The organism is Priestia sp. P5, from assembly GCF_029522155.1.
Lineage (GTDB): Bacteria > Bacillota > Bacilli > Bacillales > Bacillaceae_H > Priestia > Priestia megaterium_E.
Window position 1 is genome coordinate 115,343 of the sequence record NZ_JAKWFJ010000004.1, and the last position, 45,961, is coordinate 161,303.

Sequence of the window (45,961 nt, forward strand, 5' to 3'; positions counted from 1 at the left end):
TCAAGTTGTTCTTCTTGAACAGACAGCATCTCTCCATTTTCAGCAATGAGCTCTCCGTTTTGATAAACATGTGCTGCAGATATATCGGTTAAGTCGTCCAACAGAATAAAATCAGCTTTGTAACCAGGAGCAACCGCACCTCTATCTTTTAACCCGTAGCATTCAGCGGCATTTAATGAAGCCATTTGAATCGCAATTAACGGATCCAGCCCGAGTTCAATAGCAAAACGAACATTATAATCAATAGAGCCTTCCGTTAATAAATCATCTAGATGTTTGTCATCGGTACAGAATAAAAATCTGCGCGCGTTGCGTTCATTTACAGCAGGTAATAATTGTTTCAAATCTTTAGCAACAGAACCTTGGCGGATTAGAACATACATCCCGCGCTGAATACGTTCAATTGCTTCTTCTGCTGTTACGCATTCATGATCTGTTGAAATATTAACGGTACGATAAATGTTAACGCCCGTGGCATCTAACCCTGAGCCGTGTCCATCAATTACGCCGTTTGCATCGTTAGCTGCTTGTAATTTATCAAGCATATCGTCATCTCCATCTCGCACAGCAGGGAAATCCATCACTTCTGCTAATCCAAGCACGCGAGAGTGAGAGAAAAATGGCGCTAAGTCAGCTGCTTTTAAGACGGCTCCAGAGCTTTCAAAAGGAGTTGCTGGAACGCTTGAAGGTAAGTTCACAAATACGTCTAAAGGAATGGAATCCGAGTTTTGAAGCATAAACTCAATACCAGATTTCCCTGAAACATTCGCAATTTCATGAGGATCCGTTACGACAGTTGTTACGCCTCTAGGTACAAGAAGTTTTGAGAACTCTTTAGGTGTAACCATTGATGATTCAATGTGAACGTGTCCATCAATGAACGTAGGCGAAATGTATTTTCCTTTTGCATCCACGACGTTATTCCCATCGTATTGACCTATTCCAACAATCACTCCATCAGCAATCGCAATATCGGCTTCAATGATGGAAAGCGTAAAGACATCGATAATTTTTCCGTTTTTCACTACAAGATCTGCAAGTGTTTTTTTATTGGCAACAGCAAGCTGTTTTTTTAAGGTTGTTTTTGTATTTGACATGAATGTGACTCCTCTCATTGTATAACTGAATAACAATGAAGGACTATGTAAGGGAGAACATAAAGAAGAATAAAAATGCAGTATGAATGATGTTCAACCCTCGTAGTCCAACTATTTACGGTAGTTCGGTAGAAACTCTTGGACCCTATTTCCAAGACTATACGAGCTTTAGGTATTTCGATACATTCTATAGACAAATAATAAAAACGTCAATTCCTAATAAAAAAGAAAGATTTTTGGGAATATTTCATCTATGTGTATGTAAACGATTTAACTCTTATTTGCTCGCTAAAAGGTGCAGCATTCATGTATAGAAAAAAATGTAGAAAAAACCGTCAATGGCTATTAGTCATTGACGGAGTTGTCATTAAGCTTGTTTACGCAGTGTACCTAATTCTTCCGCGATCGCTTGCATTTCACTTGGGCTAAAAGAATCTTTTCTCATTACCATATCGTATAAGTACTTTAAGTCTTCATACATTTCTTCGTCAAAAGCTTCAGCTTTAATTGCTCCGATATTTAGCATGCGCAGTTTTTCACTAATGCTATCGACCATATGTTTAATATTCTCTGGAGATTTTACTGATAAATCCACTTTGTTCATCCTTCCAGTTGCGTTTTTTTTATTGTAACATGTTTTTATCGTGTGAACACTTTTATGTCAGGTTCTTATCCACAGAAGAGTGGAAACGATATAAATAAAAGAAAACTATTTTTTAGTTTAAAAATGATTGTATATAATGTTTGTAATAAGGGAAAGGAGTCGAGACTATGATTAACGTATTATTCGTTTGTTTGGGAAATATTTGTCGTTCACCCATGGCAGAAGCGGTATTTAAAGATATGGTGAAGAAAAAAGGGCTAGAAGGACAAATTCACGTAGATTCTGCAGGCACAGGAGGCTGGCACAAAGGTAATCCTCCTCATGAAGGGACGCAATCTATTTTAACGAAAAACAACATTGATTTTAAAGGGCAAACAGCAAGACAAGTGATTCAAGAGGATGTAGCTAAATTCCATTATATTATTGGAATGGATGTCGAAAATGTAGGAAATCTGAGAAGGATGGCTGGACATACTAAAACAGGTTATATTGCAAGGCTTTTGGATTTTGTGCCCGATTTACATATTGAAGATGTGCCTGATCCTTATTTCACGGGAAATTTTGACGAAGTATATGACTTAGTTCAAGAAGGATGCAAGGCTCTTTTAGACGAAATTATAGAGAAGCATTTCTCGGAATAAGCGATACTTAAAAAATAAAAAACGGAGGAGAAACGACAAATGGGTAAACGAAATAAGCTAGTAGAAGGTATTGTCATTGGAGCAATTATAGGAGGAGCTGTTTCTTTATTTGATAAAGAAACAAGAAGCTCCGTCATTCAAGGAAGTAAAAAACTGAAAGACAAAACAACAAATCTTATTCAGCACCCTGAACTTGTAACGGATACTGTCAAAGAGAAATATGAAACCATCCGTACGACCATCGAGCAAGTTTCTGAAGATGTATCATTTGTAGCAGGAAAAGTAGAAAAGTTAAAAGAAACAACGCCTCAGGTGATGGAAATTGTAAACGATACAAAAGAAGCATTTGTGGAGAAGTATGGTGATGAACAAAAATAAATAAGGAGGCACATATGGCTGGAATGTACATGAATAACATCGTAAGGTTTGGCAAAGAACTGATGGGCCGCATTCATCGAGATGAGCTCCCCAGTTTATCAGCTGAATTGGCTTATTATCTGCTGCTCTCGCTATTTCCTTTTTTAATTTTCTTAATTACGCTGATTGGATTTTTGCCATTGGAATCAACAGACCTGCTTGACTTGGTCGAAAATGTAGCGCCACAGCAAACGCTGCACATGATTGAAAGCAACGTTTCCCATATCATTGGTTCTCATAATGAAAAGCTATTGTCCTTTGGTATCATTGCGACGATGTGGTCTGCTTCAAATGGAATTAATGCGATTGTAAGAGCATTTAACCGAGCGTATCACGTACAAGAAAATCGGCCTTTTTTAGTGGCGAGAGGTATGGCAGTTCTCCTTACTTTTGCGATGATATTTGTTATTATTGTAGCGCTTTTACTTCCGGTTTTCGGTCATATGATTGGTCTTTATTTATCGTCTACGTTTGGGTTTTCAGAAACTTTTCTCGCTTTATGGTCTGCTTCCCGCTGGATTATCAGCGGTCTCATTTTGTTTACTGTTTTTACGGGGTTATATTACTTTGCTCCTAATAAAAAGCTGCTGATTCGAAATGTGGTAAAAGGAGCGGCTTTTGCTACGGTCGGATGGACAGTGGTATCGATGCTGTTTGCGTATTACGTAAATCATTTCAATAACTATACAGCTACATATGGAAGCTTGGGCGGAATTATTATCTTGCTTATTTGGCTGTACCTATCGGGGATGATTATCGTTATTGGAGGAGAAATTAACGCTATTTTCTACGACCGTCGAGTTAAATCTTCATAGTCACAAATTGGGATGAAATCATTCGCAAGATATGAGCATACTAACAAAGTGAAAGGGAGGTTTTACATCATGACAAAGCATACAAAAAAAGACGGAAGCAATACAAAGCAAAATAAAAAGAGCCAGCCAAAGCATAAAACAAGCAACAGCCAAAACGGACAAAACGGTTACCATTAAGGCATTGATTACCATAATAAAAAGCCTAACAAATACGTTAGGCTTTTTTGCGTTAAGATTTTAGCAAGCGAAGGCCGTTTAATATAACTAAAATGGTGCTGCCTTCGTGACCTATAACACCAAATGGCATATCAAGCACTTGGAAAAAATTCGAACAAATTAATAAAAAGATGACGGCAATAGAAAAAATAACGTTTTGCTTCACAATTGAGTTCATTCGTCTGGAAAGAGCTACTGCATCCGAAATTTTTGATAAATCATTTTTCATTAAAACGATATCGGCTGTTTCAAGTGCCACATCCGTTCCTTCTCCCATGGCTACTCCCACGTTAGCAGTAGCCAGAGCAGGTGCATCGTTAATGCCATCTCCCACCATTGAAACGGTAGGGAATTTTTCTTTTAACGCTTTAATTTTATCTACTTTCGCTTCAGGCAAACATTCTGCAATGTATTCATCGACTGCACATTCTTTTGAAATGGCTTCGGCTGTTTTTTCGCTGTCTCCTGTAATCATGACGGTATGAATACCCTGTTCTTTAAGAGATTTAACAGCGTCTACAGCTTCTGTTCGTACAACGTCTTTTAGCGCAAGCAATCCTACGATACCATGCTGGTCTTTTGCGTACACAATCGTTTTTCCTTCACTGGCAAGCGTAGATGAAATCCCATTTTCAAATTCAGCTGCATCTTTTTTACCTACAAAATCTGCTTTTCCTATCTTCCACGTATCTCCTTGAAGAGACCCAATGACACCATATCCGGGAACGTCTTCAAGCGAATCTGGCTGAACGAGCGTCAATTCCTGCTTATTTTTCACAAAGTCAACAATGGATTGAGCAAGCGGATGATTGGACTGACGTTCAATTGATGCGATTTTAACAAGAAATTCCCGTTCGTTCATATCAGAACGGACAATAACATTTGTTACTTCTGGCTTTCCTTTTGTTAACGTTCCTGTTTTGTCAAAAGCGATTGCGCTTAAATGGCTTAACCTTTCCAAATGCACGCCCCCTTTAAACAAAATTCCTTTTTTTGCTCCGTTTGAAATAGCAGACAGAGAAGCAGGAGTGATAGATGCAACCAAGGCGCAAGGAGACGCTACAACTAAGAGAATCATTGCACGGTAAAATGTCTCGGTCCAGCTCCATCCAAGCACATAGTGTGGGAGAAATAGCATAACTGCTACAACCGATAGAACAATTTTTACGTATGTGCCTTCAAATCGTTCAATAAACAATTGAGAAGGCGACTTTTCACTTTGAGCCGTTTGAACAAGTTGAATGATCTTTTGAAACAGCGTCTCAGCGCTTGGCTTTGTCATTTTAATGGTAATGGCGCCCTTCACATTCACCGTGCCCGCGAATACTTCATCATCGAGCTGTTTTAGTACAGGAACAGATTCCCCTGTAATAGCAGCCTGATCAATCGTTGTTTGACCTGAGACAACAATACCATCGGATGGCACTCGTTCACCCGGCTTAACTAGCAGCAAGTCACCGATTTGTAAATCCGAAATCGATACAATTTCTTCTTGATCTCCAATCAGACGCGTTGCTTCTTGCGGCTGTAAATTCATCAAGGCACTAATTTCTCGGTTGCTTTTATTCATGGTGTACGTTTCTAATGCACCGCTTAATGCAAAAATGAAAATAAGCATAGCACCTTCTGTCCAGTAGCCAATTACAGCCGCTCCAATGGCTGCAATAATCATTAACATTTCGACATTCAATTCTTTATTTTCAATCGTTTCTTCAATGCCTTCTTTTGCTTTAGCAAATCCGCCTATCACGTAAGCTAATACAAAGAGCGTAATAGATACAGCAGTATCCTGCTGTTTTGACAGCAGCCAGCCGGCTAAAATCAGCACGCCGCTTAACAGTGCAGCAATGAGTTCACCATGTGTTTTTAATACGTTGACAGCAGAAGACGTTTGAGGCGTTTGTTCTTGTTTTTTAGGTAACGCATTTTCCATACAAATCCTCCTTGAACGATAATTGAGAAGAATAATCACAATCATTACCCCTAAAAAAACACGAAAGCTGCCATCTCAGCGATAGCAGCACATTTTTTCAGTTCTTCTCTTTTAAATTGGGATATTTAGTATAGTATAGCACGGAACAAGCAAGGAGGTAACAGCTAACGCTTAAAAAATAAAAACAGAATGCAGCTGGACGTCTGCATTCTGTAAAAAACGTACTACATATCTAAATGTTCTTCATAATATTTATAAGCGGAAGTGTAAATGTGCTCGATATCAGCATCCGTCATGTACATTAAGGTTTCACGGTCAATCCCCTTCATTGTTTCAATAAATGTAATCATGTTTTTGCGTTCTTGTCTGCTCATTTATTATTCTCCTCTCCGTCTGTTTTAATACAGTTTATTATATTTAATTGTATTATATAACAGAAAAAGTATTTTGTGTGGATTTTTTTTAAAAATAGGCAAAAAAATTTTGAAAGACGTAAATAATTGACTATATAGAAAAATGTGTTTTATAATTTATATATGAACATATGCTCATATACTTGCATATAATGAACGGAGAGATGTTATGAAAAAAGATGAACATTCGTTTTTATCACCTCAAACAGTAGAAGAAGCATCAAGAATACTAAAAGCTATTTCAGATCCTACGAGAATGAAAATTCTTTATTTGCTATTTCAAGAAGAGTGTTCAGTCGGTCATATGGTTGAAGTGCTTGGTGTTTCACAATCAGCTATTTCACATCAGTTAACTCACTTGCGTCATTTACGTTTAGTAAAATATCGCCGTGAAGGGAATACGTATTTCTATACGTATGATGATGAACACGTGGTTGGGATACTTCATCAAGTAATTCAGCACGTAGAATGCGCACATAACGAATAAAAGGAGGGGCTTTGCATGAGTCATGATCATCACCACCATCATCATGGTCACCATCACCATTTTGATACACAGCGTGAAGGCAACAAAAAAGGTCTGTTAATTGCACTAATTATCACAGCGGGTATTATGGTTCTTGAGTTTGTTGGAGGGCTTTTTACAAATAGTCTAGCGTTGTTATCCGATAGTGGACACATGCTGTCTGATACAAGCTCACTTGCTCTTAGCCTTGTAGCGATATGGTTTGCTAACCGAGCCGCATCGGCTAAAAAAACGTACGGTTATTATCGGTTTGAAATATTAGCGGCTCTTTTTAACGGAGTGGCACTGTTTGTAATAGCAGGATTTATCATCTATGAAGCCTATCAGCGCGTATTAGAGCCGCAGTCTGTAGCAAGCGGCAGCATGATGCTGATTGCTACTGTTGGTTTAATTGCTAATTTAATCAGCGCCTGGTCACTTATGAGACAAGGGGATGTAAAAGGAAACGTAAATTTACGCAGCGCTTACTTACACGTATTGGGAGATGCTTTAGGGTCTATTGGAGCTATTGTAGCGGGGCTTCTTATGATGCTCTTTGGATGGTATGTTGCTGACCCTATTATTTCTGTAGTTGTGTCTGTATTAATTTTAAAAAGCGCATGGGGCGTGCTTGCTCATAGTGTTCATATTTTGATGGAAGGCTCTCCTGAAGGAGTAGATCACAGTGAAATAAAAAACCTTCTTGAAAACATTGAAGGAGTCAAAGATGTGCATGATTTACACATTTGGACGATTACTTCAGGACTGGACTCATTGAGCTGTCATATGCGCGTAGAAGATGAAAAAGATTGTCAGCAAATTTTGCAAAAAGCCATCGATTTAGTACATGATCACTGCGGCATTGAGCATGCGACGATTCAAATTGAAAAATCAGCTCTTCAGCATCGAACCCTAAAAGTTTAAAAAACAAGCGAGAACCTATAGGTTCTCGCTTGTTTTTTGTTGCATAGGCATTTTTTGTCCGAATACAAAAAGAATAATAAAAATAAAGCCAAGCATCCCGCTAATAATATTAAAAAAGCTGATATGGTGAAAGAACTGAATAAACGTGCCCCCTATGTAAGGGCCGGCAAGGCTTCCGATACTAAAAGCAATGCCGCATAGTAAATTACCTGTAGGCAGTAGACGAGCAGGAATCAAATCCGTCATATAGCTGATTCCTAAACTAAACGTAGAGCCTACAACCATGCCCGCTATAAATAAACACGCTATTAATGGAATAGCGGTGTCTTCCAATAGACTTGCTGTAAAAAACGTCACGGCTCCAAGTGATAAAATCCATCCTAATACCGGCTTTCGTCCCAATTTATCGCTCAGTATGCCAAGAGGAAGCTGAAATACAATAGCTCCAACTGCAAAGGAAGTCAAGAGGAGTGAAATAAACTCTACTTGCAACCCGATTCGTAAGCCATATACAGGAAAGCTTCCGTTCAGTGATGATTCTAAAAATCCGTATCCAAAAGGCGGCAAAAAAGCAATCCAAGCATACTTAGCCGCCTTAGAAAATCGCTTAGCCGTTTCTTTTAATGAATTAACCTCCACTTCCTGTAGGGGAAACTCATTTTTTATCAAAAATAAAAAGACCCACGTTAGAAGACATAGAGCGGATGAAATCATAAAAGGCAGCGCTTGATTAATTTCAATTAACGGCGTCATTAAAGGTCCAACAGCAAAACCAATACCGAAAAAAAGCCCGTATAATGAAATATTTCGACCTCGTTTATCAGCAGGAGAAGATGATATAATCCAGGTTTGAGTACCAAAGTGCAGCGCGTGATCTCCTATTCCAATAAATAAACGGAGCACAAACCAAAAAACAACAGATTTCCACAAAGGAAACAAAGCTAAAGATACAATAACTAAAAGTCCTCCTGCTGCAATAATTGGTTTATATCCGTATTTACGAAGCGGCGCTTCCATGAACGGGGAAATAAACAAGATGCCTAGGTACAATCCAGTTGCGTTTAATCCGTTTATAGTAGAGGAAAGGCCGTCTTTCTCAAAAATAATAGCAATTAAAGGCAGCAGCATGCCTTGGCTGAATCCAGAAATGGCGACAAGACTAACCAAAATCCAGAAACGTTGTTTATGAGTAGCACTCATAGCATTCAACCTCTTTTTATCTATATTTTGTCAATCCAACTGTTTAATCGTACAAGGAAAACGCTTTATTGACAAGGATGTAGACGTGCTGTGCTGTTAATTTGACATCTTTTTATAAGGAAAGTAGAATAAAACATGTAAATAGTTACATGTTTTTATTTACAATAAAGAGGTGATCGCTATGATAGAACCAGTACTTAAGAAAATAGCGACATTCATAATTAATGTCGGCACACCAATTGTCATTGGTCATACAGGATTGGGAAAAAAACAGTTTATTCCCATTAAATCAGGTACTGCAGATGGAGAGATAAAAGGTTCCATTCTTCCAAGCGGAGCGGATTCTCAAATTATTCGTTGGGATGGACGCGTGGATTTATCTGCACGATATGTAATTCAAACAGAAGATGATGAGCTTATTTACATTGAAAACAACGGAATCCGTCAGGTTAGCGAAGAATTTAGAGAACAAGCTGCTGAAGGTAAAATTATATCTCCAGAGCATGTATATTTCCGCACAATTCCTGTCTTTGAAACAGGAAGTGCAAAGTATAAGTGGTTACAGAACAGCCTTTTTATAGGCGCTGCTGTGAGAAATCCAGACAGCGTTGTGCTAGATATATACGAAGTTTTATAAACCAAAGGAGAGGTATAGACATGGAAAAATTTATTGGAAATCATATGATTTACACATACGAAAACGGATGGGAATATGAAATTTATATCAAAAACGAAAATACAATCGATTATCGTATTCATAGCGGAATGGTGGCAGGACGATGGGTTCGCGACCAAAAAGTAGATATTGTGAAATTAACAGAAGGTGTATATAAAGTATCGTGGACTGAGCCGACTGGAACAGATGTATCTTTGAACTTTATGCCTGATGAAAAACGGATGCACGGCATTATTTTCTTCCCAAAATGGGTACATGAACATCCTGAAATTACCGTGTGCTATCAAAATGATCATCTTGATTTAATGCATGAGTCTCGTGAGAAATATGAAACATATCCAAAATACGTGGTTCCGGAATTTGCTGACATTACATTTATCAAAAATGTTGGAGTGAACAATGAGGAAGTTATCGCTCAAGCGCCTTACGAAGGAATGACAAATGATATTCGCGCCGGAAAATTAATTTAACATAGAGTCATAAAAAAGGCTGAGACAAAAGTAGTTTAGTTGAAGGAAGATCCGAACGATGAATCGAGATTCTTGATGGAGAATCAAATTCGTTCGGATTTTTTTATGGTGACGGTGTAACAAGTATCCATATTAAGAGTAGTTGGTTATATAAAAAGCGGTTTATAATGAAGTAAAGGAGTGAAGAAAATGGAATTTAACATGAAAAAAGAGGCGGGGTTTACAACAAATCTTCCTTATGGAGAGCTACATATCGCCGGAGATGAAGAGTATGGCTTTCGTCCCTATCAGCTAATGGTATCGTCCATTGCTGTTTGCAGCGGAGGCGTGTTGAGAAAGATTCTAGAGAAAAAAAGAATTGCTTTTTCCGATTTACGCATCCAAGCTGATGTGACGCGAAATGATGAAAAAGCGGGGCGAATCGAAAAAATTCATTTGCACTATATCATCACAGGAGAAGACCTGCCATTAGACAAAATTGAAAAATCGATTGAGCTAGCCCGAAAAAATTGCTCAATGCTACAGTCGGTTATTGACAGTATAGAAGTGACAGAAACCTTCGAAATAAAATAAAAGTGGACAATGTCCACTTTTATATTTCTTTTGGTTTGCTTCCGGCTTTATCAAAATAGCGCATGCGTTCAGGGGTCAGCTGAAGAAGCAAATAATTTGGGTCGTCTGGACTTTTAATCCACTCTTTTAACTTTTCATTCCAAAATTTCTTTTTTAACTCTTCGTTTGTTTCTACATTTACTTTGGCTTCTACCTCTACATACGGATCACTCCAACCTTGCCCATCATAGCCTAACAAAATATGAACGTAAGGGTTTTTTTCTAGTTCTTCGACTTTATGGGTATCTTTATTGGTGGCGGTGTAGAGCACAAGGTCTTCATGAAAAAACATCATAAAGCGTGAATAAGGTTTTCCATCTTGAATTGTAGCTAACGTTCCAATTGTATAGTCATCCAGTACGGATAAAATTTGATTTTTCACATCATTATTGCTCATTTTTTCACTCCTTATTATATCTTTTTACCCTTGGTAGTTTGGCTGATTTTTAACTATCTTAATCAAAAATCAATTAAGGGTTTATCTTTTATAAAAATAGGTTAAAAATACTAACATTGACGGTGAGTCTATACAAATTCCATTAATTTGATATGATTGATTTTGTTGTCAAAAAATGAATAAGGTAGGTGTACATATCGATGATCAATCGGATTTTTCTTATAGCGGTTATTCTTGGGGTGCCGCTATCTGTTATTGGGCACATGATGCACTGGTCAGATGTTCTTATGTTTATTATTTACTGTTTAACAATCATTGCCCTCGCAGCTTTTATGGGAAGAGCAACAGAGAGCTTAGCTGTTGTAGCTGGTCCTCGAATAGGCGGTCTATTAAATGCTACGTTTGGTAACGCTGTAGAATTAATTATTTCTATTTTTGCTCTAAAAGAAGGCCTTACAGCTGTGGTGCTTGCATCGTTAACCGGTTCTGTATTAGGAAATCTCCTTCTTGTAGGCGGTCTTTCATTCTTCATCGGGGGATTAAAATTTAAGCGCCAAGAATTTAATGTCTATGATGCAAGACATAATTCTGGATTGTTAATTTTTGCTGTTATCGTTGCGTTTGTTATTCCTGAAGTTTTTGCTAGCGAAATGGACGAAGCGAAGACCATGTCCCTGAGTGTCGGAATATCCATTATTCTCATCATCTTGTACTTAGCGGCGTTATTTTTTAAGCTGGTAACGCACCGAGGCGTGTATCAGCATAAAAGTGAAGAAGTGGAAGAACATGAGGAGCCAGAATGGTCAATGTGGAAAGCGATTGCGGTTCTCTTTTTGTCTACGTTAGCTGTAGCTTACGTATCCGAAAGCTTGGTTAGCACAATCGAAATTGTATCGGAAAGCTTTGGCTGGAGTGAGCTGTTCATCGGGGTCATCATTGTAGCGATTGTTGGAAACGCAGCAGAACACGCTTCGGCTATTATTATGGCCGTTAAAAACCGCATGGGTGTAGCGGTTGAAATTGCTGTTGGATCAACTTTACAAGTAGCGATGTTTGTAGCACCGATATTAGTACTTGTTTCGCTAATGTTCGAAAGCCAAATGTCTCTTGTTTTTACTTGGCCTGAGTTGATTGCGATGGTAACAGCTGTATTTTTAACGATTGCGATTTCTAATGACGGAGATACAAACTGGTTTGAAGGCGCAACTCTTTTAGGTGCTTATATTATTATGGGAATTGGTTTTTATCTTATTTAAAAAAGAAACGTTCACTTTATGTGGACGTTTCTTTTTTGTGAGTGAATAGAAGAATTTCCCTTTTGGTATTCAGGATAAAACAGGGGATGTTTGAAAAAACTATGGTTGCATTCATTAACGATGTTGAAAGGAGTTTCTAGATGTTACGTAAATTGCTTTTATTTGTGTTTACCATCATTATTTCATTTTCATGTTCAACGAAGATCGCCATTGCGAAAACAGCTCAGCCTACCATCAACGTGCCTTCTTCAGCTTTAAATATTTCAAAAGAAAATACGTATCCAAATGCTAGTCAAGACACGCCATATTTGCAGCCGAGTGAGTTTACAAAAGAGCTCATTGAAACATCAAATGTAAAAATTGACAACCCTGATTTAATTCGTATATTAAATGAATCAAACATTTCTAAAACTCCATGGGCAATTGGATTCAGAGCAACCATCTTTTTAGGACAGTGGCCGTTAAATTACGAATCAACAGAAACAAACGTTAACTGGCAGCACCAGCGAATCAATACAAATCATTATGATAACAGAGCAGGAAAAACTCAGTACAAAATGATGTACAGCCAGGAAAATCAAAGCCATGTAAAAGGCGGATTAACAGCAAAAGTGCCTCAGCCTGATCATGTTAAACAAATGATGCTAATTGAAGCAGCTAAAAAAACAAAGCTCACTTTATCATTTCAAACGTTTGTAGGTGCCGGAACGAAAAAAGACCAGGTCTATAACGTAGCTCCTAAAAAAGTAGGTTATCTGTATGCGTATACGCCTGCTGTAAGTGAAAAAGGAAAAGTAACATATGGAGAAGTGTATGTAACGGTAAAAGGAAGCAAGCGTTCAATTGTGGTGAGAAATGTAACGTCTCAAGGAATTGGAGCATGGATTCCAGTACAAGATTATGTTTCCTTAAGCTTTGGGGCTTACGATCAGCCGAGATAACAAAAAAGAGATTCCAGTGGTGGAATCTCTTTTTGTTATTTTGTAATGCTCGCTTGGAGTTTGCTAAAATCGGTATCTTGATAATAGCTGTTTTTCACCAAAATATTAGGTCCTAAACAAGACACTGCTGAACAATGACAGCTAAGTTCTTTAGAAATTGTGCTTTGCTGCCACGTATTAAAAGCGTCTGTAAGCTTTGTATCTTGAATGTTCCCAAGAGGAGGCGTATCACCAAAATCAGTTACGATAATATCTCCGTCAAAAATATTGACATTTAGGCGAGAGCGCCCGTCTGGATCGTTTCGAACGGTTACATTTTTACTGCTATATAAGCGCTGTAAAAGGGTTAAGTCTTCCTCATTATTGCTGCATGCATAAAACGGCAGCGTGCCGAATAGCATCCACACATTTTCATCTCGGATATCAAGAAGGTGATGAATAGCTTGACGCATTTCAGGAAGAGATAATGTTTCTAGAGTGCTGGCAAAGTCACTTGGATACATAGGGTGTACTTCGTGACGCTGACAAAGCATTTCATCAACAATTTGACGATGAATCTTTTCCATATGAGGAAGCGTACGTTTATTTAACATCGTTTCAGCTGATACGGTTACACCTGCTTTTACAAGCGCGCGGCTGTTTTCAATCATACGGTCGAAATATTTGGCGCGCTGCTCATAAGTAGGCTTTCGCTCCATCATTGCAAAGCCAGCTTCCACAAAGTCGTCCACCGTTCCCCAGTTGTGAGAAATATGTAAAACATCTAAATAAGGAATGATTTGTTCGTAACGAGCAAGATCTAATGTTAAATTTGAATTAATCTGTGTACGGACACCTCGTTCATGTGCATACTTTAATAAAGGCACCACATAATTTTTCACAGAAGATAGAGACATCATCGGCTCTCCACCCGTAATGCTTAACGCTCGAAGAGTTGGAATTTCATCGAGACGTTTTAAAATTAAATCAAGCGGCAGTGCGTTTGGGTCTTTTGGCTGCAGCGTATATCCAACTGCGCAGTGCTCACATCGCATATTACAAAGCGTCGTTGTTGTAAATTCAACGTTTGTGAGCGTCGGTTTGCCGTATTGTTTCATATCTAAATACGCTTCCCACGGATCGAACTCCGGGGTAATTCGTTGTAAAGTGGCCATAAAAAAACTCCTTTTATTTTTCCGTAAAGTGAAATGATTATGAAAACATCTCACGGTCCGTCCTGCTAGACTAAATTATACGTCTCATTCAAAACGGACACCAGTGACTATTATGGATTTTATTGCTTTTAGTTGTCAAATATGAAAGTATTCGTTAGGATATAAAGAAATACGAATGAAAAGCTATATCAGGAGGGTTTAAAATGGGAAACGCCGTTCGAGATAAAGATTCACAAGTACGTTATTTAAAAGATCGTTTAAATATGTTTGTACACGTATTAGACTCCATGGAGCCTGAAAACACAGACCTAGAAGACATTGACCGTTTGATTACAATGATTGATGACCTCGAAGCAAAATGTGAGCAGTTTAAAAAAGATAAAGAATGAACAAAGGAAAAAGCGCTAGAAAAACTAGCGCTTTTTTGCTTGAAGTGGAAATCCTCCTATAAAGGTCTTTCGAAACAATTTTTGAAGGAGTATAATAAATTTTGAAAGTTGTACGACAGATAGATAAATACATACATTAGCGGGATATGGGAGGAATTAAGTGATGATTGAAGCTTTAAAACAAAGCATGTACGATTTAATTGTTGAAACATCTACAAAATTGCCAAAAGACGTTCGACGTGCTATCGCAAAGGCAAAAGCGCGTGAAAATGCAGGAACGCGTGCAGCAATGTCTTTAGCGACCATTACCAATAATATTAAAATGGCGGATGATAATTTATCGCCAATTTGTCAAGATACAGGTATGCCAACATTTAAAATTAAAACCCCTGTAGGAGTGAATCAGCTTCAAATTAAAGAAGCGATTTATTGGGCAATTGAAGAAGCAACAAAGCACGGAAAGCTTCGCCCTAACTCTGTAGATTCGTTAACGGGAGAAAACAGCGGTAATAATTTAGGCGGAGGCACGCCGGTTATTAAGTTTGAACAGTGGGAAAATGACTATATTGATGCGCGTCTCATTTTAAAAGGCGGCGGCTGTGAAAACAAAAACATTCAGTATAGCCTGCCTTGTGAAGTAGAAGGATTAGGTCGAGCTGGCCGTGATTTAGACGGCATTCGTAAATGTGTGATGCACTCAGTATACCAAGCGCAAGGCCAAGGCTGTAGCGCTGGCGTCATTGGTGTTGGAATCGGTGGCGACCGTACAACAGGCTATGAATTAGCAAAAGAGCAGCTGTTCCGAAACTTAGATGACGAAAATCCAAACGCTCAGCTTAAAGAATTAGAAGAGTATGTAATGGAAAATGCCAATAAGTTAGGAATCGGTACAATGGGCTTTGGCGGAGAAACGACATTACTTGGCTGTAAAGTCGGCGTAATCAATCGTATTCCTGCTAGCTTCTATGTGTCAGTTGCGTATAACTGCTGGGCTTACCGTCGCTTAGGTATTAAAATCAATGCTGATACAGGAAGCGTTCAAGAGTGGCTGTATCAAGAAGGCGAAGAAGTAGATTTTAATAACAATGCAGGTGCAGAAGAGAAGCAAAATGCGGATGAAACAAAAGAAGTTATATTACAAGCACCTATTACAGAAGAGCAAATTCGTGAATTAAAAGTTGGCGACGTGGTGCGCATCAACGGTATGATGTACACAGGGCGCGATGCCATTCACAAACATTTAACAGATCACGATGCGCCAATTGATTTAAATGGACAAATCATTTATCACTGTGGTCCGGTTATGTTAAAAGATGAAGATGAAAAATGGCACGTAACCGCTGCAGGACCAACAACAAGTATCCGTGAAGAACCTTACCAAGGAGATATTATGAAGAAATTTGGTATCCGCGCGGTTATCGGTAAAGGCGGTATGGGTCCTAAAACGCTTGCTGCTCTTCAAGAGCACGGCGGCGTATACTTAAATGCGATCGGCGGAGCTGCACAGTACTATGCTGACTGCATCAAGAGCGTAGAAGGCGTTGATTTGATGCAGTTCGGTATTCCTGAAGCAATGTGGCATTTAAAAGTAGAAGGCTTTACAGCTGTAGTGACGATGGATTCACACGGAAACAGCTTGCATGCAGATGTCGACAAGTCTTCATTTGAAAAGCTTGAGCAATTTAAAGAACCTGTATTTAAATAAGCATACGTCCGGAGCGTATGGTAAAAAGTAACGTTCATGAACGAGAAAATTGAGTGGATACTAAGCGTAAAATGACTTCCGAAAGGAGCTTCTTATGCGCCGGTTCACCTTTTTTCTCGTTTTTTTATTCGTGATGTCAACAGGCATAGCATGTGTTGAAGCACAAATGTATCCAAACACTCCGATCAGCTGGGGATTTCAAAAAAGTAAAAATCACAAGCCCGCATCTGCAGGTACAGCTTATGAACAAATTCTTGCTAAGTATGATGCGTTTTACCTCGGAGATACAAATAAAAAAAATATTTATTTAACATTTGATAACGGTTATGAAAATGGTTATACACCCCAGGTATTAGACGTGCTCAAAAAAAGAAAGGTTCCTGCCACGTTCTTTGTAACAGGACACTATTTAAAAGAAGAGCCTAAGCTAATTAAACGAATGGTAAAAGAAGGGCATATTGTCGGCAATCATTCATGGCATCACCCTGACTTAACTCAAGTGGATGATGCGCGTTTTAAAGAGGAACTGCAAAAAGTAAAAGATGAATACAAGAATATTACGGGTCGTGATGAAATGAAGTATCTTCGCTCACCTAGAGGTGTATTTAGCGAGCGAACGCTAGCTCTTTCAAAGCAAGAAGGCTATACGAATGTATTTTGGTCACTTGCATTTGTTGACTGGAAAGTGAATGAACAAAAAGGCTGGCGCTACTCATACGACAATATGATGGCTCAAATACATCCGGGTGCGATCATGCTTTTGCATACCGTTTCAAAGGATAACGCAGATGCGTTAGATCAAGCGATTGTGGATTTAAAAAAGCAGGGCTATACGTTTAAAAGCATTGATAATTTAATGAACGAACGCAAACAAATGAAGAAAAGTCCTTCTAAAACGAAATAAAGATAAAAACCGACGGGAATATTTCTTCTGTCGGTTTTTTGCTGTTGAAGTGTTATAATATGCGTTGATGTCTTTTTTAAAGCGATACGGTCTAATAGGTTTTAAGCAGCTAGAGACCGTTAATAACTATATAAAGAATTTAAACTAATCGGAGTTGGTCTCATGAATAAACCAAAAACTGAAATGAAAGTTCAAAAAGGACAAACGTTTCCGTTGACGATAAAAAGACTCGGTATTAATGGAGAAGGCGTAGGATATTTTAAGCGCCAAGTCGTCTTCGTACCGGGAGCATTGCCGAATGAAGAAGTGGTTGTAGAAGCAACAAATGTTCAGCATAAGTTTGCCGAAGGGAAAATTAAGCGAATTCGCAAAAAATCCCCTCAGCGCGTAGAAGCACCTTGTCCGATTTACGACCAGTGCGGAGGCTGCCAGCTTCAGCACTTATCTTATGAAGGGCAGCTAGAATCTAAGCGCGATATTGTTCTGCAAGCGTTCGAACGTCACAGTTCATTAAAAAAAGTAGAAGAAAAAACTCGCCAAACGATTGGTATGGAAGATCCTTGGCGTTATCGTAATAAATCTCAGTTTCAAGTCGGCGTAGATAAACAAAAAGTCATCGCTGGTTTGTACGGACTGAATTCTCACCGCTTGATTGATATTGAAAACTGTCCCATTCAGCATAAAGCTACGAATCACGTGACAAAAGAAATAAAACGAATTTTACAAAATCTTCAAATTCCTATCTACAATGAACGCAAACGCCGTGGTATTGTACGTACCATCGTATCTCGAGTAGGATTTGAAACGGGTGAAGTGCAAATTGTCTTGATCACGGCTAAAAAAGAAATTCCGAAAAAAGAGCTGCTGATTAAAGAAATTCAGCGCCGCCTACCGGAAGTGAAATCGCTCGTACAAAACGTAAACGGCCAAAAAACATCGCTTATTTTTGGAGACGAAACGTTTACGCTCGCTGGAAAATCGGTGATTCAAGAAACGTTAGGTGATATCTCATTCGAACTTTCAGCGCGTGCATTTTTCCAGCTGAATCCTCTCCAAACGGTGAAGCTATATGACGAAGTAAAAAAAGCAGCTGCACTAACGGGCAGTGAAAAAATTGTAGATGCTTACTGCGGAGTAGGGACAATTGGCTTATGGCTTGCTAAAGATGCCAAAGAAATTCGCGGAATGGATACGATTGAAGAATCGATTGTAGACGCAAGAAAAAATGCCCAAGATCATGGGTTTGAGCATGCTACGTACGTAGCGGGTCCGGCTGAGAAATGGATGCCGCAGTGGGTGAAAGAAGGCTGGAAGCCAGACGTTATCGTTGTTGACCCGCCGCGAACAGGCTGTGATGACAAGCTTCTAAAAACAATTTTACAAGTAAAGCCAAAGAAAATGGTTTACGTATCTTGTAATCCATCCACATTAGCGAAAGATGTGCAGCAGCTGTCGAAGGCTTATCATGTGGATTACATTCAGCCTGTGGATATGTTCCCTCATACGGCGCATGTAGAGAATGTGGTGAGCTTGACGTTAAAGAAATGAATAGAAAAAGAGTAAAGGGCAGATCGGCTTCTGCTCTTTTTTGTTTGTAATTTTGTAATAAGGAGGTCTTTATCACAAGTAAAGGAACAAGGTTTTTATGTAGTATCATATTTCAAATAAGGAAAATAAATGAAACTAATTTTTCCTATTGACAAAGCATCCAACTGGTATTAGAATAAACAACTATTCGACAGTCATTCTATTGATTGAAAAATTTAATACGTAGAAAGCTATGATTGCTATGGATCACACTATAGCAGGAGCAGCTTCTGGAGAGATCGCGATAGTTTCGCGACGCCGAAGGGTTCACAATCTCAGGCAAAAGGACAGAAGAGTACCGGATATTTATTTGGCATGTTACTAATTGGTGGCATGTACCATAATATTTGTTATTCTTATGACCATGAGATTGGAGCGCATCCAATCTCTTTTTTTATTGGACTTTATTTTGTAGTCCGCACGATTGTATCAAAGGTTTTATTGTTAGGAGGAGTTAGAGTTGGAACAACGAGAATTAAAGAGGGATTTATCCAATCGTCATGTTCAGCTAATCGCGATTGGAGGAACCATTGGGACGGGATTATTTTTAGGTTCTGGTAAAGCAATACAGCTTGCAGGTCCCTCTATCATCTTTGCTTATTTAATTGTTGGTATTGCGCTTTTCTTTGTGATGAGAGCGCTAGGAGAACTACTGCTGTCTAAAGCAGGTTATCAATCGTTAACGGATATTGCTGAGGAATATCTTGGACCGTGGGCTTCATTCGTAACGGGATGGACGTACTGGTTTTGCTGGATCATGACAGCTATGGCTGACGTGATTGCCGTTGGCGTATATGTGAAATATTGGTTCGATATCCCTCAGTGGGTTCCTGCACTTATTTGTGTGATTATTTTATTAGGGCTTAACTTATTAACCGTAAAATTATTTGGAGAATTAGAGTTTTGGTTTGCTTTAATAAAGGTTATTACGATTCTTGCGTTAATTGTTATTGGCGTTATTTTATTGGTAATCGGATTTAAAACGGATGCAGGATCGGTTACGGTTCAAAACCTTTGGAATCATGGAGGACTCTTTCCAAACGGGGTTTCAGGTTTCTTACTTTCATTCCAAATGGTTATTTTTGCATACGTGGGGGTTGAATTGGTAGGGGTATCGGCAGCGGAAACATCAAATCCCCAAAAAAATATCCCATCGGCCATTAATAAAATTCCGCTGCGAATCTTATTTTTCTATGTTGGAGCGCTTATCGTCCTTTTATTTATTAACCCGTGGATGGAATTAAATGCAGCAGAAAGTCCATTTGTTAAAACCTTTAGTTTAGTCGGAATTCCGCTTGCTGCTGGAATTATTAATTTTGTTGTATTAACTTCAGCCGCTTCTGCTTGTAATAGCGGAATGTTTTCAACAAGCCGTATCTTATATAATTTAAGTAAAAATGACCAAGGGCCATCTACGTTTGCAAAACTGAACAAAAACCACGTACCAAGCAACGGATTGTTTGTATCTACGCTGGTTATCTCAGCGGGAGCTTTGTTAAGCAAACTGATACCAGACCAAGCTTTTGGCATCGTAACGACCATTAGCGCTATTTGTTTTATTTGGGTGTGGAGTATCATTCTTATTTGCCATCTAAGATATAAAAAAACGCGTCCGCAGCTGCATGCAGTATCAACATTCAAAGCACCGTTAACACCATTTATAAACTATGTTGTGCTAGCGTTGTTTGCTGTGATTCTTATTATTATGCTGTTTTCTGATGCGACGCGCCCAGCCTTATTGTTGACACCCGTTTGGTTTATTCTCTTATTTGGTTTTTACGGGGCTAGAAGGAAAAAGAAATAGTAAATTGGTGACCTCATCATTTCGTGATGGGGTCTTTTTATTAGAGGATAAATAATTGATTTCTACTGCATGAAGAAAATGCAGGAAGCAAAGTTTATATAAGAACCCTAAAAAAATGTTTTAACAGAAAATACAGTGAAAAAGCTCATAGTTTTCTGATAGTAATGTAGAACCAAATGATTTTCTTCTATGTCTAAAGATGGAATTCTATCATTTACATGGAAAAGTCTTCATTTTGGAGTACAATGAAGGTAGACTTCATTAGATTAAGGTGAACAAACATGAAATGGTTTAAATCTCATACGTTTTGGAAAATCTTCACGATTAATGTGCTTCTTATTTGTACCGTATTAACGCTAATGTTTATTGTTTCAAGAGTGATGCTGCCTAATATTTCTCAAGATCAATATCGACAGGTAACTGATAAAACCGTCAAGAGAATGAAAGAGCAAATTAACGTCGTCATTAAAGATATTTGGAACCTGGGCGACGAGGTACAGCAAGATCCTATTTTTTTATCGGATGATGAACAAGAAATAGACAAAGAATTGCAGAAAATAGTTAATATTTCACCGTATATCGATAGCGGAACCATTTTTAATGTAAAAGGGTATGTTGAGCATTATTACCCGAATGATTTAAAGAATATGCAACATGTGAACTTAAGTAAAAGAAAATATTTTCAAGAAGCTCTGCGAACCAAAAAAATATATTTAAGCGATGTCGTTTCAGCAGATACAAAGCACTACATTGTGGTGATGGCTATTCCTATTTTGGATGGGCAGCAAAATGTAAAAAAGGTCGTAAATCTAGCGCTGCGAATTGAAGAAAATGAAAGTTTTCAATCCATCTTTCAAACGTTCGATATAGGAGAGAACGGCTATACATTTATTGTAGACCGAAATGGTAGAATCATTTCTCACCCAAAAAAACAGCGAATTGGTGAAAGTGCTAGTAAAAATGAAATCGTCCGAGAAACGATGAATCATAAATCAGGATATCAGCGCGTTGTGAACACCGAAGGAAACTATTTCTTTGCATCATTTGAATATATTCCTGTTCTTAATTGGGGGATAGTTGCTCAGTTACCCGTTGAAGAAATTTACAAGCCTTATGAAATGTTTGAAAAAACGCTTTGGATCGTTTCAGGTGTTACGATTTTACTGCTTTCTTTTTTTACTGCGTTATATGCAAGGCAAATTGTGAATCCAATTCATAAACTATATGAATTGGCGGGACAAGTAGCACGCGGGAATTTTAATCAAAAAATTCCGGAACGAGAAATTGAGCGGGGCGAAATCGGTATTTTATCTAAACAGTTTAATGAAATGATTAGCTATATACGCCATTCTAAAGCAAATTTACAGCAAAAAGAAAATCAGCTGCAGGAACAAAAAACATTTTTAAGACAAGTCATTGATATTAATCCAAGCTATATTTATGCGATTAATCAAAAAAGAGAGTTCATTCTTGTTAATGAGTCTTTTGCGATGCTCTTAGGTGAAAAATCTGATGACTTGATTGGACAATCAATTGATAAATATCAGTTCAACATTCAATCAGATCTTTTATATAAAGGGGCGTTTTCAAACTGTACGCAAAAAGGGATGGTATTAGAAGAACAGTTTAAAGATTCGAAAGGAAACAGGCGCTGGGTCGAAACAGCAAAACTTCCTATTATGAATGAAAAACAGGAAGTGATTCAAATGCTGTGCGTATCGACAGATATTACGGAGCGTAAAAAAGCAGAAGAGAAGCTTAGAACTTCTGAGAAGCTGGCCGTTGTAGGAGAACTTGCAGCTGGAGTGGCTCATGAAATCAAAAATCCTTTAACTTCTTTAAAAGGTTTTGTTCACTTATTAAAAGAACAACATCCTAAAGATGCTTTGTATATAGATATCATGGAAACTGAATTAGAACGAATGAATGGAATCGTAGAAGAATTTTTGATGTTAGGAAAACCTCAGGTAATGAAGGTTGAATCTTTGAATATGCAAGCGCTTGTTCAAGAAGTGTGCTCACTTCTTGAACCTGAAGCAGTAGAAAAGGAAGTAGCTTTCATATTTGAAAGGGACGACCAGTTACCAAAGGTGTATGGAGATAAAAATCAGTTAAAACAAGTATTTATTAATATTATTAAAAACTCTATCGAAGCAATGCCTGAAGGAGGGAGTATTCATATTACTATCAAAGCAAAAGAAAACCACCTTTGGCTGCAGATTGCTGATGAAGGACAGGGTATTCCTCCTGAACGGTTAGCGAAGATAGGTGAGCCTTTTTATAGTACAAAAGAAAAAGGTACAGGTTTAGGGCTGATGGTCAGCTATCGGATTATTAAAGCTCACCACGCGCAGATGACGTTTTCTAGTCAGTTAGATAAAGGAACAAGTGTGGATATATTGTTTCCAATAATAAAAAAGTAGGGGAAGTTTCCCCTACTTTTTATTATTATACTTATAATATATCGAAAGCCTTGATGGTACTAAAATCAATGAAAGTACTAAAGAAGATATCCACAGGTTAACAAGAAGTTAACTGCTGAATTGTATAGGATATTCACAACTTTATCCACATTATTCACATTTTTTCAGAAAATTTACATAAAAATTACCCACTGTCATTTCAAGTTATGAAAGCGGTAATATGAATATCCAATAAAGTTATGCACATTATCCACATAATTGTGGGTAAACTTTGTGGATATAATAGAGTATTAAAAAAACGTAAATCATACGCTTGAAATCTTCGTGTTATTATTTTTACATAATATAAAACGTCCTTCCGATACACAGTGTACAGAAAGGACGTTGGGATGATCAAGCGTTGGATAGAGATGTTTTGCCTCACTTATTTTTTCGTGTAGCCGCCTGCACGGTCTGCTTTTTTAAACTCGCGGCCGTAATAGATTTCTTGAGCGCTACTTAACGTATTTTTTGCGTTTTCTTTTCGTTTTTTTTCAGACATAAAAAAACCTCCAATTAACGTTTTTCGATCATGTTACTTATTTTTTCCAGAATCTCTCGTTTTTAATCATAAAAAAAAGCTCTCCGTTACACGGAGAGACTCTTACGCTTCTTTAAGCTGGTGATCTTCTTGAACGTCTTGTTCGTGACGCAAGTAGTATAATGTATACAAGTCTTTTGGAATTTCGTATAAATCGTATACGTCTTCATGTTGATTAATTTCATCGTATAAAGCTTTGTGTGTTTCATTCGCAAGTACTGCATAAGGCAGTTTTTCTGCAGCCTTAATAGACCTAATATTAATTTTACGAATTCGCATAAAAATTCGCTCTATATTTAACTCAAAGAACAGTTCATTAAAGAACGCTTCTTTTGCAATTTGATTATATCCTTTTCCATGAAACGGTTTGCCAAGCCAAGTGCCTAAAAAACCAGCTTGGTCCTGTACATCAAATAAATTAATGGTGCCGATAGGGTTACCCCATTCGTCTAAAATCGTGCGAGAAATAATTTCTCCATGATCTTCTGCTTCCATCGTTTGTTTAGTCACAAATAAAAATTCTTCATAGGAATGGGCTTTATGACGAACAAAAGGGAAGACATCAGGATGTACCATGAGTTCGTATAGAGATTGACAGTCATTTAGGTCACGTTTTTTTAACATAACTTTTCCCTCCTGATCGAGGGTATATACAGACTCCAATCAAGTCCCCACCCTCGAAATTTTTTAATAATTAAAAAAATTTCGGGGTGGGAATCGAACCCACTAGAACCAGTTACCTGGTGGCGCACCATTTGCCTTCCCATTACAAGTCAACAAACATAAAAAGTCAACGTGTGATGTTTATGCTTTTGTGAAATTCACATGCTTCTAAACGTATCATACTAAAAAAAATTAAAAAAGAAAATAGGTAAAATGTTAATTTTTTTTAAATAATATTTTACCATTTATCATGGTAAAAATAGGCTTTGCTAAGTAGTGAAAGGGATGATGGCTCCATAGTACTAAATCAGCGTCTTTTCCTGCTTCGATACTGCCGATTCGCTGATCAATACGGAGATTTCGAGCAGCAGCAATCGTGATGCCTTCTAATGCTTTTTGTTCTTCAAGTCCTTCACGTACGGCAATGGATGCACAAATATTTAGGTACTGAATGGGCGTATAAGGGTGGTCTGTTGTAATGGAAACTTCTACTCCTTCATTGCAGAGAGCTTGATAGGTTTTCCATGTTTTATTTTTCAATTCAATCTTTGAGCGGCGTGTTAAAGTTGGTCCCACGCTTACTTTTAAATTTCTTCCACCTAGCTCTTTAGCAATTAAGTGACCTTCTGTACAGTGTTCAATACGAACGTCTAAATGAAATTCATCTGCTAAGCGCAGAGCTGATAGAATATCATCGGCTCGGTGAGCATGAATTCGAACGGGAATCTCTCTATTCAGCGCTTGAATGAGTGGTTTAATTCGCAAATCATCTTTATTGTCACTGCTTTTTGCATGATAAAAGGCTTCTCTCAGCATCCCCATAATACCCATTCGTGTAATGGATTCTTTATTGCCATGGCTGTGGATTCGTTTTGGATTTTCTCCTAGCGCAATCTTAAGTCCAGCTGTCTCTTGAATCAACATTTGAGAAATACTTGTTCCGGCTGTTTTAATAACAGACGTTGTACCTCCGATCACATTTGCACTTCCAGGCATAATGTGTACAGACGTAATACCCGCTTCAATGGCATCTTTAAACCCAGGATCTAAAGGATGTACGCTGTCAAAAGCTCGGATATGGGGAGTCATAGGCTCGATTGTTTCGTTAGCATCATTTCCGGCCCAGCCGGTTCCTTCATCATATAGTCCTAGATGTGTATGAACATCAATAAATCCAGGGAATAAATAGCGCTGTTTGCAGTCAATAACTTCTACTTGAAGAGGAGGCTGCAAGTTTGGCCCAATTAAAACAATTTTTCCATCTTGAATGAGCACATCATTATTATAAATAGGTTTTGACGTAATGGGATAGAGCGTTGCATTTCTCAAGAGAATGGTTTTCATAAAGGATGCTCCTATCTATCGGCAGCTTAGTCACCTGTTTTAGGTAAATATCAGAAAATAACTAGAGTAAATCTCGCAATGCATCTTCTAATACAGTATATGTAAAAATGTAATTCTGTTGAATCAATTTTTCAGGTAAAACACGCTGTCCTTTCAAAATAATCATACTCATTTCTCCCATCAGCAGTTGAAGGCCAAAGCTAGGTACGGGCATCCAGTGAGGGCGATTTAAGACTTTGCCAATCGTCTTTCCAAACTCTTTCATTTGAACGGGATTCGGGGCAGTTACATTAACAGGTCCCTCTATTTGTTTGGTATGGATACAATAATCAATGATCTTCACGACGTCTTGAAGATGTACCCAAGACATCCACTGTTCTCCGGAACCGACTGTTCCTCCTGCAAATAATTTATAAGGAAGGGCCGTAGAAGGAAGTGCTCCGCCATCTTTCCCTAATATAACGCCGAATCTTGTTAAGACAGTACGAATATTGAGTTCCATCGCTTTTAGGGCCTCGTTTTCCCACTTTTTTACCGTTTCAGCTAAAAAGTCTGTGCCGATGGATGGAGAAGCTTCTGTGAACGTTTCTTTGGTTGATGTCCCGTAATAACCAACGGCGCTTGCATTTACGTAAAGTGACGGTTTTTCGGGCAAGGCAGCCATAATACGAAGGATTTCTTGAGTAGAAGAAAGGCGACTTTCCACAATGGCTTTTTTGCGCTCGTCCGTCCAGCGGCCGCTGTTAAGTGAAACGCCAGCTAAATTGATAAAAACGTCTGCTCCTTCTACATGCTCTTCAGGTTGGCTGTTTTCTTGCATCCACTCTACATATTTAAGTTTCGGATCTCTTGCAGCTTTATCTGCATTGCGTGTTAAAATATATACATAATGTTTTTGTGTTAAAAAATGTTTTGTTAAAGCTTTCCCTACGAATCCAGTTCCTCCAGCAATAACAATTTTCATACGAACTTCCTCCTTTATTGAGATAAATAAAAATGTGTATGATACGTTTGGCGGTTCTTCAGCCATCAATTTAATAAGAAATATGAGGTGAAGGTTAATGCCTGTTGTCACAAAGATCACAACGCAAAAGAATAGCGGTGAACGTTATAATGTGTATTTAGATTACGGTAAAGGTGAAGAGTTTGGCTTTGGTGTTGACGAAAATGTCCTCATCAAATATGACTTAAAAAAAGGTCGTGAGCTTGATGAATTTGAATTAACGGAAATTCAGTACGCAGATGATGAGAAAAAAGCTTATAATTTAGCGATCACTTACTTATCTTATCGAATGCGCTCTGAAAAAGAGGTACATGATTATTTAAAGAAAAAAGAAATTAACTCTACTATTATTCAACAAGTTATTCAGAAACTAGTCAGCCACCGTTATTTAAATGATGAAGAGTTTGCAAAAGCATTTGTGTTAACTCAGATGAACACGACATCAAAAGGACCAAATGTGATTCAAAGAGAATTAAAAGAAAAGGGGATTTCTGATTCCATTATTACCCTTAGTTTATGTGAATACCCTGAAGAACAGCAAATTCAAACTGCTGTAAAATTAATTGAAAAGTTAAAAGGGAAATACAAGAAATTATCTCAAGTGATGATGAAACAAAAAATGGAACAAGCATTGGCAGTGAAGGGCTATTCGTTTTCTGTTATTCAAGAAGCATTTCAGCGAACGGATACAGAAAAAGAAAGTGATGAGGTTTGGGAAGCTCTGCAATATCAAGGAATGAAAGCTCATCGTCGTTTTTCAAAGTATGAAGGCTGGGAATATCAGCAAAAAATGAAGCAGGCTCTTTATAGAAAAGGATTTTCCATTGAACAAATTCAATCATTTCTAGATTCTATTGAAGAGGAATAGAGCGGGGAAAAAGTATGTTAGTTGAAGGAAGATCCGAACGATGAATCGAGATTCTTGATGGAGAATCCAACTCGTTCGGATTTTTTTATTGTGATGCTTAACATAAGCTTCAAGTATTTAGTTGCTACTAGCGGTTGATTGGAGGGCAAGACAGAGACTCCTGCGGGAAAAGCGGAACAGGTGAGACCCCGCAGGAGCGTAAGCAACGAGGAGGCTCACCGGCCGCCCGCGGAAAGCGAAGTCTTGCACGGAAATCAACCGCCGTGTAACAAGAGATTCTTATAAGATCATCTATACAATTTGTTTATCTTTAGATGGATGTAGTTATGTTTCAATCTTTTTAAAACAAAATATCTTCTGAGTCATTCTGCTGTTTATAAATAATCTCAGCGATTTCTGAAGCTGAGCGCAAGCGGCTTTTATCTTTAATATGGTTGTTGTGATCCCAGAAAGGAGTATTCATGCCTCCCATATAAGCTGCAATCACATGAAGGTTGGTATCTTGGTACTCCACTTTTAAACTTTCTGTAAATCCCCTTACGCCAAATTTACTTGCCACATAGACGCTTTCATTGGCTTTCCCGCGAAGTCCTGCAGTTGAAATGATATTCATAACTTTAGGTTCAGTTCTCGTCAAGAGATGAGGCATAAGCGCTTGCGTTAAAAAAATAGTTCCTTTTACATTTGTATCGATGACTTCATCGATTGCTTGTTTTGTATAATCCGTCAAAGGACCAAAATGTCCAATGCCTGCATTATTGATAAGGATATCTACTGAATGCTGCATCAGCAGTTTTTCTACAGATTTTCCTACTTCTTCATACTGTGTAATATCTACAGACATCGTAGATACGTTGTCTCCTAGCTCATGCTGCGCCTCATTTAATTTATGGTGATTGCGTCCAGCTAGAATGACGTTGTAGTCTTTTGCGTAAAGTTTTGCGAGTTCTTTTCCAAGACCCGTCGCACCGCCTGTGATTAGCACTGTTTTCATTCCCAAAACTCCCTTTTCATAGTCTCCCTTTAGTTATACCTTTTGTTATAATAAAATGAAAGCAAACAAGGGGGAAAACAGCATGTCTGAAAAACGTTACAGCGATATGACGACGTATGAACTTCAACAAGAAATTGGGTCTCTTCAAGAAAAAGCACGAAAAGCTGAACAGCTTGGCATGGTCAATGAGTATGCAGTATTAGAAAGAAAAGTAACGATGGCTAGGTCATATTTATTGGATCCCGAAACGTTTAAAGCAGGGGAAGTATATGAAATTCAAGGAGATCCGGGTTCATATTTTAAAATTGATTATATGAACGGAGTTTTTGCGTGGGGATTTAGGCTTGGCTCACCGCAAAACGAAGAGGCACTTCCTATTTCCATGTTGAAAAAATAAAGGGATGAACAAGCAGCACGAAGTGTGCTGCTTGTTTGATTTCTATATTCACTCTATTTTTAAACGTAAAGCAAGGGGTTATTCTTCGCGCTCATTAGAAGCATGCATACGTTCTTGAGGATGCGTATTGATCGTTCCATTTGCACGTTTTGAAGCGTACTCAGCTTTTGCTCGAGGTTCGCCTTCAAGCTTAGTATGATGTTGGTTTGTAAAATCTTTTGCTTTATTGCGCATCGATACCTCTCCTTTTACAACAGAAAGCGTTGCGGTTATGATATAGTACATGAGGGAGTGAATAACTCCGCATTTATAGTGTAAGTTAAAAGTGCAAACATACTCATAAAGAATTTTGGTAATCGAGGTGTTCTTATGAACGATATATTTGAAAGATTAACGAATCAGCTCTTAAATAAAAATAGTTCGCTTTCATATGCTCAAGCACGTACGTGGGTCGAGCTTTTCTGGGAAGATTTTGAGTCATCTTACGCAAAAGCCGGATATGATTATAAAGGGAAAGAAGCAACGGAAAAGGTTGTTACGATGTATATTAACAGCTACGGTGATAAGCTTCATGAAATCGCGGTTAAAAACCCTAAATATCAGCATTTATTAAATAACGATGACTATTTAAAACATTAAATAAAAACGAACCGTCTTGAGCAGACGGTTCGTTTTTGGGTTTCATATTTGTTCTTGTTATGATTAGTGCGGGAGATAATCAAGCTTTTTACGCAATTTTTTCTCACTGAAAATCCAACCTGTGTACGAACAAATGATATTTAAATCGTAATCAAGCTGGACTACGGCTACAAATGGATAGTAGTCCTTGCTGCGGTAGCGCAAATCGATAAAGCGCACTTCAATGTGGTCGTTATATTCATCCAGTTCCCATCTATAAATAGGTGAAAATGAAAGAAAAGCAGATAAATTTTCATCTTTTTTCGCTACTTCAATTACGGCTGATTCGGGTATTGGAACTTTATCAAACGTATCATAAATAAAAATTTCTTCTCCGATTGCTCTTCCTACATGAAAATACTTTTCGGTCGTCACAGCTAAGTGCCAGTGAGTGAAACGCATTGTAGGAGAGATATTGAGCTTGATAACATCGGGAAACTGTTTTCGAAGCTTCTTGGCAATTTGGTGGCGCATATAAAAGCGCAATCCATAGTAAAACGCCAATAACACATACAGCGTAATAAATGTTGGTCCTGGCTCTGCGCCGATAAACCAGATTAAAATCGCAAGTACGTGAGCTGAGAAAATCACGTAATCAAACGTGTTGATTACGCCAAGCGCAATCCATTTATTTGTGAAAGGCCGTAAAGCTTGCGTGCCATAAGCGTTAAAGATATCAACAAAAACGTGAATAATGACGCCTGCAAAGGTCCACATCCAGAGATGCAGCAAGTTAGCTCCTGGCAGCAGAAGCGAAAGAATGAGCACGATAAGCAAAGGCCATAAAATAACAGCCGGGATAGAATGTGTAATTCCACGGTGATTGCGGATATACTGTGCATTGTTTCGCAACTTTAAAACAGTGTCTAAATCAGGTGCTAATGACCCGGCCATTACGCCAATCATTACAGCATCCATTGTGGCTGTATTCGCAGATACAGTGGGGTCTAATGTTGCAAGGCCGCCTAAAGCGATTCCCATTGCAATGTGTGTACCAGTATCCAGAGCGAACTCCTCCTTTGTAAGATGACAAGCTTAAATTAGTCTAATTAAGCATGAAAGCTTGATAAAAAATCTCGCTTTATTACTAACGCAGCAAATTAGCTGTTTTTATTCATTATTTGAACAATTCATTTTACTATTCATATTTGTAGTTGTTATAAGGTTATCATAAAGTTACTAAGATTCAAAAAGCAACACATTGTATATGTATAGTTAATACCTCGGAGGCTATGACGTGAAACAAAGTAAAGATATTGTACAAAATTTTGATATTCGAGCATTTCAAAATGACTTAATCTCTTGGTTTGAGCAGGAACAGCGCATTTTACCTTGGCGTCAAGATCAGGACCCTTATAAGGTGTGGGTATCTGAAATTATGCTTCAACAAACGAGAGTAGATACGGTCATTCCTTATTTTAATAATTTTATTAGCAAATTTCCCACTATCAAAGACTTAGCTTATGCAAATGAAGATGATGTGTTAAAAGCGTGGGAAGGGTTAGGTTATTATTCCCGTGCCCGTAATTTGCAAACCGCCGTTCGAGAAGTTCACGAACAATACGGGGGAGAAGTTCCAAATACGCCAGCAGAAATATCTAAACTAAAAGGAGTAGGCCCTTATACAACAGGAGCCATTTTAAGTATTGCATACGGAGTGCCGCAGCCTGCTGTAGATGGAAATGTCATGCGTGTGCTATCGCGCATTTTATCCGTCTGGGATGATATTGCAAAACCGAAAACAAGAAAGCTGTTTGAAGATATCGTGCATGAAATTATTTCAAAAGATAACCCTTCTTATTTCAATCAGGGCATGATGGAACTTGGTGCCATTGTCTGTACACCAACTTCTCCTTCCTGTTTGTTATGTCCAGTTCGCGAACACTGCCGCGCGTTTGAAGAAGGAGTGCAGAATGAGCTTCCTGTCAAATCAAAGAAAAAAGCGCCGCGTGCTCTTCAGCTTGCTGCAGCGGTGATTAGAGACGAGGAAGGAAATTATCTGATTCATAAACGTCCAAGCAAAGGACTTTTAGCTAACCTATGGGAATTTCCAAATATAGAAGTAGACCTTAGTATAGCCCCAGATCATCAGCAGCTTCAGGCATTTATTCAAAATGAGTACGGAGCCGATATTAAAATTCATGCGCCGTTTACCACAATTCAGCACGTGTTTTCTCATATCGTCTGGAACATCACAGTATATGAAGCAGAGCTTGTAAGTGATATCAGTGCATTAAAAAATTTGAAAGTGGTTTCTGAAAAAGATTTAGAACAATATGCATTTCCTGTTTCCCATCAAAAAATCTTAAAAGAATATGTACTTGTTAAATAAAAGAAGCGTGGATAAACTCCACGCTTCTTTTTATTTAATCATATGATACATGCGTGCCGTGTGTGTAATCTGCTTCGTGGCGCTGTAACCCGCCCCGTGCTTCAATTTCTTTAATAATTTGCTGATGAATACTTTGTCCTTCAGCATTTAAATACGGCGTCATTTGCTGTAAAGAGTGATGGAAAAACGCAAGCTCACTGTCTTTCCACTCGCTTTTAGAAATCATTGAAAGAGCCGTCATGTCTCTACCTACATACATTCTATTCACCTCGTTCATTTCATCAAGTTTTATCTATTTTCTCTATATTACTTGTTTCTTATGCGATAAAATCAGTACAATGTAAAGATAATACGATACATAAGGGAGATGACATCATGTCACAAAAGGTAGCACTAGTTACGGGAAGCAGCAGAGGTATTGGTAAAGAAATTGCCTTACGTCTGGCTAAAGAAGGATACGATATTGTATTAAACTATGCACGAAGCAAAAGTGCAGCGCAGGAAGTAGCAGAAGAAATCAAAGCACTAGGCAGAGAAGCATTAGTTGTTAAAGCAAACGTAGGAAAAGTAGAAAAAATTAAAGAAATGTTTGAGCAAATTGATGAAGTATTCGGTCGCTTAGACGTATTTGTAAGTAATGCAGCGTCAGGAGTTTTACGTCCTATTATGGAATTGGAAGAAACTCACTGGAACTGGACAATGGATATTAACAGCAAAGGATATTTATTCTGTGCACAAGAAGCGGCTAAACGTATGGAAAAAGTAGGCGGAGGAAAGATTGTTACCATCAGTTCGCTTGGGTCTATTCGCTACTTAGAAAATTATACAACAGTAGGCGTGTCAAAAGCTGCTGTAGAAGCGTTGACCCGCTATTTAGCAGTGGAGCTGGCTCCAAAGAATATTGTGGTAAATGCTGTATCTGGAGGGGCTGTGGATACAGAGGCACTAAAACATTTCCCAAATCGCGATGAGCTTCTAGATGATGCACGCAAGCATACTCCAGCTGGTCGTATGGTGGAGCCAAAAGACATGGTAGATGCAGTTATGTTCTTAGTGTCCGATCAAGCAAATATGATTTGCGGTCAAACGCTTATTATTGACGGAGGGCGTTCACTTTTAATGTAAGGTAAATGTGTTTTTTGCTTGCGCCTTAAAATACTGAAAAAAGTTTGCATACCCTATTTACCTCCCGGGCATATTAATTTTCGTGGAGGTGATTACAATGGCAAAACAAACAAACAAAACAGCATCTGGTACAAGCACACAACACGTGAAACAACAAAATGCTCAAGCTTCTAAAAACAACTTCGGCACTGAATTTGGTAGCGAAACAAATGTACAAGAAGTGAAACAACAAAATGCTCAAGCAGCGGCAAACAAAAGCCAAAATGCTCAAGCATCTAAAAACAACTTCGGTACTGAATTTGCTAGCGAAACGAGTGCTCAAGAAGTGAGACAACAAAACGCACAAGCTGAAGCGAAGAAAAACCAAAACTCTAGTAAATACCAAGGTTAATACCAAAAGCGAACTTAACGTCTTTCATACGGCGATGTTAAGTTCGCTTTTTCTTATATAAAAAGCAACAAAGTATGACAAAACTTCTTGAAACTTTACACAACTCGTCAAAGGAATCTGTCTCACCTAAACAGAATGTTAACAGAAGTGCCGCGTGTATGGTTAAAGCAAATAGGGAGGAGCTATCGTATGAAAAAATTTGATCAGCTAGTGACTCAACAATTGGAGACCATGGATCAACTTCTGTTTTTGCAGTCTGAGATTGAGCGCTGTCAGGAAATCGAAGGTGAACTAGTAAAACTTCATGAAGAAGCAAAACTTCATTCTGTGCAAGATGAAATTAGTGAAATGAAACTAAAATTAAAAGAGATTCAATTGACGTTTGAAGCACAAACCGAAGACATTATTCGTACATATAAAAGTGAAGGGGCTTGCTCTACACTTGCTTAATGAACATTGATGTGTCACTTCCTCTCTTTTTTAAGGCTGCCAAGCAAAGGAAAAGTAGGGGGAGTGACTTTTTTGAACTCAAGAAGGTTAGCACATTTGTGTTAAAATGAGAGAGAAACCGTTATAATAAACATAAGACAAATGGAGACGTTATATGAATTTTTTTAAGTGCTAAAATGAAAGTAGGTATTGGAGATGGGAATTCCGGTGGAAGGAGAAACAATTCAAATACACAGCTACAAGCATAATGGACATATTCATCGCGTGTGGGATCGGACAACCGTATTAAAAGCAACCAATAACTTAGTGATTGGAGGAAATGATCGTACGGTCGTTACAGAATCAGATGGACGAACATGGGTCACAAGAGAGCCTGCAATTTGTTATTTTCATGCTCAGCATTGGTTTAACGTCATTGGGATGATCCGTGAAGATGGAATTTATTATTACTGCAATATCAGTTCGCCGTTCATTTATGATGACAATGAAGCGCTCAAATATATTGATTATGATTTAGATATCAAAGTCTATCCAGATATGACATATACCCTTCTTGATGAAGATGAATATGAGAAGCATCGAAAAGAAATGAATTATCCAGAAGTGATTGACCGTATTTTACATAATCACGTCGAGGAGTTAAAAGGTTGGATTCGACAGCGAAAAGGCCCGTTTGCTCCAGATTTCATTGACATTTGGTATGAGCGTTTTTTAACATATCGGCATTCTTGATGAATGATCTAGAGAACATTATGTTAGGCCGTCTAAAGCTGACTGTTTGATATAATGTTCTTTTTGGCGTTATGCTCACCATCTTTTAGAAGAGATAAAAGCACTAAAAAATCGACGTGTGTACATATACTAAGAAAGCTTGCCCTCATAGATAGAAAGGGGAGATTTTATGGGAAGTATAAGACGCTACATGAAGTTTGTACAGCCATACAAATGGCAAATTGTCGGCACTGTCTTAATTGGTATTATTAAATTTGCTATTCCTTTATTAATTCCGCTGCTTTTGAAATATGTGTTGGACGATATCGTAAATGGACATGGCATGTCTTCCTCTGAAAAAGTTCATAAAATGGTGACGATTATGGGGATTTCGTTTGTTGTATTTTTAGTGTTAAGACCTCCCATTGAATATTACAGGCAGTATTATGCTCAATGGGTATCGAGCAAAGTACTATATGATATACGTGATCAGCTATTTAGCCATATTCAAAAGCTTAGCTTACGTTATTATGCAAATACGCGAGCAGGTGAAGTAATTTCACGAGTCATTAACGATGTAGAGCAAACAAAAAACTTTGTTATCACAGGCTTAATGAACGTATGGCTTGATATGATGACGATTGTAATAGCCATTGTGATTATGTTTACGATGAATGTACCTTTAACACTGGTATCGATTATTTTGCTGCCGGTTTATGCGTTCTCTGTAAAATATTTTTACAGTCGTCTTCGCCATTTAACAAGAGTCCGTTCGCAGGCTTTAGCGGAAGTGCAGGGGCACTTACATGAAAGGGTTCAAGGGATCTCTGTTATTCGCAGCTTTGCTATTGAGCCTCATGAGCAGAAGCAATTTGATAAGCAAAATTCAAATTTTCTACAAAAAGCAATCAATCATACGAATTGGAATGCAAAAACATTTGCAGTAGTAAATACCATTACCGATTTGGCGCCTTTAATCGTGATTACATTTGCTGGATATCAAGTCATCACAGAAAGTCTTAGCGTAGGAACGATGGTAGCATTTGTTGCCTACATTGACCGCTTATATAATCCGCTTCGCCGCTTGGTCAATTCATCGACTACGCTCACGCAGTCTGTTGCATCTATGGACCGGGTGTTTGAGTTCATTGATGAAGAATACGATATTACAGACAAGAAAGATGCAAAAGAATGCACTGAGCTTCATGGAAAGGTTCAGTTTGAGCACGTTTCATTTGCTTATGAAGAAGAAGAAAAACCCGTGATTCATGATATTAATTTAGATGTAGAAAAAGGAAAATCTGTTGCGTTTGTTGGAATGAGCGGAGGAGGGAAATCCACGCTTATCAGCTTAATTCCGCGCTTTTACGATGTGACAGAGGGAAAAATTCTCATTGATGACATTGATATCAAAACCTATAAAGTACGCAGCCTGCGAGATAAGATTGGAATCGTCCTGCAGGATACGGTGTTGTTTAGCGACACGGTTAAAAACAATATACTGCTTGGAAAGCCAGGAGCGACAGATGAAGAAGTAATTGCTGCGGCAAAAGCCGTAAATGCCCACGATTTTATTATGAATTTGCCCGAAGGATATGATACAAAAGTGGGAGAGCGGGGAATGAAGCTATCAGGGGGACAGAAGCAGCGTATTTCCATTTCGCGCGTATTTTTAAAAAATCCAGCTATTCTTATTTTTGATGAAGCCACTTCAGCTCTAGATTTGGAAAGTGAGCACTATATTCAAGAAGCATTAGCTGAACTAGCAAAAGACCGTACCACCTTCATTGTAGCCCATCGTTTATCTACAATTACTCATGTTGATGAAATTGTACTTTTAGAAAATGGAAGAGTAGTCGAACGAGGTTCTCATGAGGAGTTAATTAAGAAAAAAGGTCATTACTATCAGCTCTTTAACGTTCAGCAGCTTGATACAATTTAAAAACACCACCTATTGTCTAACAATAGGTGGTGTTTTTAATCTTCTTGTCGCTGATGATTAATATCAAATGAGTTATCATCTTTGTGATAGTTTTGAAACGTATCAATCAGCTTATCAAGATGCTCTAACTCTTCACTATACTCAATGATGACGGAAATTAAAGGGAAGATATGATAAATAACCTTATTCTCTTCATCATTATCGTATATTTTGTACTGCATAAATTTATCGATTAAAGCTCGTTTTCCAACGCAGGCTTCGTTTGGTACAGTAGTGGTTGGCTGTACGCGTAATTTCCCAATGAATTTTAATAATACTTGCTCATGATACATTAACAGGCACTCAACTTCAGATTTGATTAAATCTTGAAATTGCTGCGGCATGACTTGAAGATCATTTTCTACTCGGTGAAGTAGTTTCAAGGTTGTAAGAGCTTGTGTTGTTACGGTAATCATTTGACGAAATAAAACGAGCTTGCGTGACTTAACAAAACGTTTTTTGGTTGAATAAGTGCGTTCTTCTTTGTAAAAATCAAAGATTTGATTCATTTTAGCCACATTGTCTTTCATTTTTTCAATGTCTTCTTTTAACAATGTGTGCTCAGATGCGTGATAAAGATTCATGCGAATCCATTTAATAATTTCTTCCGTTGTGCTTACAATTTTATAATACAATCTTGTTTCATACTTTGGCGGAATAAAAATAAGATTGACAATAAATGCTGAGAATACCCCAAGTAACACTGTACCAAAGCGTATAAGTGCATATTCAACGAAATTATCTCCTGGATTTTCCATGATTGCAATTACTGTCACAAGCGCAAGCCCAATTGTATTATTAATACGTAATTTTAAGTTGACTGCGATGACAACAACAGCGGTAAAACCAATAATGATGGGATGGGTACCAAAAATAAGTCCAAAACAAACTGCAGAAGCAGCTCCAATCACATTCGCCTGTATTTGCTCCAATATTGTTAAATAAGATCTGTAAATAGACGGTTGAATTGCAAAAACTGCCGCAATTGCCGCAAATATTGGAGATGGTAAACTTAGAAATTCACCTAATAACAATGAAAGTGTAATGGCAATTCCCGTTTTTAAGATGCGGGCACCAAGTTTCATGTGCGTTCGTAGTTCCTTTCTGTAAAAAAGTTTTTTCGTTATGAAGAATGTTCCCCAAAACAAATAATAAATTGCAAAAATCAATCCTTCTTTATTACATAACCTGTTGGAAATAATATAAACAATAACATACTATACAAGGTTTAAGAATGGATATCAAGAGAAAACAAGCAGAAAAATAAGGGTATTTCTCGGGATTTTTCGACAGGCTGACAAAAAGGAGATGACGCGTAAGAAATGGTTATGAAAGGTGGGAAAGTTCTATAAGGAAACCCAAAGGTAAGACGAAAAAGAGGTTGAGACATAACGAAATAAATCCAATCTAAAGACGAATAAAGGGGATACATGAGCTGAATCGCTCGTGACACAGCAGCTGATTTCCGCAGGAGTCTTCGACTTGCCCTCCAATCAGCTGCTAGAAAGACCTGCATACATGAAACCTACGTTTACCCTAACAAAAAAAACGAACCGCTAATCAAACATCTTGATCAATGGTTCGTTTTTTACTTCGTCTAAAATCCTTTTATCTCAGCCTCTTTAGAATAAGAATTAGCGTTCTTCACTTAATTGTTTAAATGCTTTTTCTACTGCTTCTAATGTGTCGGTAATATCTTGTTCTGTATGAGCTGTAGTAAGGAACCATGCTTCATACTTCGAAGGTGCTAAGTTGACACCTTGGTGGAGCATTAGTTTAAAGAAGCGTGCAAATAATTCGCCGTCTGTATTTTCTGCTTGTTCATAGTTTTTGACCGTTTCTGTTGTAAAGTAGACAGTAAGAGCGCCTTTTAATCGATTGATGGTAATAGGCATGTTATATGTACGAGCATGTTTTAAAATACCTTCTTCGAGCATCGCCCCTAGCTTATCCAATTGTTCATAAACACCTTCTTGCTTTAGTACTTCTAGGCAAGCGATCCCAGAAAGAATAGAAGCTGGGTTTCCTGCCATTGTACCTGCTTGATAAGCTGGTCCAAGCGGCGCCACTTTTTCCATGATTTCTTTTTTACCGCCGTAAGCTCCGATTGGAAGGCCGCCGCCGATGATTTTTCCAAAGGCAGTGAGATCAGGTTTTACACCAAGTAAATCTTGAGCTCCACCGTACATAAAGCGAAACGCTGTAATAACTTCGTCGTAAATAACAAGTGCTCCAGCTTCGTGAGTTAATTCATTAACTTGTTCTAAAAAGCCTGGTTCTGGCTCAACAATTCCGAAGTTTCCAACGATTGGTTCTACTAAAACAGCTGCAATCTGATCGCCCCATTTTTCTAATGCTTCCTTGTAAGGCTCGATGTCGTTAAAAGGAACTGTGATGACTTCGTTAGCGATACTTTTTGGTACACCAGCAGAGTCAGGAGTGCCGAGTGTAGAAGGACCAGATCCAGCTGCCACCAATACAAGGTCAGAATGGCCGTGGTAGCAACCTGCAAATTTAATAATTTTATCACGTCCAGTATAAGCGCGTGCTACACGGATCGTTGTCATAACGGCTTCTGTTCCAGAGTTGACGAAGCGCACTTTATCTAATGCGGGCATCGCTTCTTTGAGCATTTTAGCAAATGTGACTTCATGAGCAGTTGGCGTACCGTAAAGAACACCCGTTTCAGCTGCTTTTGTAATAGCTTTCGTGATATGAGGATGAGCGTGTCCCGTAATAATAGGACCATAAGCTGCTAAATAGTCAATATATTTATTTCCATCAACGTCCCAGAAATAAGCTCCGCTTGCCTTCTCCATTGCAATAGGCGCTCCGCCTCCTACGGCTTTATATGAACGTGAAGGGCTGTTAACGCCGCCTACAATATGTTCGAGCGCTTCAGCGTGTAATTGTTCTGATTTTGTAAATTGCATGTTATGCCTCCTAATGAAAAGTTCAACTTCTTTATTCTATCAAACTTATTTGTTTCTTGAAAAACATTCGAGAACGTGTATGATAGAAATTTGTGAGCTAACTGCTAGAAAATAGTTCCTCGTCTCTTGGAGGAGTTGCTAGCAAGGGCGCCGGAAACAATAAAAGAAACCACTAATACGTCGACGTAACGGAGGGAATACAATGAAAAATGCTATTGAGGTGAATCAACTTCGGAAAGAATTTAAAGCCTATTCTAGCCGCTCTGGCCTTAAAGGGGCATTCCGGGATTTATTTACCCGTAATTATAGAGTCATGAAAGCTGTGAACGATATTTCGTTTACCGTAAAACAAGGGGAAATGGTAGGGTATATAGGAGAAAACGGAGCGGGGAAATCAACCACAATCAAAATGCTAACAGGGATCTTAACTCCAACTGCAGGCGACATTACCGTAAATGGAATGAACCCTCATAAAGAAAGAGAAAAGTTTGCCCAAACGATTGGGGTAGTTTTTGGTCAACGCTCTCAGCTGTGGTGGGATATCGCCGTACAAGAATCTTTTCGCCTGTTAAAAAAAGTATACAAAGTGTCAGATGAAGATTATAACGCTCACATGGAGCACGTTATTCAAACGTTAGATATCGGGCCGCTGCTAGATAAGCCGGTGCGAAAGCTTTCTTTAGGTCAAAGAATGCGCTGTGAGCTGGCTGCTGCTCTTATTCATAATCCGCCGCTTCTATTTTTAGATGAACCGACGATCGGTTTAGATGTACTAGTTAAATTAAAAATCCGCCAATTTTTAAAAGAAATTAATGAAAAATACAACACGACGATTTTGCTTACAACACATGATTTAGCAGATATTGAAGCTTTATGTGAACGCGTTGTAATGCTGGATGAAGGCAGTATTATTTATGATGGATCGCTGCAAAAGCTGCGTTCGAACTGGGGCGACCTTAAGCAGATTACGTTTGAATTCGGAGCTGCGCCAAATAAAGAGCAGTTGAAGCTATTGACGCAAGGAATGCCTGTTAACTGGATTGAAGGTGATCAAAAATATTTGTGGACAGCGCAGCTTCAAAATAAAGGAGACTTAATGTCGCAGCTGATTGCTAAAGTGGTGGCAAAGCATGAAATCAGCGATATTAACATTGAAGAAATTTCGACGGAAGAAATCATCCGCAACATTTATGAAGAAGGTGTTGTGAATGGATAAATATATAGAGATGATACGCATTCGTTTTTTAATGATGCTAGCGTATCGGACGAATTATTACAGCGGAATATTGATTTATGCAATTAATATTGGTGCTTACTATTTTTTATGGTCCGCTATTTATGGAGGAAAAGAGAATATTCAAGGTTTATCCATTACTCAAATGACAACGTATGTAGCCGTTTCATGGATGGCAAGAGCCTTTTACTTTAATAACATTGACCGTGAAATGGCAACGGAAATTAAAGATGGCAAAGTGGCTGTAGAGTTAATTAAACCATACAGCTACCTTGGTATGAAAACGATGCAAGGACTGGGAGAAGGGATTTTTCGACTGCTGTTTTTCTCAGTGCCCGGCATGATTATTGTCGCGTTTTTATTTCCAGTACAATTTTCAGCAAATGCAGCAACATGGCTTTATTTTGGACTGTCTTTAATTTTTAGTTTCATTATCAATACACAAATTAATTTATTAACGGGTATTACGACTTTCTTTCTTTTTAACAATGATGGACTCATTCGAGCGAAGCGCGTTGTTATTGATTTGTTTTCAGGACTTCTTCTGCCCATCAGTTTCTACCCTTTCTGGGCGCAACATGTTATGAGCTATTTCCCTTTTCAAGCCATTAGTTATATTCCGAGCATGATTTTCACAAATGGATTTAAGGGGCAGGAAGTAATAAATGCTCTTATCACACAAGCAGTTTGGTCAGGACTTTTGTTTATTCCTATTGCATGCTTGTGGAACATAGCGAAGAAAAAAATGGTTATTCAAGGAGGGTAGTCTATGAAAATGTTTTATTTTTCGATTTTCTTTCAGTACATTGGTCAATATATGAAAACAAGGCTTCAGTATCGTACCGACATGGTAGTTGAAATCATATCGGACTTATTGTTTCAAGCGGTTAACTTAATTTTTATTTTAGTTGTATTTGGTCATACTCAGTCGCTGCACGGATGGTCACGAGAGGAAATTATCTTTATTTATGGTTTCTTTTTAGTTCCTTTTGCTATTTTTTCGTCTTTCTTTAACATTTGGGATTTCAACGAGCGCTACATTGTTAAAGGAGAAATGGACCGAATTTTAACGCGGCCGATTCACAGTTTGTTTCAAGTTATTTTAGAGCGGATGGAACTAGAATCATTGTTTGGTGGTATCACAGGGATTGCCGTAATGGCTTACGCTGCGTCTTCTTTACATCTTCATTTCCAGTGGTATGATGTTTTTATTTTTCTATTATTTATTTTAGGAGGAGCGCTTGTATACGCAGGAATTTTCATCGCCTTAGCAAGTATAGGTTTTTGGTCGGATGCCAGAACCTCCATTATGCCTACTATTTATAATATTGGAAACTACGGAAGGTATCCCGTAGATATTTACAATAATGTCATCCGCTATGTTTTAACGTGGATTCTTCCTTTTGCATTTGTAGGCGTATATCCAGCTGCTTATTTTTTAGGAAGGTCAGAATGGTACGGATATGCATTTTTAACCCCAGTAATGGGAATCATTTTTTTTACAATCTCTATCTTCTTATGGAATACAGGTGTCAAAAAATACAGAGGAGCAGGCAATTAAATGCCTGCTCTTTTTCGTGGCTTCGGAGTAGTAATGAATGGACAAGAACGCGCGTATAGTGGTAATAGAGTATAAATTAAAGGAGTAGAATGATGGTTATTTTTCTAATCCTCGTTATCATTGTTTTTGTAATCGGTAGTATGAAGTTTCTCTTTGAAAAAGAACTTGGAGAATTTCATTTTTTCTCAATCGGCCATTTCTTTGTCTTGTTTTATTCATATATTACAGTTTTATTGGGATTTAGCCTTATTTATACAGTGTGTGAGATGGGGAGTATTCCAGTGTTAAGCGGAGGGTTTGAACATGAAGGTCATTATTTTTATACGCTGTTTAACAGCATGTATTTCAGCGCAGCAACTTTATTTTCAGTAGGATACGGAGATATGTATCCAGTTGGAATTGGGAAATTATTTGCAACTTTTGAAGCGTTTATCGGCTATATTATGCCTGCAATCTTTGTGATGCGAACTGTTACCCGCACTTAAACTTGTCATCTTATCTAATATTGGGTACGCTATTCAAAGAAAATGAAAAGCGTAAAGGAGAAGATAAATATGACAGCTGTAGTTGGAGAAAAAGCACCCGATTTTGTATTGATGTCTACAAATGGAGAGCAAGTATCACTAGCGTCGATGAAAGGAAAAAACGTTGTGCTGTATTTTTATCCCAAAGATATGACGCCAGGCTGTACAACAGAAGCCTGTGATTTCAGAGATCAGCATGAAAATTTTGAAGAGCTAGATGCGGTGATTCTAGGAGTGAGCCCGGATCCAATCGACAAACACCATAAGTTTATTGATAAGCACGGCCTTCCATTCTTACTTTTAGCTGATGAAGATCACAGCGTAGCTGAAGAGTATGGAGTATGGACACTGAAAAAAAACTTTGGAAAAGAATATATGGGCATTGAACGCTCCACTTTTATCATTAATAAAGAAGGAATGCTCGTAAAAGAGTATCGCAAGGTACGGGTAAAAGGGCATGTGGAAGAAGCATTATCGTTTATTAAAGAAAAAATGGCATAAAAACAGGCAGATAACTAGAGCAGTTTTAGTCTTTAAACATACAATATCAGTGTAGGGCATACCTCCTCAGATGTTAATATATTTAAAAGTGTGGATTGATTTCCACACTTCTTTTTTTGCATAAAATATATGAATAATTTCTACTTATTACATAAAATAGGAATAGGCATCAAGTTGACAAAACGTGGGTAAAACATGTAGACTAATTATAAGAATTATAAAGTAATAATACTTACAGAAGAGGGGTGCATGACGTGTCAAATCATTTACAAGAAGCCCTTGAAACGTTAAAAGGTACTGGCGTTCGTATTACACCACAACGTCATGCTATTTTAGAGTATTTAATCAATTCAATGACACATCCAACAGCAGATGATATTTATAAAGCGCTGGAAGGTAAGTTTCCAAATATGAGTGTAGCAACCGTTTACAATAATTTAAGAGTATTTCGCGAAGTAGGTATTGTAAAGGAACTAACGTATGGTGATGCATCAAGCCGGTTTGATTATGTTACAACAGAGCATTATCATGTGATTTGCGAAAGCTGCGGAAAAATTGTGGATTTTCATTATCCTGGTTTAGACGAAGTAGAAAAGCTGGCTGCTCATATTACTGACTTTGATATTAGTCACCACCGAATGGAAATTTACGGAACGTGTCCTGATTGTACGGCTAAAAAAGCGCATTAATAAGCTGATAGTAGTGATACTATCAGCTTTCTTTTTGTTTTTTCCTATTATACTTTTCATCGAATTGTTTTCCTTCAAGAGACCGGTCAAGCGTAAGCGGCTCGTTGCAATACATGCACATATCTACACGCCCTAGCATTTTTGTCTGCTTTTGACATGTAGGGCAGGTTACTTGAACCGCTTTTGTAGAAAGCATGCCAATCCAGAAATAAACGCCCGTACTGGCTACGATGCACAGCAACCCCAGAAGCATAAAAATAGTCATTAGCCAGACTGAAGACCGAAAGAAAATTCCCCCATACATAACAATGAAACCAACAAAGATCAGGCTGAGTGCAAACGTGCGAATCTTGTTAATTTTATTTGAATACTTTATCCCCATCAGTATCCCCCCTGTTACCAATATATCATAGAGTGAGACAGTGAATGATAATAAAAATTGAATCTTCGGAAAATTATCGTTGGTTTTTGAGCTTTCTGAATGATTTCCATAATTCTGAGTGGGATATCCGTTATACATCGTATATAATAAAAAAAGAAATCTTAGTTCATAGCCTTTAAAATTTTGAAAAATATTTGTTTATTACAGTTAGGAGAGCTCAAAATGGAAGATGTTTTACGGCCAATATATCAAGAAAGAGCTAGCAATAAAGATACACTAGGTATTTTACTGATTGAAAAAAAGAAATCAGAATCTCCAGTGACAGATAATTTGGATGCTATCTTATTTATTGTGACCAAAACTACAGAAACTTCTCTTTTTATTAAACAATACGAATATGAAAATGAGCGTGCGGCACTTTATATGGCTTCTGAACAGCAAATGAGTGAATGGATTATGAATGGGACGAATCGCCGTATCATTGATTGGATCTTAAATGGTAAAGTGCTATTTGATCGAAATGAATATATGGAAAACTTAAAGAACCGCTTAATTGATTTCCCTAGAGAAGATCGAACAAAGAGAATAGGTGTGGAGTTTGCTAAGTTGATTCGCCGATTTAAAGAAGGAAAAGACTTTTATACGTCTAATCATTATTTAGATGCATTCAATCATGTCATTCATGCTCTTCATCATTTAGCCCGACTGTCTGTGTTAGAAAATGGATTTCATCCAGAAGTGACAGTATGGAATCAAGTGAAAAAAATAGAACCTGAAATTCATCGTCTTTACGAAGAACTAATTATTAGCCAAGAAGAGGTTAGCAAGCGTTTAGAGCTACTTTTCTTAGCGAGTGAATTTCTAGTAAATAAAAAAACTGAATTGGGTGCTAAGCATCTTGTTCATATTATGAAAAATGAAAAGCAGGAATGGACGTTTAATGAACTGGTTCATCATCCCGAAATACGCCCTTATGCTATTGATTTAGGAATACTTCTTGAGTTTTTAATTGAAAAAGATATCGTTATGGTGAAAAAAGTAGAAACCAAAGGAAAGAGTTTGTACCATAGACACTATGTGGCGAAATGATAGAGAGATAAAGGGTATCTGATAGGTGCGGTTATGACGTATAGATACCCTGACATATGACTTTATAGCCTGGATAAAAGGTTTTTCTAAAAAAACACGATTTATTTTAAAAAATCTATTGACGCTTTAAAATATCCGTGGTAAATTTATATACGTCGCCAATGAGCGATACTAAATTTATCAAAAACTTGAAAAAACTTCTTAAAAAAGTTGTTGACAAGAAAGAGGTAAACTGGTAAGATTAAAAAGTCGCTTAAGAGCGGCGGTTGAACTTTGAAAACTGAACAAAGCGACAAACGTCAACGTTAAATTTTATTTTTTAATTGAGCAAGTCAAACATTTCTTCGGAGAGTTTGATCCTGGCTCAGGATGAACGCTGGCGGCGTGCCTAATACATGCAAGTCGAGCGAACTGATTAGAAGCTTGCTTCTATGACGTTAGCGGCGGA

The 45,961-nt window shown here is 38.0% G+C and carries 51 protein-coding genes, 1 rRNA gene and 2 riboswitches (1 of these 54 only partly in view); of the genes, 34 read left to right on the forward strand and 18 right to left on the reverse strand.

Annotation, left to right across the window (positions count from 1 at the left end):
• Both ade and MMB69_RS23920 read right to left on the reverse strand, forming a co-directional pair.
• Positions 1 to 1,097 carry the 5' portion of an adenine deaminase gene (gene ade / locus MMB69_RS23915; RefSeq protein WP_277448524.1) on the reverse strand. The gene continues 640 nt to the left of window position 1, outside the view, so only the first 1,097 of its 1,737 coding nucleotides appear in the window; it begins with the start codon at positions 1,095 to 1,097; its stop codon lies off the left edge, out of view.
• An 83-nt stretch (positions 1,098 to 1,180) separates the two neighbouring features.
• Positions 1,181 to 1,282, reverse strand: a riboswitch (purine riboswitch).
• Positions 1,283 to 1,464: 182 nt separating this feature from the next.
• Positions 1,465 to 1,692: a DUF1128 domain-containing protein gene (locus MMB69_RS23920; RefSeq protein ID WP_013055127.1), complete on the reverse strand. Its 228-nt coding sequence runs from the start codon at positions 1,690 to 1,692 to the stop codon at positions 1,465 to 1,467.
• A 176-nt stretch (positions 1,693 to 1,868) separates the two neighbouring features.
• Between MMB69_RS23920 and MMB69_RS23925 the strand changes: the two genes are divergently transcribed.
• Genes MMB69_RS23925 through MMB69_RS23935 form a run of 3 tightly spaced genes read left to right on the forward strand, consistent with a single transcriptional unit; the run spans position 1,869 to position 3,574 of the window.
• Positions 1,869 to 2,342, forward strand: a complete 474-nt coding sequence (locus MMB69_RS23925; RefSeq protein WP_013055128.1) for a low molecular weight protein-tyrosine-phosphatase — start codon at positions 1,869 to 1,871, stop codon at positions 2,340 to 2,342.
• Positions 2,343 to 2,381: 39 nt separating this feature from the next.
• A complete protein-coding gene (locus MMB69_RS23930; protein WP_221785760.1) occupies positions 2,382 to 2,720 on the forward strand; it encodes a YtxH domain-containing protein in 339 nt (112 codons plus the stop codon).
• Positions 2,721 to 2,734: 14 nt separating this feature from the next.
• Complete coding sequence (locus tag MMB69_RS23935; protein ID WP_013055130.1) at positions 2,735 to 3,574, forward strand: YihY/virulence factor BrkB family protein; 840 nt, start codon at positions 2,735 to 2,737, stop codon at positions 3,572 to 3,574.
• Between the two features lie 229 nt (positions 3,575 to 3,803).
• On the opposite strand, the gene MMB69_RS23940 is transcribed toward MMB69_RS23935, so the two are convergent.
• Together MMB69_RS23940 and MMB69_RS23945 are read right to left on the reverse strand one after the other, a co-directional pair.
• Positions 3,804 to 5,723, reverse strand: a complete 1,920-nt coding sequence (locus MMB69_RS23940) for a heavy metal translocating P-type ATPase (protein WP_221785761.1) — start codon at positions 5,721 to 5,723, stop codon at positions 3,804 to 3,806.
• 224 nt (positions 5,724 to 5,947) lie between these two features.
• A complete protein-coding gene (locus MMB69_RS23945; RefSeq protein ID WP_013055132.1) occupies positions 5,948 to 6,097 on the reverse strand; it encodes a BH0509 family protein in 150 nt (49 codons plus the stop codon).
• A gap of 208 nt (positions 6,098 to 6,305) precedes the next feature.
• Here MMB69_RS23945 and MMB69_RS23950 point away from each other — a divergent pair, with 208 nt between their 5' ends.
• Both MMB69_RS23950 and MMB69_RS23955 read left to right on the forward strand, forming a co-directional pair.
• A complete protein-coding gene (locus MMB69_RS23950; protein WP_013081523.1) occupies positions 6,306 to 6,623 on the forward strand; it encodes an ArsR/SmtB family transcription factor in 318 nt (105 codons plus the stop codon).
• Positions 6,624 to 6,638: 15 nt separating this feature from the next.
• Positions 6,639 to 7,565: a cation diffusion facilitator family transporter gene (locus tag MMB69_RS23955; protein ID WP_277448526.1), complete on the forward strand. Its 927-nt coding sequence runs from the start codon at positions 6,639 to 6,641 to the stop codon at positions 7,563 to 7,565.
• Positions 7,566 to 7,580: 15 nt separating this feature from the next.
• Here MMB69_RS23955 and MMB69_RS23960 read toward each other — a convergent pair whose 3' ends face one another.
• Entirely contained in the window at positions 7,581 to 8,765 is a 1,185-nt protein-coding gene (locus MMB69_RS23960) for an MFS transporter (RefSeq protein ID WP_277448527.1), read from the reverse strand.
• A 181-nt stretch (positions 8,766 to 8,946) separates the two neighbouring features.
• On the opposite strand from MMB69_RS23960, the gene MMB69_RS23965 reads away from it, so the two are divergent.
• The 3 genes from MMB69_RS23965 (at position 8,947) to MMB69_RS23975 (ending at position 10,484) form a co-directional block, all read left to right on the forward strand.
• Positions 8,947 to 9,402: a DUF3237 domain-containing protein gene (locus MMB69_RS23965; RefSeq protein WP_277448528.1), complete on the forward strand. Its 456-nt coding sequence runs from the start codon at positions 8,947 to 8,949 to the stop codon at positions 9,400 to 9,402.
• A gap of 20 nt (positions 9,403 to 9,422) precedes the next feature.
• Positions 9,423 to 9,911, forward strand: coding sequence for a phenolic acid decarboxylase (locus MMB69_RS23970; RefSeq protein WP_264408811.1), 489 nt, complete (start codon positions 9,423 to 9,425; stop codon positions 9,909 to 9,911).
• Positions 9,912 to 10,100: 189 nt separating this feature from the next.
• A complete protein-coding gene (locus MMB69_RS23975) occupies positions 10,101 to 10,484 on the forward strand; it encodes an OsmC family protein (protein ID WP_028410135.1) in 384 nt (127 codons plus the stop codon).
• 19 nt (positions 10,485 to 10,503) lie between these two features.
• Here the strand turns inward: MMB69_RS23975 and MMB69_RS23980 are convergent, their stop codons facing one another.
• A complete protein-coding gene (locus MMB69_RS23980; RefSeq protein WP_013055138.1) occupies positions 10,504 to 10,920 on the reverse strand; it encodes a pyridoxamine 5'-phosphate oxidase family protein in 417 nt (138 codons plus the stop codon).
• A gap of 200 nt (positions 10,921 to 11,120) precedes the next feature.
• Here MMB69_RS23980 and cax point away from each other — a divergent pair, with 200 nt between their 5' ends.
• Together cax and MMB69_RS23990 are read left to right on the forward strand one after the other, a co-directional pair.
• Positions 11,121 to 12,176, forward strand: a complete 1,056-nt coding sequence (gene cax, locus MMB69_RS23985; protein WP_034263745.1) for a calcium/proton exchanger — start codon at positions 11,121 to 11,123, stop codon at positions 12,174 to 12,176.
• A gap of 140 nt (positions 12,177 to 12,316) precedes the next feature.
• Complete coding sequence (locus tag MMB69_RS23990; RefSeq protein ID WP_221785767.1) at positions 12,317 to 13,117, forward strand: YfkD famly protein; 801 nt, start codon at positions 12,317 to 12,319, stop codon at positions 13,115 to 13,117.
• Positions 13,118 to 13,152: 35 nt separating this feature from the next.
• On the opposite strand, the gene yfkAB is transcribed toward MMB69_RS23990, so the two are convergent.
• Positions 13,153 to 14,271, reverse strand: coding sequence for a radical SAM/CxCxxxxC motif protein YfkAB (gene yfkAB / locus MMB69_RS23995; protein WP_277448530.1), 1,119 nt, complete (start codon positions 14,269 to 14,271; stop codon positions 13,153 to 13,155).
• A 203-nt stretch (positions 14,272 to 14,474) separates the two neighbouring features.
• Between yfkAB and MMB69_RS24000 the strand changes: the two genes are divergently transcribed.
• The 6 genes from MMB69_RS24000 to MMB69_RS24025 all read left to right on the forward strand — a co-directional run bounded on the left by MMB69_RS24000 (position 14,475) and on the right by MMB69_RS24025 (position 23,083).
• The gene (locus MMB69_RS24000) at positions 14,475 to 14,660 is read left to right on the forward strand and encodes an SE1561 family protein (RefSeq protein ID WP_013081532.1); all 186 of its coding nucleotides are present in this window, start codon (positions 14,475 to 14,477) and stop codon (positions 14,658 to 14,660) included.
• A gap of 163 nt (positions 14,661 to 14,823) precedes the next feature.
• Positions 14,824 to 16,365, forward strand: a complete 1,542-nt coding sequence (locus MMB69_RS24005) for a fumarate hydratase (protein ID WP_260507850.1) — start codon at positions 14,824 to 14,826, stop codon at positions 16,363 to 16,365.
• A gap of 94 nt (positions 16,366 to 16,459) precedes the next feature.
• Positions 16,460 to 17,269 carry a delta-lactam-biosynthetic de-N-acetylase gene (gene pdaA / locus MMB69_RS24010; RefSeq protein ID WP_277448532.1) on the forward strand — a complete coding sequence of 270 codons (810 nt, stop codon included), beginning with the start codon at positions 16,460 to 16,462 and terminating at the stop codon, positions 17,267 to 17,269.
• 162 nt (positions 17,270 to 17,431) lie between these two features.
• Complete coding sequence (rlmD, locus tag MMB69_RS24015) at positions 17,432 to 18,817, forward strand: 23S rRNA (uracil(1939)-C(5))-methyltransferase RlmD (RefSeq protein ID WP_277448534.1); 1,386 nt, start codon at positions 17,432 to 17,434, stop codon at positions 18,815 to 18,817.
• Positions 18,818 to 19,076: 259 nt separating this feature from the next.
• Positions 19,077 to 19,157, forward strand: a riboswitch (glycine riboswitch).
• Between the two features lie 159 nt (positions 19,158 to 19,316).
• Positions 19,317 to 20,660 carry an amino acid permease gene (locus tag MMB69_RS24020; protein ID WP_277448535.1) on the forward strand — a complete coding sequence of 448 codons (1,344 nt, stop codon included), beginning with the start codon at positions 19,317 to 19,319 and terminating at the stop codon, positions 20,658 to 20,660.
• A gap of 281 nt (positions 20,661 to 20,941) precedes the next feature.
• Positions 20,942 to 23,083 carry a PAS domain-containing sensor histidine kinase gene (locus MMB69_RS24025; RefSeq protein WP_277448536.1) on the forward strand — a complete coding sequence of 714 codons (2,142 nt, stop codon included), beginning with the start codon at positions 20,942 to 20,944 and terminating at the stop codon, positions 23,081 to 23,083.
• 424 nt (positions 23,084 to 23,507) lie between these two features.
• Here the strand turns inward: MMB69_RS24025 and MMB69_RS24030 are convergent, their stop codons facing one another.
• From MMB69_RS24030 to MMB69_RS24045, 4 genes are all read right to left on the reverse strand, one after another.
• On the reverse strand, positions 23,508 to 23,624 hold the full coding sequence (locus tag MMB69_RS24030; protein ID WP_013055148.1) for a YfhE family protein: 117 nt from the start codon (positions 23,622 to 23,624) through the stop codon (positions 23,508 to 23,510).
• Between the two features lie 102 nt (positions 23,625 to 23,726).
• Positions 23,727 to 24,287, reverse strand: a complete 561-nt coding sequence (locus MMB69_RS24035; RefSeq protein ID WP_013055149.1) for a GNAT family N-acetyltransferase — start codon at positions 24,285 to 24,287, stop codon at positions 23,727 to 23,729.
• A gap of 255 nt (positions 24,288 to 24,542) precedes the next feature.
• Positions 24,543 to 25,670, reverse strand: a complete 1,128-nt coding sequence (locus MMB69_RS24040; protein ID WP_221785773.1) for an amidohydrolase — start codon at positions 25,668 to 25,670, stop codon at positions 24,543 to 24,545.
• Positions 25,671 to 25,731: 61 nt separating this feature from the next.
• Complete coding sequence (locus tag MMB69_RS24045; protein WP_221785774.1) at positions 25,732 to 26,634, reverse strand: TIGR01777 family oxidoreductase; 903 nt, start codon at positions 26,632 to 26,634, stop codon at positions 25,732 to 25,734.
• 97 nt (positions 26,635 to 26,731) lie between these two features.
• Here MMB69_RS24045 and recX point away from each other — a divergent pair, with 97 nt between their 5' ends.
• Both recX and MMB69_RS24055 read left to right on the forward strand, forming a co-directional pair.
• Positions 26,732 to 27,541, forward strand: coding sequence for a recombination regulator RecX (gene recX, locus MMB69_RS24050; RefSeq protein ID WP_221785775.1), 810 nt, complete (start codon positions 26,732 to 26,734; stop codon positions 27,539 to 27,541).
• 134 nt (positions 27,542 to 27,675) lie between these two features.
• Positions 27,676 to 27,810: a hypothetical protein gene (locus MMB69_RS24055; RefSeq protein ID WP_258873763.1), complete on the forward strand. Its 135-nt coding sequence runs from the start codon at positions 27,676 to 27,678 to the stop codon at positions 27,808 to 27,810.
• A 71-nt stretch (positions 27,811 to 27,881) separates the two neighbouring features.
• On the opposite strand, the gene MMB69_RS24060 is transcribed toward MMB69_RS24055, so the two are convergent.
• Entirely contained in the window at positions 27,882 to 28,535 is a 654-nt protein-coding gene (locus tag MMB69_RS24060) for an SDR family NAD(P)-dependent oxidoreductase (RefSeq protein ID WP_221784398.1), read from the reverse strand.
• Positions 28,536 to 28,617: 82 nt separating this feature from the next.
• Between MMB69_RS24060 and MMB69_RS24065 the strand changes: the two genes are divergently transcribed.
• Positions 28,618 to 28,932, forward strand: a complete 315-nt coding sequence (locus MMB69_RS24065; protein ID WP_013055154.1) for a YfhH family protein — start codon at positions 28,618 to 28,620, stop codon at positions 28,930 to 28,932.
• Between the two features lie 78 nt (positions 28,933 to 29,010).
• On the opposite strand, the gene MMB69_RS24070 is transcribed toward MMB69_RS24065, so the two are convergent.
• Positions 29,011 to 29,166 carry a small, acid-soluble spore protein K gene (locus MMB69_RS24070; protein WP_016762865.1) on the reverse strand — a complete coding sequence of 52 codons (156 nt, stop codon included), beginning with the start codon at positions 29,164 to 29,166 and terminating at the stop codon, positions 29,011 to 29,013.
• 135 nt (positions 29,167 to 29,301) lie between these two features.
• On the opposite strand from MMB69_RS24070, the gene MMB69_RS24075 reads away from it, so the two are divergent.
• Positions 29,302 to 29,571, forward strand: a complete 270-nt coding sequence (locus tag MMB69_RS24075) for a YfhJ family protein (RefSeq protein WP_013055156.1) — start codon at positions 29,302 to 29,304, stop codon at positions 29,569 to 29,571.
• 63 nt (positions 29,572 to 29,634) lie between these two features.
• On the opposite strand, the gene MMB69_RS24080 is transcribed toward MMB69_RS24075, so the two are convergent.
• Positions 29,635 to 30,615 carry a metal-dependent hydrolase gene (locus MMB69_RS24080; RefSeq protein WP_028410120.1) on the reverse strand — a complete coding sequence of 327 codons (981 nt, stop codon included), beginning with the start codon at positions 30,613 to 30,615 and terminating at the stop codon, positions 29,635 to 29,637.
• A 232-nt stretch (positions 30,616 to 30,847) separates the two neighbouring features.
• Here MMB69_RS24080 and mutY point away from each other — a divergent pair, with 232 nt between their 5' ends.
• Positions 30,848 to 31,942 (forward strand): A/G-specific adenine glycosylase, encoded by a 1,095-nt coding sequence (mutY, locus tag MMB69_RS24085; protein ID WP_221784399.1) that lies wholly within the window; start codon positions 30,848 to 30,850, stop codon positions 31,940 to 31,942.
• Positions 31,943 to 31,976: 34 nt separating this feature from the next.
• On the opposite strand, the gene MMB69_RS24090 is transcribed toward mutY, so the two are convergent.
• On the reverse strand, positions 31,977 to 32,201 hold the full coding sequence (locus MMB69_RS24090) for a hypothetical protein (RefSeq protein WP_014461827.1): 225 nt from the start codon (positions 32,199 to 32,201) through the stop codon (positions 31,977 to 31,979).
• 116 nt (positions 32,202 to 32,317) lie between these two features.
• Between MMB69_RS24090 and fabL the strand changes: the two genes are divergently transcribed.
• From fabL to MMB69_RS24115, 5 genes are all read left to right on the forward strand, one after another.
• Positions 32,318 to 33,067: an enoyl-[acyl-carrier-protein] reductase FabL gene (gene fabL / locus MMB69_RS24095; RefSeq protein WP_013055160.1), complete on the forward strand. Its 750-nt coding sequence runs from the start codon at positions 32,318 to 32,320 to the stop codon at positions 33,065 to 33,067.
• Positions 33,068 to 33,164: 97 nt separating this feature from the next.
• Positions 33,165 to 33,458, forward strand: a complete 294-nt coding sequence (locus MMB69_RS24100; RefSeq protein WP_050688503.1) for a gamma-type small acid-soluble spore protein — start codon at positions 33,165 to 33,167, stop codon at positions 33,456 to 33,458.
• 189 nt (positions 33,459 to 33,647) lie between these two features.
• The gene (locus tag MMB69_RS24105) at positions 33,648 to 33,908 is read left to right on the forward strand and encodes a YgaB family protein (RefSeq protein ID WP_014461824.1); all 261 of its coding nucleotides are present in this window, start codon (positions 33,648 to 33,650) and stop codon (positions 33,906 to 33,908) included.
• A 195-nt stretch (positions 33,909 to 34,103) separates the two neighbouring features.
• A complete protein-coding gene (gene ntdP, locus MMB69_RS24110; protein ID WP_221784401.1) occupies positions 34,104 to 34,640 on the forward strand; it encodes a nucleoside tri-diphosphate phosphatase in 537 nt (178 codons plus the stop codon).
• 169 nt (positions 34,641 to 34,809) lie between these two features.
• Positions 34,810 to 36,561, forward strand: a complete 1,752-nt coding sequence (locus MMB69_RS24115) for an ABC transporter ATP-binding protein (protein ID WP_277448538.1) — start codon at positions 34,810 to 34,812, stop codon at positions 36,559 to 36,561.
• Positions 36,562 to 36,596: 35 nt separating this feature from the next.
• Here MMB69_RS24115 and MMB69_RS24120 read toward each other — a convergent pair whose 3' ends face one another.
• Together MMB69_RS24120 and MMB69_RS24125 are read right to left on the reverse strand one after the other, a co-directional pair.
• Positions 36,597 to 37,685 (reverse strand): FUSC family protein, encoded by a 1,089-nt coding sequence (locus MMB69_RS24120; RefSeq protein ID WP_045291961.1) that lies wholly within the window; start codon positions 37,683 to 37,685, stop codon positions 36,597 to 36,599.
• A 549-nt stretch (positions 37,686 to 38,234) separates the two neighbouring features.
• The gene (locus MMB69_RS24125) at positions 38,235 to 39,533 is read right to left on the reverse strand and encodes a glutamate-1-semialdehyde 2,1-aminomutase (protein ID WP_121946198.1); all 1,299 of its coding nucleotides are present in this window, start codon (positions 39,531 to 39,533) and stop codon (positions 38,235 to 38,237) included.
• Positions 39,534 to 39,735: 202 nt separating this feature from the next.
• Here MMB69_RS24125 and MMB69_RS24130 point away from each other — a divergent pair, with 202 nt between their 5' ends.
• From MMB69_RS24130 to perR, 6 genes are all read left to right on the forward strand, one after another.
• Positions 39,736 to 40,749 (forward strand): ABC transporter ATP-binding protein, encoded by a 1,014-nt coding sequence (locus MMB69_RS24130; RefSeq protein WP_264408816.1) that lies wholly within the window; start codon positions 39,736 to 39,738, stop codon positions 40,747 to 40,749.
• Complete coding sequence (locus MMB69_RS24135; protein WP_221784404.1) at positions 40,742 to 41,533, forward strand: ABC transporter permease; 792 nt, start codon at positions 40,742 to 40,744, stop codon at positions 41,531 to 41,533. Before MMB69_RS24130 ends, MMB69_RS24135 begins: the two co-directional genes overlap by 8 nt.
• 9 nt (positions 41,534 to 41,542) lie before the next feature.
• Positions 41,543 to 42,328: an ABC transporter permease gene (locus tag MMB69_RS24140; RefSeq protein ID WP_221784406.1), complete on the forward strand. Its 786-nt coding sequence runs from the start codon at positions 41,543 to 41,545 to the stop codon at positions 42,326 to 42,328.
• A 92-nt stretch (positions 42,329 to 42,420) separates the two neighbouring features.
• Positions 42,421 to 42,813 (forward strand): ion channel, encoded by a 393-nt coding sequence (locus tag MMB69_RS24145; RefSeq protein ID WP_013081554.1) that lies wholly within the window; start codon positions 42,421 to 42,423, stop codon positions 42,811 to 42,813.
• Positions 42,814 to 42,882: 69 nt separating this feature from the next.
• The gene (bcp, locus tag MMB69_RS24150; protein WP_013055171.1) at positions 42,883 to 43,353 is read left to right on the forward strand and encodes a thioredoxin-dependent thiol peroxidase; all 471 of its coding nucleotides are present in this window, start codon (positions 42,883 to 42,885) and stop codon (positions 43,351 to 43,353) included.
• Between the two features lie 254 nt (positions 43,354 to 43,607).
• Positions 43,608 to 44,042, forward strand: a complete 435-nt coding sequence (gene perR / locus MMB69_RS24155) for a peroxide-responsive transcriptional repressor PerR (protein WP_013055172.1) — start codon at positions 43,608 to 43,610, stop codon at positions 44,040 to 44,042.
• Positions 44,043 to 44,064: 22 nt separating this feature from the next.
• Here the strand turns inward: perR and MMB69_RS24160 are convergent, their stop codons facing one another.
• Positions 44,065 to 44,424, reverse strand: a complete 360-nt coding sequence (locus tag MMB69_RS24160; RefSeq protein WP_014461817.1) for a YgzB family protein — start codon at positions 44,422 to 44,424, stop codon at positions 44,065 to 44,067.
• Positions 44,425 to 44,646: 222 nt separating this feature from the next.
• Here MMB69_RS24160 and MMB69_RS24165 point away from each other — a divergent pair, with 222 nt between their 5' ends.
• Both MMB69_RS24165 and MMB69_RS24170 read left to right on the forward strand, forming a co-directional pair.
• Complete coding sequence (locus tag MMB69_RS24165; RefSeq protein ID WP_221784405.1) at positions 44,647 to 45,513, forward strand: nucleotidyltransferase-like protein; 867 nt, start codon at positions 44,647 to 44,649, stop codon at positions 45,511 to 45,513.
• Positions 45,514 to 45,854: 341 nt separating this feature from the next.
• Positions 45,855 to 45,961, forward strand: a 16S ribosomal RNA gene (locus tag MMB69_RS24170); the annotation flags it as partial.

Coding starts and splice junctions, on each gene's coding strand:
- MMB69_RS23925 (WP_013055128.1), top strand. CDS start 1,869: ATGATTAACGTATTATTCGTTTGTTTGGGAAATATTTGTCGTTCACCC.
- MMB69_RS23930 (WP_221785760.1), top strand. CDS start 2,382: ATGGGTAAACGAAATAAGCTAGTAGAAGGTATTGTCATTGGAGCAATT.
- MMB69_RS23935 (WP_013055130.1), top strand. CDS start 2,735: ATGGCTGGAATGTACATGAATAACATCGTAAGGTTTGGCAAAGAACTG.
- MMB69_RS23940 (WP_221785761.1), bottom strand. CDS start 5,723: ATGGAAAATGCGTTACCTAAAAAACAAGAACAAACGCCTCAAACGTCT.
- MMB69_RS23945 (WP_013055132.1), bottom strand. CDS start 6,097: ATGAGCAGACAAGAACGCAAAAACATGATTACATTTATTGAAACAATG.
- MMB69_RS23950 (WP_013081523.1), top strand. CDS start 6,306: ATGAAAAAAGATGAACATTCGTTTTTATCACCTCAAACAGTAGAAGAA.
- MMB69_RS23955 (WP_277448526.1), top strand. CDS start 6,639: ATGAGTCATGATCATCACCACCATCATCATGGTCACCATCACCATTTT.
- MMB69_RS23960 (WP_277448527.1), bottom strand. CDS start 8,765: ATGAGTGCTACTCATAAACAACGTTTCTGGATTTTGGTTAGTCTTGTC.
- MMB69_RS23965 (WP_277448528.1), top strand. CDS start 8,947: ATGATAGAACCAGTACTTAAGAAAATAGCGACATTCATAATTAATGTC.
- MMB69_RS23970 (WP_264408811.1), top strand. CDS start 9,423: ATGGAAAAATTTATTGGAAATCATATGATTTACACATACGAAAACGGA.
- MMB69_RS23975 (WP_028410135.1), top strand. CDS start 10,101: ATGGAATTTAACATGAAAAAAGAGGCGGGGTTTACAACAAATCTTCCT.
- MMB69_RS23980 (WP_013055138.1), bottom strand. CDS start 10,920: ATGAGCAATAATGATGTGAAAAATCAAATTTTATCCGTACTGGATGAC.
- cax (WP_034263745.1), top strand. CDS start 11,121: ATGATCAATCGGATTTTTCTTATAGCGGTTATTCTTGGGGTGCCGCTA.
- MMB69_RS23990 (WP_221785767.1), top strand. CDS start 12,317: ATGTTACGTAAATTGCTTTTATTTGTGTTTACCATCATTATTTCATTT.
- yfkAB (WP_277448530.1), bottom strand. CDS start 14,271: ATGGCCACTTTACAACGAATTACCCCGGAGTTCGATCCGTGGGAAGCG.
- MMB69_RS24000 (WP_013081532.1), top strand. CDS start 14,475: ATGGGAAACGCCGTTCGAGATAAAGATTCACAAGTACGTTATTTAAAA.
- MMB69_RS24005 (WP_260507850.1), top strand. CDS start 14,824: ATGATTGAAGCTTTAAAACAAAGCATGTACGATTTAATTGTTGAAACA.
- pdaA (WP_277448532.1), top strand. CDS start 16,460: ATGCGCCGGTTCACCTTTTTTCTCGTTTTTTTATTCGTGATGTCAACA.
- rlmD (WP_277448534.1), top strand. CDS start 17,432: ATGAATAAACCAAAAACTGAAATGAAAGTTCAAAAAGGACAAACGTTT.
- MMB69_RS24025 (WP_277448536.1), top strand. CDS start 20,942: ATGAAATGGTTTAAATCTCATACGTTTTGGAAAATCTTCACGATTAAT.
- MMB69_RS24030 (WP_013055148.1), bottom strand. CDS start 23,624: ATGTCTGAAAAAAAACGAAAAGAAAACGCAAAAAATACGTTAAGTAGC.
- MMB69_RS24035 (WP_013055149.1), bottom strand. CDS start 24,287: ATGTTAAAAAAACGTGACCTAAATGACTGTCAATCTCTATACGAACTC.
- MMB69_RS24040 (WP_221785773.1), bottom strand. CDS start 25,670: ATGAAAACCATTCTCTTGAGAAATGCAACGCTCTATCCCATTACGTCA.
- MMB69_RS24045 (WP_221785774.1), bottom strand. CDS start 26,634: ATGAAAATTGTTATTGCTGGAGGAACTGGATTCGTAGGGAAAGCTTTA.
- recX (WP_221785775.1), top strand. CDS start 26,732: ATGCCTGTTGTCACAAAGATCACAACGCAAAAGAATAGCGGTGAACGT.
- MMB69_RS24060 (WP_221784398.1), bottom strand. CDS start 28,535: ATGAAAACAGTGCTAATCACAGGCGGTGCGACGGGTCTTGGAAAAGAA.
- MMB69_RS24065 (WP_013055154.1), top strand. CDS start 28,618: ATGTCTGAAAAACGTTACAGCGATATGACGACGTATGAACTTCAACAA.
- MMB69_RS24070 (WP_016762865.1), bottom strand. CDS start 29,166: ATGCGCAATAAAGCAAAAGATTTTACAAACCAACATCATACTAAGCTT.
- MMB69_RS24075 (WP_013055156.1), top strand. CDS start 29,302: ATGAACGATATATTTGAAAGATTAACGAATCAGCTCTTAAATAAAAAT.
- MMB69_RS24090 (WP_014461827.1), bottom strand. CDS start 32,201: ATGTATGTAGGTAGAGACATGACGGCTCTTTCAATGATTTCTAAAAGC.
- fabL (WP_013055160.1), top strand. CDS start 32,318: ATGTCACAAAAGGTAGCACTAGTTACGGGAAGCAGCAGAGGTATTGGT.
- MMB69_RS24100 (WP_050688503.1), top strand. CDS start 33,165: ATGGCAAAACAAACAAACAAAACAGCATCTGGTACAAGCACACAACAC.
- MMB69_RS24105 (WP_014461824.1), top strand. CDS start 33,648: ATGAAAAAATTTGATCAGCTAGTGACTCAACAATTGGAGACCATGGAT.
- ntdP (WP_221784401.1), top strand. CDS start 34,104: ATGGGAATTCCGGTGGAAGGAGAAACAATTCAAATACACAGCTACAAG.
- MMB69_RS24115 (WP_277448538.1), top strand. CDS start 34,810: ATGGGAAGTATAAGACGCTACATGAAGTTTGTACAGCCATACAAATGG.
- MMB69_RS24120 (WP_045291961.1), bottom strand. CDS start 37,685: ATGAAACTTGGTGCCCGCATCTTAAAAACGGGAATTGCCATTACACTT.
- MMB69_RS24125 (WP_121946198.1), bottom strand. CDS start 39,533: ATGCAATTTACAAAATCAGAACAATTACACGCTGAAGCGCTCGAACAT.
- MMB69_RS24130 (WP_264408816.1), top strand. CDS start 39,736: ATGAAAAATGCTATTGAGGTGAATCAACTTCGGAAAGAATTTAAAGCC.
- MMB69_RS24135 (WP_221784404.1), top strand. CDS start 40,742: ATGGATAAATATATAGAGATGATACGCATTCGTTTTTTAATGATGCTA.
- MMB69_RS24140 (WP_221784406.1), top strand. CDS start 41,543: ATGTTTTATTTTTCGATTTTCTTTCAGTACATTGGTCAATATATGAAA.
- MMB69_RS24145 (WP_013081554.1), top strand. CDS start 42,421: ATGGTTATTTTTCTAATCCTCGTTATCATTGTTTTTGTAATCGGTAGT.
- bcp (WP_013055171.1), top strand. CDS start 42,883: ATGACAGCTGTAGTTGGAGAAAAAGCACCCGATTTTGTATTGATGTCT.
- MMB69_RS24160 (WP_014461817.1), bottom strand. CDS start 44,424: ATGGGGATAAAGTATTCAAATAAAATTAACAAGATTCGCACGTTTGCA.
- MMB69_RS24165 (WP_221784405.1), top strand. CDS start 44,647: ATGGAAGATGTTTTACGGCCAATATATCAAGAAAGAGCTAGCAATAAA.